This window comes from Roseateles sp. P1_C6, assembly GCF_056406315.1.
In genome coordinates this window covers 270,006-311,543 of the sequence record NZ_JBFUAK010000012.1, presented here as the reverse complement: position 1 = coordinate 311,543, position 41,538 = coordinate 270,006, and the positions used below count along the sequence as shown (strand labels likewise).

At 69.9% G+C, this 41,538-nt stretch carries 36 protein-coding genes and 1 pseudogene (1 of these 37 cut by a window edge); 28 read left to right on the top strand and 9 right to left on the bottom strand.

What is annotated here, in order from left to right:
• Positions 1–118: 118 nt before the first annotated feature.
• The 3 genes from AC1D29_RS25765 to AC1D29_RS25755 all read right to left on the bottom strand — a co-directional run bounded on the left by AC1D29_RS25765 (position 119) and on the right by AC1D29_RS25755 (position 3,852).
• A complete protein-coding gene (locus tag AC1D29_RS25765; protein WP_477902891.1) occupies positions 119–2,164 on the bottom strand; it encodes an SH3 domain-containing protein in 2,046 nt (681 codons plus the stop codon).
• 14 nt (positions 2,165–2,178) lie between these two features.
• Positions 2,179–2,811, bottom strand: coding sequence for a PEP-CTERM sorting domain-containing protein (locus AC1D29_RS25760; RefSeq protein WP_477902889.1), 633 nt, complete (start codon positions 2,809–2,811; stop codon positions 2,179–2,181).
• A gap of 132 nt (positions 2,812–2,943) precedes the next feature.
• Positions 2,944–3,852, bottom strand: coding sequence for a YihY/virulence factor BrkB family protein (locus AC1D29_RS25755; RefSeq protein WP_477902887.1), 909 nt, complete (start codon positions 3,850–3,852; stop codon positions 2,944–2,946).
• Between the two features lie 113 nt (positions 3,853–3,965).
• Between AC1D29_RS25755 and AC1D29_RS25750 the strand changes: the two genes are divergently transcribed.
• Positions 3,966–5,138 carry an AI-2E family transporter gene (locus AC1D29_RS25750; RefSeq protein WP_477902885.1) on the top strand — a complete coding sequence of 391 codons (1,173 nt, stop codon included), beginning with the start codon at positions 3,966–3,968 and terminating at the stop codon, positions 5,136–5,138.
• Positions 5,139–5,178: 40 nt separating this feature from the next.
• Positions 5,179–5,688 carry a YgjV family protein gene (locus AC1D29_RS25745; RefSeq protein WP_477902883.1) on the top strand — a complete coding sequence of 170 codons (510 nt, stop codon included), beginning with the start codon at positions 5,179–5,181 and terminating at the stop codon, positions 5,686–5,688.
• Positions 5,689–5,703: 15 nt separating this feature from the next.
• On the opposite strand, the gene AC1D29_RS25740 is transcribed toward AC1D29_RS25745, so the two are convergent.
• Together AC1D29_RS25740 and AC1D29_RS25735 are read right to left on the bottom strand one after the other, a co-directional pair.
• On the bottom strand, positions 5,704–6,153 hold the full coding sequence (locus tag AC1D29_RS25740; RefSeq protein ID WP_477902881.1) for a hypothetical protein: 450 nt from the start codon (positions 6,151–6,153) through the stop codon (positions 5,704–5,706).
• A gap of 57 nt (positions 6,154–6,210) precedes the next feature.
• Positions 6,211–7,146, bottom strand: a complete 936-nt coding sequence (locus tag AC1D29_RS25735) for an MBL fold metallo-hydrolase (RefSeq protein ID WP_477902879.1) — start codon at positions 7,144–7,146, stop codon at positions 6,211–6,213.
• Positions 7,147–7,421: 275 nt separating this feature from the next.
• Here AC1D29_RS25735 and AC1D29_RS25730 point away from each other — a divergent pair, with 275 nt between their 5' ends.
• From AC1D29_RS25730 to AC1D29_RS25670, 13 genes are all read left to right on the top strand, one after another.
• A complete protein-coding gene (locus AC1D29_RS25730; RefSeq protein WP_477902877.1) occupies positions 7,422–9,626 on the top strand; it encodes a TonB-dependent receptor in 2,205 nt (734 codons plus the stop codon).
• 77 nt (positions 9,627–9,703) lie between these two features.
• Positions 9,704–11,209 carry a sigma-54 interaction domain-containing protein gene (locus AC1D29_RS25725; protein WP_477902903.1) on the top strand — a complete coding sequence of 502 codons (1,506 nt, stop codon included), beginning with the start codon at positions 9,704–9,706 and terminating at the stop codon, positions 11,207–11,209.
• A 160-nt stretch (positions 11,210–11,369) separates the two neighbouring features.
• Entirely contained in the window at positions 11,370–12,581 is a 1,212-nt protein-coding gene (locus tag AC1D29_RS25720) for a substrate-binding domain-containing protein (RefSeq protein WP_477902876.1), read from the top strand.
• Between the two features lie 154 nt (positions 12,582–12,735).
• Positions 12,736–13,479, top strand: a complete 744-nt coding sequence (locus AC1D29_RS25715; protein WP_477902874.1) for an ABC transporter ATP-binding protein — start codon at positions 12,736–12,738, stop codon at positions 13,477–13,479.
• Entirely contained in the window at positions 13,476–14,207 is a 732-nt protein-coding gene (locus AC1D29_RS25710; protein WP_477902872.1) for an ABC transporter ATP-binding protein, read from the top strand. Before AC1D29_RS25715 ends, AC1D29_RS25710 begins: the two co-directional genes overlap by 4 nt.
• Entirely contained in the window at positions 14,204–15,178 is a 975-nt protein-coding gene (locus AC1D29_RS25705) for a branched-chain amino acid ABC transporter permease (protein ID WP_477902870.1), read from the top strand. The genes AC1D29_RS25710 and AC1D29_RS25705 overlap by 4 nt, the downstream gene beginning before the upstream one ends.
• Positions 15,178–16,260 carry a branched-chain amino acid ABC transporter permease gene (locus tag AC1D29_RS25700; protein ID WP_477902868.1) on the top strand — a complete coding sequence of 361 codons (1,083 nt, stop codon included), beginning with the start codon at positions 15,178–15,180 and terminating at the stop codon, positions 16,258–16,260. The genes AC1D29_RS25705 and AC1D29_RS25700 overlap by 1 nt, the downstream gene beginning before the upstream one ends.
• Positions 16,257–17,099 (top strand): alpha/beta fold hydrolase, encoded by an 843-nt coding sequence (locus AC1D29_RS25695; protein WP_477902866.1) that lies wholly within the window; start codon positions 16,257–16,259, stop codon positions 17,097–17,099. Before AC1D29_RS25700 ends, AC1D29_RS25695 begins: the two co-directional genes overlap by 4 nt.
• A 60-nt stretch (positions 17,100–17,159) precedes the next feature.
• Positions 17,160–17,930, top strand: coding sequence for an ABC transporter ATP-binding protein (locus AC1D29_RS25690; RefSeq protein WP_477902864.1), 771 nt, complete (start codon positions 17,160–17,162; stop codon positions 17,928–17,930).
• A 1-nt stretch (position 17,931) separates the two neighbouring features.
• Entirely contained in the window at positions 17,932–18,645 is a 714-nt protein-coding gene (locus tag AC1D29_RS25685; protein WP_477902862.1) for an ABC transporter ATP-binding protein, read from the top strand.
• 37 nt (positions 18,646–18,682) lie between these two features.
• Positions 18,683–19,879 (top strand): ABC transporter substrate-binding protein, encoded by a 1,197-nt coding sequence (locus AC1D29_RS25680; protein ID WP_477902859.1) that lies wholly within the window; start codon positions 18,683–18,685, stop codon positions 19,877–19,879.
• A gap of 17 nt (positions 19,880–19,896) precedes the next feature.
• Positions 19,897–20,784: a branched-chain amino acid ABC transporter permease gene (locus AC1D29_RS25675; protein ID WP_477902857.1), complete on the top strand. Its 888-nt coding sequence runs from the start codon at positions 19,897–19,899 to the stop codon at positions 20,782–20,784.
• Positions 20,781–21,752 carry a branched-chain amino acid ABC transporter permease gene (locus AC1D29_RS25670; protein WP_477902855.1) on the top strand — a complete coding sequence of 324 codons (972 nt, stop codon included), beginning with the start codon at positions 20,781–20,783 and terminating at the stop codon, positions 21,750–21,752. The genes AC1D29_RS25675 and AC1D29_RS25670 overlap by 4 nt, the downstream gene beginning before the upstream one ends.
• Here the strand turns inward: AC1D29_RS25670 and AC1D29_RS25665 are convergent, their stop codons facing one another.
• Positions 21,753–22,679: a LysR family transcriptional regulator gene (locus AC1D29_RS25665; protein ID WP_477902853.1), complete on the bottom strand. Its 927-nt coding sequence runs from the start codon at positions 22,677–22,679 to the stop codon at positions 21,753–21,755.
• 138 nt (positions 22,680–22,817) lie between these two features.
• Here AC1D29_RS25665 and AC1D29_RS25660 point away from each other — a divergent pair, with 138 nt between their 5' ends.
• The 4 genes and pseudogenes from AC1D29_RS25660 (at position 22,818) to AC1D29_RS25645 (ending at position 26,345) form a co-directional block, all read left to right on the top strand.
• A complete protein-coding gene (locus AC1D29_RS25660; protein WP_477902851.1) occupies positions 22,818–23,468 on the top strand; it encodes a hydrolase in 651 nt (216 codons plus the stop codon).
• A 144-nt stretch (positions 23,469–23,612) separates the two neighbouring features.
• Positions 23,613–23,768: pseudogene (locus tag AC1D29_RS25655) on the top strand (DUF1427 family protein); the annotation flags it as partial.
• 40 nt (positions 23,769–23,808) lie between these two features.
• Complete coding sequence (locus AC1D29_RS25650; protein ID WP_477902849.1) at positions 23,809–25,650, top strand: amidohydrolase; 1,842 nt, start codon at positions 23,809–23,811, stop codon at positions 25,648–25,650.
• A gap of 2 nt (positions 25,651–25,652) precedes the next feature.
• Positions 25,653–26,345: a YoaK family protein gene (locus tag AC1D29_RS25645; protein WP_477902847.1), complete on the top strand. Its 693-nt coding sequence runs from the start codon at positions 25,653–25,655 to the stop codon at positions 26,343–26,345.
• Here the strand turns inward: AC1D29_RS25645 and AC1D29_RS25640 are convergent.
• A complete protein-coding gene (locus tag AC1D29_RS25640; RefSeq protein ID WP_477902845.1) occupies positions 26,284–27,189 on the bottom strand; it encodes a DMT family transporter in 906 nt (301 codons plus the stop codon). The genes AC1D29_RS25645 and AC1D29_RS25640 overlap by 62 nt on opposite strands.
• Positions 27,190–27,290: 101 nt before the next feature.
• Here AC1D29_RS25640 and AC1D29_RS25635 point away from each other — a divergent pair, with 101 nt between their 5' ends.
• From AC1D29_RS25635 to AC1D29_RS25610, 6 genes are all read left to right on the top strand, one after another.
• On the top strand, positions 27,291–28,190 hold the full coding sequence (locus AC1D29_RS25635) for a helix-turn-helix domain-containing protein (protein WP_477902843.1): 900 nt from the start codon (positions 27,291–27,293) through the stop codon (positions 28,188–28,190).
• A 77-nt stretch (positions 28,191–28,267) separates the two neighbouring features.
• Positions 28,268–28,399: a hypothetical protein gene (locus AC1D29_RS25630; RefSeq protein WP_477902841.1), complete on the top strand. Its 132-nt coding sequence runs from the start codon at positions 28,268–28,270 to the stop codon at positions 28,397–28,399.
• A gap of 95 nt (positions 28,400–28,494) precedes the next feature.
• Positions 28,495–33,585 (top strand): alpha-2-macroglobulin family protein, encoded by a 5,091-nt coding sequence (locus tag AC1D29_RS25625; RefSeq protein WP_477902839.1) that lies wholly within the window; start codon positions 28,495–28,497, stop codon positions 33,583–33,585.
• A gap of 54 nt (positions 33,586–33,639) precedes the next feature.
• Positions 33,640–34,275, top strand: a complete 636-nt coding sequence (locus AC1D29_RS25620; protein ID WP_477902837.1) for a DUF6928 family protein — start codon at positions 33,640–33,642, stop codon at positions 34,273–34,275.
• A gap of 59 nt (positions 34,276–34,334) precedes the next feature.
• The gene (locus AC1D29_RS25615; RefSeq protein ID WP_477902835.1) at positions 34,335–34,748 is read left to right on the top strand and encodes a DUF4259 domain-containing protein; all 414 of its coding nucleotides are present in this window, start codon (positions 34,335–34,337) and stop codon (positions 34,746–34,748) included.
• The gene (locus AC1D29_RS25610) at positions 34,700–35,137 is read left to right on the top strand and encodes a YfeK family protein (protein WP_477902833.1); all 438 of its coding nucleotides are present in this window, start codon (positions 34,700–34,702) and stop codon (positions 35,135–35,137) included. Before AC1D29_RS25615 ends, AC1D29_RS25610 begins: the two co-directional genes overlap by 49 nt.
• A 43-nt stretch (positions 35,138–35,180) precedes the next feature.
• Here the strand turns inward: AC1D29_RS25610 and AC1D29_RS25605 are convergent, their stop codons facing one another.
• A complete protein-coding gene (locus tag AC1D29_RS25605) occupies positions 35,181–35,720 on the bottom strand; it encodes a PEP-CTERM sorting domain-containing protein (RefSeq protein WP_477902831.1) in 540 nt (179 codons plus the stop codon).
• A 20-nt stretch (positions 35,721–35,740) separates the two neighbouring features.
• Entirely contained in the window at positions 35,741–37,297 is a 1,557-nt protein-coding gene (locus AC1D29_RS25600; protein ID WP_477902829.1) for a DUF4331 domain-containing protein, read from the bottom strand.
• Between the two features lie 161 nt (positions 37,298–37,458).
• Here AC1D29_RS25600 and pbpC point away from each other — a divergent pair, with 161 nt between their 5' ends.
• The 3 genes from pbpC to AC1D29_RS25585 all read left to right on the top strand — a co-directional run.
• On the top strand, positions 37,459–39,864 hold the full coding sequence (gene pbpC / locus AC1D29_RS25595; protein ID WP_477902827.1) for a penicillin-binding protein 1C: 2,406 nt from the start codon (positions 37,459–37,461) through the stop codon (positions 39,862–39,864).
• An 86-nt stretch (positions 39,865–39,950) separates the two neighbouring features.
• The gene (locus AC1D29_RS25590) at positions 39,951–41,153 is read left to right on the top strand and encodes a response regulator (RefSeq protein ID WP_477902825.1); all 1,203 of its coding nucleotides are present in this window, start codon (positions 39,951–39,953) and stop codon (positions 41,151–41,153) included.
• 43 nt (positions 41,154–41,196) lie between these two features.
• Positions 41,197–41,538: the beginning of a LysR family transcriptional regulator gene (locus AC1D29_RS25585; RefSeq protein WP_477902823.1), read on the top strand. Its footprint extends 546 nt past the window's final position; 342 of the gene's 888 nt are visible here — the first part of the coding sequence; the start codon lies at positions 41,197–41,199; its stop codon lies off the right edge, out of view.

Genomic DNA, 41,538 nt, shown 5'->3' with positions numbered 1-41,538 from the left:
GTGCCGCCACGCTGGCCGGCGCGGCCGCCACCGCGCGGGCGTCGTCGCGCAGCGCCCACCACAGTCCCGTGGCCAGGGCTGCGGCGGCCGCGAGCGCGAGGACGGCCTTCATGCCAGGTCAGGGCTGCAGCGCCAGGAAGGTGGTCGCGGGCCAGCGGTTGGTGCGGCAGTAGGCCGCGTTGCCGGTGCGGGCCAGGCAGGCGTTGACCAGTGCCGTGCCGAAGGGGCCGTAGACGTCGGTCTCGGCGGCGCCGTTGCGCGTGACGGCCTCCGTGCAGTGGAAGCGGTGCGCCATGGAGCGCACCGCACCGCGCGGGCAGTCGCCGTTGCCGGTGGCTGCGGCTGCCACGGCCTTGCTCCAGATCGGCATCGTCAACGCGACGCCGTCCACGACGGTCGGGCGGTTGGCCGTGCAGACCGCACCGCCGCCGCCGTCCACGCAGGCCTGCACCGAGGCGGCGGTGAACGGGCCATAGGTCTGGCTCGTGCTCAGGCATTGGCGCAGGTGCTGGTCATAGCGTGCGCCATTGGGGCAATGCGCTGGCTTGGCCGCGGACGGCGCCGTCGTCGGCACGGCCCAGCTGGCCAGCGTGGACGCCGGGTAGAGGTTGCCCGCAAAGATCCAGCCCTCGCGCAGCACGCCGTCGGTGTGCGTGTACTCGACGCGGTAGTAGAGGTTGTTGGCCGATGCGGTGCCGAACACTTCCTTGACCTGCACGGCGCTGCCCGCCGGGATGGCGACCAGCAGCGCGCCGCCGGGCGTCGCGCGCATGTTCAGGTTGGGCACGACCTTGACCCAGTCGCCGGCGAAGGCGATCGTGCCCGCGCCCGTCGGCGCCGCGCCCACGGCCAGCGACGCCTGCGTGGCCGCGGTGCCGGCATCGATCCAGCCGTCGGTCAGCGCGCCGTTGATCGTGGCGCGGATGCGGTACAGCCGCGTCTGCTGCTGCGCGCCGCGGACCATGAAGTCCAGCACCTGGTAGGTGCCCGCCGCGGCCTGGCCCAGCACCATGCCATCGGGCGCGGAGCGCAGGTCCAGCGGCTGCAGCGTGGCGATGGCGCTGGCCAGCGATTGCAGGCCCGGCACCTGCGCGCGGCACAGCTGGTGGCGGTTGTGGTCGATGCGGGCATAGCCGGCCGTCTGCGCGACGTAGACCGGCGTGATGCTGCTGTCGTCGAAGCTGGCGCGGCCGGCCAGGCAGGCGGCGTCGCGCACGTCGTCCACGCATTCCAGCGTGCTGCCATTGAGCACGCAGGCGGCGGCACCCACCTGCAACAGCTTGCCGGGCTCGACGCTGCCGCCCGTGGGCACGGGGCAGGACGGGCCGTTGTCCATCAGGCAGGCCACGTCGATGGCGGCGGCCTTGGTCAGGTCGGCCACGTCCACCAGCCACAGGCGGTTGTCGTAGTTGTCGCGGTAGCCGTTGTCCTTGGCCACGTTGACGTCAGCCGCGTTCTGCCAGCGGCAGACCTTGGTGGGCCCGCCGTTGTAGGCCGACCAGGCCGAGCGTGCGCGGCTGCGCCAGTAGGCGTCGACGTCGGCGGTGGTGCCGGCCGGCGTGGTCACGCCGCCCAGGCAGGCGTTGGGTGCGGCCTCCCACGCGGCGTAGTAGATGTCGATCGCGTAGGTGAAGTTCTGCATCATGTTCCAGCCCTTGCCTTCCTGGAGCTGGACGAAGTGATAGCGGTCGTCGACCTGCATCATCCCGTGGCCATGGCCGCTGTCGCCGCGCATCATCTTCAGCAGATAGGGCTGGCCGGCGGCGAGCTGGGCGTCGCGGTAGTGCGACCAGAAAGTCTCCTGGCGCAGCGTGGCGTAGGTGCCGCGCTGGAAGGCCTCCAGCTCGCGCGCCGACACGGCCGGCTTGCGCGACAGCAGGTAGCGGCTGCTGGCGTCGCGGATGACCGGGTACATGGCCTGCATGTAGCGCTTGCGCTCGTCCGTCAGGTTGGCGGACGCATCGTTGAAGATGACGACGGGGTAGTTGCCGCGCACGAAGCTGTCGGGGCCAAAGGCCGAGGCGTCGCAGCCCGACGGCGCGCGGCCGTGGGTCCACGTGCCGCCGACCTTGTTGGTGCAGGCCCAGTCGTTGGCGGTCGGCGTGTAGGCCGCGTGCGCGACGCCGGTCAGCGCGAGACACAGGGTGATGAGCAGGTTTCTCATGGTCGGGTCTCCGGTCACAGCGAACGGCGGCGAACCGCCATGGCCATCAGGCCGGCCAGCAGCAGCGCGACGCTGCCGGGCTCGGGCACGGCGGCCACGTCGCCCACGCGCACGGCCCAGGCCTGGGCCAGCGTGTCGGTGGCCAGCAGGTCTTGCGCGCCCATGCCCATGAAGAAGCTCAAGCCCCAACCGGGTTCAGCTTCCGTGCCGGTCCAGAACACCGGGCCTGTCGCGTTGGCCGGGTCGACCAGGCCGACGAACGGCCCCGTCTGCGTGAGACCTGCGGCGCTGTTGCCCAGGCTCGCGTAGTACAGATGGCCCAGCTCGCTGTTCTGGCCGGCGTTGTTGATGCCGACGTCGGTGGAGCCGTCATCCGAGTAGTCGAGCTGCAGCGCGATGCCATTGACCGGCATGACGGTGGGCAGGCGCCAGTCGTCGAAGCCGCCGAAGCTCAGGGCCTGCGCCCACAGCGCCGCATCGGCCTGGGTGCGCTGCCCGCCCGCGCCGGCGTCGGCCAGCCAGGTGAGGTTGGTCTGCGTGTCGTAGACCATCGTGCCGCCGGCACGCGACTGGAGGTCGGCATGCGCCGGCGCTCCGATCAACCAACCCGTCAGGGCCACGGCAGCGAGAAGCGTCTTCTTGGTCATGGTCAGGGGCGACGGCGTCGCGTGAGCTGAAGGCGGTCGCATGGTCTGCAAAACCGCTGTGCAGCAACCAGCGGGTTAGCCCGGAACTCCCGTGCCAATTCGATGCGCCGGCATAACCGCCGGGAATGCGCGTCAGGCCGGAGCCGGCGCGGGCACCGGTTCGCCCAGGCGCTCGAACTCGGCAATGACCTGGGCGCCGAACAGCAGCAGCGTGGCCGCGACCTCCAGGCTCAGCAACACGGCGATGGCCGTCGTCAGCGAGCCATAGACGGTGCCGATCTGCGACAGCGTGCCGAAGTACCAGACCAGCACATGGCGCGACAGCTCCCACAGCAGCGCCGCCGCCAGCGCACCGATCAGCGCCAGCGGCAGCGACGGCCGCCCACCGGGCATGACCATGTAGACCGAGGCCAGCACGAACACCTCGCCTGCAAAGCCCAGCAGGTAGAGCATCACACCCGACACGCCGTGCAGCGACCAGCTGCGCCACAGGAACTCGACCTCGCGCTGCCCCAGCGCCTGGAAGCTGCCGGCCACCAGCGTCACCAGCAGCAGGCCTGCGCTCAGGCACAGCACATAGAGGTAGGGGATGAGCGCCGAGACCAGGAAGTGCCGCTGGCCGAGCTTGCGGCGGTGATGGAAGATGCCCTGCATGGCGCTCTCCAGCACCGAGAAGGCCAGCGAGCTGAAGAACAGCATGCTGACGAGCAGCACCCAGCCCATCACGTCCCGGTGCGCCAGGAAGCGCGCCAGCTCGGCGACCACGGCGGCCGACTGACCGGGCATCAGCCACTCCAGATAGCGGCCCACCGTCTGCAGCAGTTCGGCCTGCGGCACCCAATGCGATAGCGCGATCACGCTGAGGATGAGCAGCGGCACGATGGACAGCAGCGCGTAGTAGGCCACCGCGCCGGCCAGCAGCAGGCCCTGGTTGGCGCGGAAGGCCTTCAGCGTCTGCCAGGCAAAGCCCCAGGGGTCGCGCAGCACGCGGGCGCTCTGGCGTGCGAACTGCTTGGAAAAGTGCCGGGCGAGGAAGTGCATTCCAGCAGCGTCGCGGCTCGCATCCTGGGCCCGTGTCGGCCGGCATTCCGCGGCGCTGTCAGCGGGCGCCGCGAGCTGACCCGGCACGGGTGCGGGCGGCGGTACGCTGGCGCATGACCCTCGCGAGCGACCACGAACTGCCCGACACCGATGCCGATGCTCCCGGCACGGCCACGCGCGAACCGGTGCACCTGCATGTACCGCTTCACGTGCGCAGCTTTTCGCTCGCGACGCTGGCGCTGGCGGCCGTGCTGTTCATGCTGCACTGGGCCAGCGCGGTGGTCGTGCCGGTGCTGCTGGGCCTGATGCTGAGCCATGCGCTGGGGCCGGTGGTCGACCGACTGCAGCGGCTGCGGCTGCCCCGCGCGCTGGCGGCAGCGGTGCTGCTGCTGGGCCTGGTGGGCAGCTTTGGCTGGACGGGCTATGCGCTGTCCGATGACGCCAGCGCGCTGCTGGAGTCGCTGCCCGCGGCCACCGAGAAAGTGCGCGCCGCGATGGCCCGCCGCCACGGCAAGGAAGGTGCGCTGGCCCAGGTGCAGAGAGCGGCCACGCAGCTGGAGCAGGCGGCCGAGGCCGGAGGGCCCGCACCAGCGGCCAACCCGCGCGGCGCCACGCGCGTGATCGTCGAGCGGCCGCGCTTCAACCTGCAGGACTACCTGTGGACCGGCACGCTGGGGCTGTTGGCCTCGCTGGGCCAGGCCGTGGTGGTGGTGTTCATCGCCTTCTTCCTGCTCGCCTCGGGCGACCATTTCCGGCGCAAGCTGGTGCACCTTGCGGGCCCCACCTTCGCCAAGCGGCGGCTGACCGTGCAGACGCTGGACGAGATCAGCGCCCAGGTGCAGCGCTACCTGCTGGTGCAGGTGTTCACCAGCGCCGTGGTGGGGCTGACCATCTGGCTGGCCTTCCTGGCCGCGGGCATGGACCACGCGGCCGTGTGGGGCGCGACGGCCTTCGTGCTGGACTTCGTGCCCTATGTCGGCGCCACCGTGCTGACGGTCAGTTCGGGCCTGATGAGCTTCGTGCAGTTCGGCACCGTCGACATGGTGCTGCTGGTGTCGGGCATCGCTTTGGGCGTGCACACGCTGTCGGGCAACCTGCTGATGCCCTGGCTCAGCAGCCGCAGCAGCCGCATGAACGCGGTCACCGTGTTCATCGGCGTGCTGGCCTTCGGCTGGCTGTGGGGGCTGTGGGGCCTGCTGCTGGGCGTGCCCATCCTGGCCAGCGTGAAGGCGGTGTGCGACCGCGTGGACGAGCTCAAGCCCATCGGCGAGCTGATGGGCACCTGAACCGGCAGGCGCCGCTGCGGCGGCCGCGACAATCCGGCGGATGCCCGACTGGTTCTCGCCCGCCCAACTCTTCGGCTATCTGGCCTTCGTGCTGGGCGTCGGCTGCTTCCTGCAGACGGACGACCGCCGCTTCAAGTGGTTCATGACCGGCGAGTGCCTGGCCTATGTCGTGCACTTCGCGCTGCTGGGCAACCCGACGGCGGTGGTCAGCTCGCTGCTGTCCATGCTGCGCTCCATGCTGTCGCTGCACACGCGCTCGGTGTGGGTGGCGGTGGGGGTCGTTGCGGCCAACATCGGCTTCGGCCTGGCCATCGCCACCCGGCCCAGCGACTGGCTGCCACTGAGCGCGTCCTGCCTGGGCACCATCGCGCTGTTCACGCTGCAAGGCATCCCGATGCGGCTGCTGATGTTGTGCGGCACGGGGCTGTGGATCGCGAACAACGTCATCGCCGGCTCCATCGGCGGCACGGCGCTGGAGGTGGTCGTGGCCGCCGTGAACCTGACGACCATCGTGCGCATGCTCAGGGCGCCGGCACGGCCGGCACGCTGAGCGGCTGCGGTCGGCTCAGCGGCCGCTCAGCGCGGCGTCGAGCTTGGCGCGGTCGATGTGGCGCTCGAAGCCGCTCATGGCCGCACCCACGTTCGGGTTGGACATCAGCTCCTTCATCGCCAGCTCGCCGAGTTTCTGGAACGCGGTCACGATGCCGGCGCTGCCCTCCTGCTGCACGGCCTCGCGGGCCTGCGCGCGGCAGCGCTCGGTGAGCAGCTGCGTCAGCAGCTGGGCCACGCCGGCGTCGGCTTCGGTGCGGGTCGCATCGGGCACGTTGGACAGCGGCTTGATGTCGGGGTGGGCCGACATCGCGACGAAGATCCAGCGCGCCAGATCCTTGCGGTCCTTGCCGGTGGTGCTGTCACCGAGGCAGGCGCCCAGCGCCTCGGCCTTGGGACCGGCCTGGGCCGACAGCGGCAAGGTGGCGGCGAGGGACAGCAGCAGGACGGGCAGAAATGGCTTCATTGCAGATCGGCAGGGGTTGAGGGCCGGCGATTGTGAATCGCGCGGCCCGCGCCGTGCTCAGCGATTGGCGGAGTAATTCACCGGCAGCCAGTCGTAGCCCTTGCCATCCGCGCGCAGCTTGCCGATGCCGGGAAACGACACGTGCGTGACCGCCACGTAGTAGCCGTCCTTGGCGGCCGCGGCGTAGGCCTTCTCGCGCGCCGGGGCCGCGGCTTTGGGGTCGCTGTCGAACTGGATGGTCACGCCCGGCTCGGCGAACTGCACCGCGGCGACGTGCATCAGGTCGCCCCAGAACATCATCTTCTGGCCCTTGCTCTCGGCGACGTAGTTGCTGTGGCCGGGTGTGTGGCCGTAGGCCGGGTAGGCCTTCACGCCGGGCACGATCTCGACGCCATCCTTGCTGCCTTCGAAGGGCTTGAAGCGGCCGGCGTCCGAGTAGGCCTTGACGATGGCCGCGATGGCCTTGCCGCCCTCACCCTTGGCGACCTGCTCGGGTGCCAGCCAGAAGTCGGCGTCGCGCTTGTCCAGACGCAGCGTCGCGTTTGGGAAGGCCGCCTTGCCGTCCACGCCGGCGCCACCGATGTGGTCGCCGTGCATGTGGGTGATGACGACCTCGTCGACCTGGTCCGGGCTGTAGCCGGCGGCCTTCAGGTTGGCCAGCGCACGGCCCAGCGTGGGGCCGAACAGGCCGGAAGCGCCGGTGTCCACGAGGACGAGCTTGCTGCCGGTGTTGATCAGGTAGGCGTTGACCGAGGTTTCCAGCGGCAGGCCCAGGTAGGCGTGCTGCAGCGCCTTGACCGTGTTGGGTGCGGGCTGCTGCAGCAGCTTGTCCACGGGCAGGTCCAGCGTGCCGTCGGACAGCGCGGTGATCTCGAAGTCGCCGAGCTGCACGCGGTACCAGCCGGGCGCCTGGCCCTTGAGTTGCGGGCCGGCGGCGAAGGCGGTGGTCGTCGCGGCCAGGGCGAGGGCGGCGGGAAGCAGTTGCTTGAACATCTTCTGTGTCTCCGTGTGGGGGTTGGGGTCGCGGCGCAGGATAGCGGCGCCGCCCTGGGCTTGCAGCCCCAAGGTCAGGCCGGCTCGACTGTCCACTCGCTGGACAGCGCCCGGGTGCCCCGCCGCCTGGAATCCGGACAGAAAACGACCGAGGACGCCCGCCGATGGCGCGAAATCGCGGGTCAACCCGTAGGCCCGGGCACCGATTTGGCGCTGGCATGGGCTTTGCGCTTCAGGGGGTGGCTGACACACAAATTCATACGAGGAGACAAGCCATGACCCGACGCCAAGCGGCGCCTTTTCGCGTCCAGCGCCTGCAGTTCGCCATCCTCGCCGCGCTGGGCGCGGCACTGCCCGCCGGCGCGCAGACCACCCCGGCGGCCGCCGAGCCCACGGTGACGACGCTGGATGTCGTCAAGGTCACGGCGCGCAAGCGCGAGGAGTCGCTGCAGGACGTGCCGGTGGCCGTCACCGCGCTGACGGCGGACCAGCTCGACAAGCTCGCCATCAAGGACCTCGGCGACCTGCAAGGCCAGGTGCCCAACCTGACCATCTACGCCGCCCGCGGCAGCAACTCGACGATCACGACCTTCATCCGCGGCGTCGGCCAGGCCGACCCGCTGTGGGGCGTGGACCCGGGCGTGGGCATCTATTTCGACGACGTCTACATCGCCCGCCCGCAGGGCGCGCTGCTGGACGTGTACGACGTGCAGCGCGTGGAAGTGCTGCGCGGCCCGCAGGGCACGCTGTACGGCAAGAACACGGTGGGCGGCGCGGTCAAGTACGTCAGCAAGCCGCTGCCCACGCAGACCGAAGGCGCGGTGACGCTGGCCATCGGCAGCTACGGCCAGGTCAATGCCAAGGGTGCCGTGGGCACGGCAGTCAACGACGGCCAGATCCGCTTCCGCGTGGCCGGCGCCAGCTTGAACCGCGACGGCTACGGCAAGAACCTGACCGACGGCAGCCCCGTCAGCGACCAGGCGACCACCAGTGGCCGCGTGTCGGCCGGCTGGTTCCCGACGGGCGCCAGCTTCAACGCCCAGGTGTCGGTGGACCGCACGCAGGACGCCTCGCACATGCGCGGTTTCCAGCGCCTGAACGTCAACCCCTTCGACCCGGCCAAGACGCCGCCCACCACGGGCCGCTACGACATCGCGTCAGGCATGCCCAACGCCAACCGCACGACCAGCGAGGGCGAATCGCTGACGCTGAACTGGGGCGTCAGCGAAGCCTGGAGTCTGAAGTACATCCTGGCGCATCGCGCGTCCGACACCAACACGTCCATCGACTTCGACGGCCTGCCCAACAAGATTGCCGACGTGCGCGCCGAGTACCACGACAGCTCGCAGAGCCACGAGCTGCAGGCCACGTACGAAGGCGCCAGCAGCTCCGGCGTCATCGGCGTGTACTACTTCGACGGCCGCGCCGGCGGCACGGTGCGCAACAACTTCTTCAACGCGAGCTTCGGCACGACCAACGGCATCGTCTACACCGAGGGCAAGGCCATCTTCGCCGACTGGAGCTGGCGGCTGACGCCCAGCTTCTCCATCAGCACGGGCCTGCGCTACACGGACGAGAGCAAGCGCGCCGTGGTGCTGAACCAGGCCTTCGCCAACGACCAGTTCAGCGGCGCGCCCATCGCCGTGCCGGCCAACTTCGACAACTCGCGCTCGGTGCAGAACACCTCGCCGCGGCTGTCGCTGGAATACAAGCTCAGCAACGCGGTGAAGCTGTACACGACGGCCTCGCGCGGCTTCAAGAGCGGCGGCTACAACATCCGCGCCAACACGCTGGCCTTCCCCTCGTCGAGCAAGCCCTTCGAGGACGAGAAGCTGGACTCGCTGGAGCTGGGCGCCAAGATGATCCTGGACGGCGGCCGGCTGGAGCTGAACAGCGCGGTCTTCCACAACAAGTACAAGAACGTGCAGCTGTCGGTGTTCACCAGCTACACCCAGGCCAACGGCCAGCCGGGCTTCTTCGGTGACTTCACCAACGCCGGCAAGGCCACGGTGCAGGGCGCCGAGTTCGAGTTCCTGTGGATGCCCTCGACCGACTGGCGCATCAGCGGCAACCTGGCCACCATCAACGCCAAGTACGACGAGTACATCGACCGCAACGTCAACGTGGCCGACCAGAAGAAGTTCACCAACACGCCCAAGTTCCAGGCCGCGCTGAACGTGGAGCACAACGCCCGCATGCCTTTTGGCGGCGTGCTGCGCTCGCGCCTCTCGGTCAGCCACCGCACCAAGGTCTACCCGACGACCGACCTGTCCGAGGCACTGGCGCAGGACACCTACACGCTGCTGGGCGGCGGCCTGATCTGGGAGAAGGACCCCAAGCTGAGCTTCTTCCTGCAAGGCAGCAACCTGACCAACAAGGCCTACAAGACCGACGGCTACAACATCGCCGGCCTGGGCGTGCTGAACGCGTATTACGGCGCACCGCGCACGGTCACTCTTGGCGGGACGTTGAAGTTCTGAGCGCGGACCTGACGGCGCGACCGAGCGGGTTCGGCCCTGGTCCATCCAGCGGCGTGGCGCGGTACATTGCCGCGGCCATGCCGCTGTCCAAATCCCAGACACCCGCCCAGCACGACATCCCGCAGGATGTCGACGGGCTGCTGCGCCTGGCCGCGCAGTCCATGTTCGACGTGCTGGCCCGGTCGACCGAAGGGATGATGGTCATCGACCGCAACCACCGCGTGGTCTGGATCAGCGACGGCTACAAGCGTTTCCTGCCGGCGCTGGGCTTCACGCACGAGCACGAGTTCGTCGGCAAGCGCGTGGAAGACGTGGTGCCCAACACGCAGATGCTGCAGGTGCTGGAAAGCGGCAAACCGGTGCTGGTGGACCTGCTGACCAACAAGGCCGGCACCTTCCTCGTCAGCCGGCTGCCGCTGCGCAACGACGCCGGCGAGGTCATCGGCGCGCTCGGCTTGGTGCTGCTCGACCACCCCGAGACGACGATGCAGCCGCTGATCCAGAAGTTCGGCAGGCTGCAGCAGGAGCTGGAGGACACGCGCCGCCAGCTCGCCGCGCAGCGCCGGCCCAAGTACACGATCGCCAGCTTCATCGGTGCCAGCCCGGCGGCGCTGGAGGTGAAGCGCCAGGCCCGCCGCGTGGCGCAGACCGATTCCACCGTGCTGCTGCTGGGCGAGACCGGCACCGGCAAGGAGTTGATGGCCCACGCCATCCACTCGGCGTCGCGGCGCGCACACCGGCCGCTGGTGGGCGTCAACATCGCCGCCGTGCCGGAGACGCTGCTGGAAGCCGAATTCTTCGGCGTCGCGCCGGGCGCCTACACGGGCGCCGACCGCAAGGGCCGCGACGGCAAGTTCAAGCTGGCCGACGGCGGCACGCTGTTCCTGGACGAGATCGGCGACATGCCGCTGGCGCTGCAGAGCAAGCTGCTGCGTGTGCTGCAGGAGCAGGAGGTGGAGCCGCTGGGTAGCAACACCGTGCTGCGCGTGGACGTGCGCGTCATTGCCGCCACCAGCCGCGACCTGGCCGCGATGGTCGCCGCCGGCCAGTTCCGCGCCGACCTGTACTACCGTCTGAACGTGCTGCCCATCCGTGTGCCGGCGCTGCGCGAGCGGCTGGACGACATCGAGGCGCTGGCCGAGGCGCTGGGCGAAGACATCGCCCGCCGCAGCGGCATGCCGCAGAAGCTGCTCAGCCCCGATGCCATCGAATGGCTGATGCAGCAGGCCTGGCCCGGCAACATCCGCGAACTGCGCAACACGCTGGAGCAGGTCAGCCTGATGAGCGACGACATGCAGCTGACGGCGGCGAGCTTCCAGGGTGGGTCCGCAGGGCCCGCGATGGCGGCTGTGGCTGCACCGGTGGCCCCGCCGGCCGCGCCGACGCTCACGACCTCGCAGGCCGTGGCGCCGCTGCCCGAGCTGATCGAAGCGCTGGAGCGCGACGCCATCGCCCGCGCGCTGAAGGCCACTGGCGGCAACCGCATGGCGGCGGCGCGGCTGCTGCAGATTTCGCGCGCCTCACTGTACGAGCGGCTGGCGCGCTGGCCAGACCTGGAAGTCCAGGTTTCAGGCAACGCCTGAAAGTCAGACACTCGCCAAGTCCCTGACGGCTCAAAACCACGGGACAACCCGAACGAAAACCGACCCGGCGCCCCCTTCCCCGCCGGGCACGGCCCTTGCAGAAAGGGAAGACACCGTCTGCCGACAGAGCAGACATGACGAACTTCAGGAGACAAGCCTCATGCGCCCCATCCAGCGCTCCTTCACGCGCCGCATTGCCCTCGCCGCCGCTACGCTGGCGGTCGCCCTGCCCGGCGTCGCGCTCGCCGCGGACAAGGAAATCCGCATCGCCCACGTCTACAGCAAGACCGGCCCGCTCGAGGCCTACGGCAAGCAGACGCAGATCGGCTTCATGATGGGCCTGGACTACGCCACCGGCGGCACGCTGACCGTGGCGGGCAAGAAGCTCGTCGTCATCGAGAAGGACGACCAGGGCAAGCCCGACGTGGGCAAGAGCCTGCTGGCCGCGGCCTATGGGGACGACAAGGCCGACGTCGCCGTCGGGCCCAGCTCCTCCGGCGTGGCGCTGGCCATGCTGCCTGTGGCCGAGGAGTACAAGAAGATCCTGCTGGTGGAGCCGGCCGTGGCCGACTCCATCACGGGCGACAAGTGGAACAAGTACATCTTCCGCACCGGTCGCAACTCGTCGCAGGACGCCATCGGCAACGCCGTCGCGTCGGACATCGCCGGCCTGAACATCGGCATCCTGGCCCAGGACTACGCCTTCGGCCGTGATGCCGTGAAGGCCTACAAGGAAGCGCTGAAGAAGGCCAAGATCGTCCACGAGGAATACCTGCCCACGGCGACGACCGACTTCACCGCCGGCATCCAGCGCCTGGTGGACGCGCTGAAGGACAAACCCGGCCCCAAAGTCATCGCCGTCGTGTGGGCCGGCGCGACGCCGCCCTTCGGCGCGCTGGCCGCGCTGGACCTGCAGAAGCGCTACGGCATCGGCGTGGGCTCGGGCGGCAACATCCTGCCGGCCATGACGGCCTACAAGCAGTTCCCCGGCATGGAAGGCGCGACGTACTACTACTTCGGCATTCCCAAGAACCCGGTCAACGAATGGCTGGTGGCCAACCACTACAAACAGTTCAAGGCTCCGCCCGACTTCTTCACGGCCGGCGGCATGAGCGCGGCGATTGCGCTGGTCGAGGCGCTGAAGAAAACCGGCGGCGACACGACCACCAACAAGCTCATCAAGACCATGGAGGGCATGAGCTTCGAGACGCCCAAGGGCAGGATGACCTTCCGCGCCGAGGACCACCAGGCGATGCAGTCCATGTACCACTTCAGGATCAAGGTGGACCCGGCGTTCCCGTGGGGCGTGCCGGAACTGGTCCGCGAGATCAAGCCGGAAGAGATGCAGGTGCCCACCCGCAACAAGCGCTGATCGCTCGGCTACTGCGCGGGCGCTGCACGTCGTTGCGGGTCCTCCCATGAATCCTCACGTACAGGAAGTACGTTCCGGTTCATGGGTCCTCCCGCGCCTAGTTCAGCACCCGCTCGCTACGCCTCGATTTGGCTTTCCGCGCTGAAACAGCCACATGCTCGAAACCAAGAACCTGACGATCCGCTTCGGCGGCCATGTGGCCGTCGACGGCGTGTCGTGCGCCTTCCAGCCCGGCACGCTGACGGCCATCGTCGGCCCCAACGGCGCGGGCAAGACGACCTACTTCAACCTGATCTCGGGCCAGCTGCCCGCGAGCAGCGGCGAAGTCTGGCTGGATGGTGAGAACCTGACCAAGCTGCCGGCGCCGGTGCGCACGCGACGGGGTCTCGGCCGGGCGTTCCAGCTGACGCAGTTGTTCGCACACCTGACGGTGCTGGAGAACGTGCGGCTGGCCGTGCAGGCGCGGCACGGCAAGGGGCTGCGCATGCTGTCGGTGTGGCTGTCGCACAAGGAGCTGATCACCGAGGCGCAGGCCATCCTGGAGCGCGTGCGACTCGGTTCACGCGCCGATGACTTGGCCGCCAGCCTGCCGCACGGCGACCAGCGCAAGCTGGAAGTGGCGATGCTGATCGCGCTGGACCCGAAGGTCTACCTGTTCGACGAACCCACGGCCGGCATGAGCGTGGACGAGGTGCCCGTCGTGCTGGACCTGATCCGCGCGCTGAAGGCCGAGAAGAAGCACACGCTGCTGCTGGTGGAGCACAAGATGGACGTCGTGCGCGAGCTGGCGGACCGCATCATCGTGTTGCACCAGGGCAAGCTGGTGGCCGATGGCGACCCGGCCGAGGTCATCGCCTCCCCCATCGTGCAGCAGGCCTACCTGGGAATGGCGGCATGAACCTGCTTGAGCTGAAGGGCGTCCACACCCACGTCGGGGCGTATCACATCCTGCACGGCGTGGACCTCGCGGTGCCGGCCGGTCAGGTGACCATGCTGTTGGGCCGCAACGGCGCCGGCAAGACCAGCACGCTGCGCACCCTGATGGGCTTGTGGACGGCGAGTGCCGGCACGGTGCACTTCAAGGGCGAGGACATCACGAAGCTGGCAACGCCCGACATCGCGTCGCGCGGCATCGCCTACGTGCCGGAGACCATGGGCATCTTCGGCGAGTTGAGCGTCGCCGAGAACCTGCTGCTGGCCGCGCGCAGTGCCAAGCGCATCGCCGACCTGGACGCCAAGCGGCTGGACTGGCTGTTCGGCCTCTTCCCCGCGCTGAAGACCTTCTGGCAGCACCCGGCCGGCAAGCTGTCGGGCGGGCAGAAGCAGATGCTGGCCATCGCCCGCGCCATGATCGAGCCGCGCGAGCTGCTGGTCATCGACGAGCCCAGCAAGGGCCTGGCGCCGGCCATCGTGCAGAACCTCATCACGGCGCTGCGCGAGCTGAAGCGCACGCAGACGACGGTGCTGCTGGTCGAGCAGAACTTCCGCGTCGCCGCCGAGCTGGGCGACCGCGTGGCCGTCATGGACGACGGCCGCATCGTGCACGCCGGCGCGATGGCCGAGCTGATCGCCGACCCCGACTTGCAGCAGCGGCTGCTGGGCCTCTCGCTGGCCGCACATCAATGAGGCTCGACCCCCGCCCCCTCGCGCTGCTCGCCGCGCTGATGCTGCTGGCCCTGCCGCTGACCGGCAGCGCCAGCACCTGGCTCAACCTGACGCTGGCCGGCCTGGCCATGGGCCTGATCATCTTCGTCATCGCCTCCGGCCTGACGCTGGTGTTCGGCCTGATGGACGTGCTGAACTTCGGCCACGGCGTGTTCATCGCGCTGGGCGCGTTCACCGCAACGACCGTGCTGGCGTTTCTCGCGCCCTGGGCCACCAGCCCTGACGTCGCATCCAACCTCGCGGCACTGGCCGCCGCCTGCCTGGCCGGCATGGCCATCGCCGCCGCCGTCGGCGTCGTGTTCGAGCGCGTGCTGGTGCGGCCCGTCTACGGCCAGCACCTGAAGCAGATCCTCATCACGATGGGCGGCATGATCATCGGCGAGGAGCTGATCAAGGCCACCTGGGGCGCCCAGCTGATCCCGCTGCCGCTGCCCGACGCACTGCGTGGCATCTTTCTCCTCGGGGACGTCGCCGTCGAGAAGTTCCGCGTGCTGGCCATGCTCATCGGCCTGGTCGTGCTGATCGCGTTGCTGCTGGTGCTGAACCGCACCAAGATCGGCCTGCTGATCCGCGCCGGCGTGCAGGACCGCGAGATGGTGGAGGCGCTGGGCTACCGCGTGCGGCGGTTGTTCGTCGGCGTGTTCGTTGCCGGCTCGGCGCTCGCGGGGCTGGGCGGCGTGCTGTGGGGCCTGGTGCAGCAGGGCGTCACGCCGCAGATCGGCGGCCAGGTCAACCTGCTGATCTTCATCGTCATCATCATCGGCGGCCTGGGGTCGACGGTGGGCTGCCTGATCGGCGCGCTGCTGGTCGGCTTGGTGGCCAACTACGTGGGCTTCATCGCGCCGAAGGCGGCGCTGTTCTCCAACATCGGGCTGATGGTGGCCATCCTGCTGTGGCGCCCGCAAGGCCTCTACCCGGTGGGGGCCAAGTGATGATCCGCACGCTGCTCTCCCACGACCTGCCGCGCAGCCGCATCCTCGGCGTGCTGCTGCTGGCCTGCCTCGTCGGCCTGGCCGGCGCGCCCTTCATCTTCCCGGGCACGCAGGCGCTGAACGTCGCGGCCAAGATCCTGGTCTTCATCCTGCTGGTGGCCAGCTACGACCTGCTGCTGGGCTACACCGGCATCGTCAGCTTCGCGCACACGATGTTCGTCGGCATCGGCGCCTACGGCATCGCGATCGCATCGGCGCGGCTGGGGTCGGACTGGACGTCGCTCGCCATCGGCTTCATCGTCGCACTGGGTTTGAGCGCCGTGCTGGCGCTGGCCATGGGCCTGGCCAGCCTGCGCGTGAAGGCCATCTTCTTTGCCATGATCACGCTGGCCGTGGCCTCGGCCTTCATGACGCTGGCCTCGCAACTGAGCGACTTCACCGGCGGCGAGGACGGCCTGAACTTCCAGCTGCCGTCAGCGCTGCGCCCATCGACCGAGTTCATGGAAGAGCCGGTACTGGGCGTCATGCTCGACGGCCGGCTGCTGACCTATTACCTGCTCTTCGTCGCCGTCACCGCGTTGATCGCGCTGCTGCTGCGCATCGTCAACTCACCGTTCGGCCGCGTGCTGCAGGCCATCCGCGAGAACGAGTTCCGCGCCGAAGCCATCGGCTACCGCACCGTCGTCTATCGCACCGGCGCCAACGTCATCGCCGCGCTGCTGGCCTGCTGCGGCGGCGCGCTGCTGGCGCTGTGGCTGCGCTACACGGGCCCCGAGACAGCCATGAGCATGGAGATCATGCTGGACCTGCTGCTCATCGTCGTCATCGGCGGCATGGGCACGGTCTACGGCGCCGTCATCGGCAGCGTGCTCTTCATCGTCGCGCAGAACTACCTGCAGGCGCTGCTGAAGTGGGCCGGCGGCCTGGTCGAGGGCGTGCCGGTCCTGAGCACCCTCGTGTCGCCAGACCGCTGGCTGCTGTGGCTGGGCCTGCTGTTCGTGCTGGCGGTCTATCACTTCCCCGGCGGCATCGTCGGGCGGCTGCGACTGGCGGCGTGGACGCGGGGGAGAGCAAGAAAATGAAGTCGCGCTACGTCAACTGCCTGGGCCGCGAGATCCACGTCACCGAGTGGGGTGACGAAGGCGCGTCACCGCTCATCGCCTGGCATGGACTGGCACGCAGCAGCCGCGACTTCGACGACTTCGCCGCCGCGCTCAGCGCCCGATGGCGCGTCATCTGCCCCGACACCCCCGGCCGCGGCCTGTCGCAATGGGCCGTGGATCCGGCGCGCGAATACTGCCTGGAGACCTATGTCGACCAGGCCGAGGCGCTGCTGGACCAGCTGGGCCTGGACAAGGTGCACTGGGTGGGCACGTCCATGGGTGGCGCCATCGGCACGCTGGCGGCGGCCACCAAGCTGCGCGGCCGCATCCGCCGGCTGGTGTTGAACGACAACGGGCCGGAGCTGGCGGCTCCCGCGCTGGCACGCATCAAGACCTACGCCGGTCAGCCGCCGAGCTTTGCGACGGTGAGCGAGCTGGAGGCCTACTTCCGCGAGATCTATGCGAGCTTCGGCCACCTGACCGACGCGCAATGGCGCCACCTGACCGAGACCTCGCTGCGCCGCCTGCCCGATGGCCGCGTGACGACGCATTACGACCCCGCGCTGGCCCAGCAGTTCGAGCACCATCCCGACGACTACCTGCTGTGGGACGCCTGGGACCAGCTGGACCTGCCGGTGCTGTGCCTGCGCGGCGAGGACTCGACGCTGCTGACCGCCGAGACCGCCCAGGCCATGCGCGAGCGCGGGCCCCGCGCGGCGGTCGCAGTGATCCCCGGTTGCGGCCATGCGCCGGCCTTGAACACGCCCGAGCAGATCGGCCTGATCGAACGTTTCCTGTCCGCGGGGCAGACCCCGTGAATGCCCGTAAGCCAGCGTCAGGCCTGAAGGCCTAGAGTCGCGCAGCTAACCCGGAAGTCCATGAGCGAATTCATCCTCGAGACCCAGGATCTGACCAAGGAGTTCAAAGGCTTCACCGCCGTCGACTCGGTCAACCTGCGCGTGCAGCGCGGCCACATCCACGCGCTGCTGGGCCCCAACGGCGCGGGCAAGACCACCTGCTTCAACCTGCTGACCAAATTCCTGACGCCCACGCGCGGGCGCATCGTCTTCGCGGGCACCGACATCACCGGCGAGTCGTCGGCGCAGATCGCGCGCCGCGGCGTCATCCGCAGCTTCCAGATCTCGGCCGTGTTCCCGCACCTCACCGTGCTGGAGAACGTGCGCATCGGCCTGCAGCGATTCACCGGCACAAGCTTTCATTTCTGGAAGGGCCTCACGGGCCTGAAGACGCTGGACGCCAAGGTGTTGTCGCTGCTGGAGCTGGTGGACCTGCGCGACATGGCCCAGCTGAAGGCGGCGGACCTGCCCTATGGCCGCAAGCGGGCGCTGGAAATCGCGACGACGATGGCCATGGAGCCGCAGCTGATGCTGCTGGACGAACCCACGCAAGGCATGGGGCATGAAGACGTGGACCGCGTGACGGCTCTCATCAAGCGCGTGGCCGAGGGGCGCACGGTGCTGATGGTGGAGCACAACATGAAGGTCGTGGCCAGCATCGCCGACCGCATCACGGTACTGGCGCGCGGCGCCGTGCTGGCGGAGGGCGACTACGCCACCGTCTCCAAGCATCCGGCGGTCCTCGAAGCCTACATGGGCACCGAAGCGACCGAGCTGCAGGGAGCCCACTGACATGGCGACGCCCGCACTCGAGATCACCAACCTCAACGCCTGGTACGGCGAAAGCCACATCCTGCACGGCATCAACCTGTCGGTGCAGCCCGGCCAGGTCGTCACGCTGCTAGGCCGCAACGGCGCGGGCCGCACGACGACGCTGCGCGCCATCATGGGCCTGACCGGCACGCGCAAAGGCTCCATCAAGGTCCATGGCGACGAGACCATCGCCCTGTCCACGCATCGCATCGCCAACCTCGGCATCGGCTACTGCCCCGAGGAGCGCGGCATCTTCGCGTCGCTGACGACCGAGGAGAACCTGCGCCTGCCACCGCTGCTGAAGGCCAGGCGCGGCAAGGTCATGAGCGAGGCCGACATCTACGCGATGTTCCCCAACCTCGCGGAGCGCAGGAACAGCCCCGGCACGCGGCTGTCGGGCGGCGAGCAGCAGATGCTGGCCGTGGCGCGCATCCTGCGCACCGGCGCCGACATCCTGCTGCTGGACGAGATCTCCGAAGGCCTGGCGCCCGTCATCGTCCAGGCCCTGGCCCGCATGATCCGCGCGCTGAAAGCGCAAGGCTTCACCATCGTCATGGTGGAGCAGAACTTCCGCTTCGCCGCGCCGCTGGCCGACCACTTCATCGTCATCGAGCACGGCGAAGTCGTGCTGTCCTTCCCCGCAGCCGACCTGCCGGCCCACCAGGCCCAGATGGACGAGCTGCTCAGCGTCTAACCCGCAACCAAGCGGTAATCAACCACTGGAGACCACCATGAAAAAGACCCTCATTGCCGCGACCCTCGCCAGCTGCGGCTTCGCCGCCCACGCGCAGATCTCCGGCGACGTCATCAAGATCGGCTTCCTGACCGACATGTCCAGCGTCTACGCCGACATCGACGGCGCCGGCGGTGTCGAGGCCATCAAGATGGCGATCGCCGACCTGAAGGGCGTGGCCGCGGGCAAGAAGGTCGAGCTGATCTTTGCCGACCACCAGAACAAGGCCGACGTCGCCTCCGCCAAGGCCCGCGAGTGGATGGACACGCAGGGCCTGGACCTGCTGATCGGCGGCACCAACTCCGGCGCCAACCTGGCCATGGCCACGGTGGCCGCCGAGAAGAAGCGGCCCTTCATCTCGATCGGCGCCGGCAGCTCGGCGCTGACGAACGCCAACTGCACGCCCTACACCATCCACTACGCCTACGACACCGTGGCGCTGGCCAACGGCACCGGCGGCGCGGTGACCAAGGCGGGTGGCAAGAACTGGTACTTCCTGACCGCCGACTACGCCTTCGGCGCCGCGCTGCAGGCCGACACCACGGCCGTCGTGCAGAAGAACGGCGGCACGGTGAAGGGCAGCGTCAAGCACCCGTTGAACGCCAGCGACTTCTCCAGCTTCCTGCTGCAGGCCCAAGGCTCGGGCGCGCAGATCCTGGGCCTGGCCAATGCCGGCGGCGACACCATCAACGCGATCAAGGCCGCCAACGAGTTCGGCATCACCAAGGGCATGAAGCTCGCGGGCCTGCTGATGTTCATCAACGACGTGCACTCGCTGGGCCTGAAGACCACGGAAGGCATGTACCTGACCGACTCCTGGTACTGGAACCAGACGCCCGAGGCGCGCGCCTGGAGCCGCCGCTTCTTCGAGAAGATGAAGCGCATGCCGTCGTCGCTGCAGGCGGCGGACTACTCGGCCGTGACGCACTACCTGAAGGCCGTCGAGGCCGGCAAGACCGACGACGCCGACAAGGTCATCGCCAAGATGAAGGAGCTGCCGATCAAGGACTTCTACACCACCGGCACCATCCGCAAGGAAGACGGCCGCGGCATCCACGACATGTTCCTGATGCAGGTCAAGACGGTGAAGGAATCGACCGAGCCCTGGGACTACTACAAGGTCGTGACGCGCATCCCGGGCGAGGAAGCCTTCACCAAGCTCGCCGACTCCAAGTGCCCCTTGGTCAAGAAGTGATCCCCTGAGAAAGCGCGATGACTGAGCTTTTTGGTATTCCCCTGCCGGCCCTGCTGGGCCAGCTGCTGCTCGGCCTGGTGAACGGCTCGTTCTACGCGATGCTGTCCCTGGGCCTGGCCGTCATCTTCGGCATGCTCAACATCATCAACTTCGCCCATGGGGCGCTGTACATGATGGGGGCCTTCTTCGCCTGGATGGGGCTGGAATACCTGGGCCTGAACTACTGGGTCATGCTCGGTCTCGCGCCGCTCGCGGTCGGCGTCATCGGCATCGTCATCGAACGCACGATGCTGCAGTGGCTCTACAAGCTGGACCACCTCTACGGCTTGCTGCTGACCTTCGGCATCACGCTGGTCATCGAGGGCGTGTTCCGCTCGGTCTACGGCGTGTCCGGCCAGCCTTATCAAGTGCCGGACGCGCTGCAGGGTGCCACCAACCTGGGCTTCATGATCCTGCCCAACTACCGCGGCTGGGTCGTCGTTGCGTCGCTGGTGGTGTGCTTCGCGGTGTGGGCGCTGATCGAGAAGACGTCGCTGGGCGCCAAGCTGCGCGCCGGCACCGAGAACCCCAAGCTCGTGCAGGCCTTCGGCATCAACGTGCCCATGATGGTCACGCTGACCTACGCGGGCGGCGTGGCGCTGGCGGCGTTCGCGGGGGTGCTCGCCGCGCCCATCCTGCAGGTGTCGGCGCTGATGGGGTCCAACCTCATCATCGTGGTGTTCGCCGTCGTCGTCATCGGCGGCATGGGCTCCATCCTCGGCTCCATCCTGACCGGCCTCGGGCTGGGCATCGTCGAGGGGCTGACCAAGGTGGTCTATCCCGAGGCGTCCAACACGGTCGTCTTCGTCGTCATGGCCATCGTCCTCCTGGTGCGCCCGGCTGGCTTGTTCGGAAAAGAGAAATGAACAAGAAGCTCATCGGCTACGCCGCGCTCTTCGTTGGCATCGCGCTGCTGCCCACCTTGGGCGCCTATCCCGTCTTCGTCATGAAGGTGCTGTGCTACGCGCTGTTCGCGTGCGCCTTCAACCTGCTGGTGGGCTTCACGGGCCTGCTGTCGTTCGGCCATGCGGCCTTCCTGGGCACCGCGGCCTATGTGACCGGCCACGCGCTGAAGGTCTGGGGCCTGCCGACGCCGGTGGGGCTGCTCGCAGGCGCGCTGGGCGCGGCCGGTGTGGGCCTGCTGTTCGGCCTGCTGGCCATCCGCCGCTCGGGCATCTACTTCTCGATGATCACGCTGGCGCTGGCGCAGATGCTGTACTTCTTCTTCCTGCAGGCGCCGTTCACCGGCGGGGAAGACGGCCTGCAGTCCGTGCCGCGCGGCAGCTTCCTGGGCCTGCACCTGGAGAACGACCTGACGCTGTTCTACGTCGTGCTGGGCATCTTCATCGCCGCCTTCTGGCTGATCTACCGCATCGTCCACTCGCCGTTCGGCCAGGTGCTGACGTCCATCCGCGAGAACGAGGCGCGCGCCACCTCGCTGGGCTACGACACGGCGCAGTTCAAGCTGCTGGCCTTCGTGCTGTCCGCGGGCCTCGCGGGCCTGGCGGGCGCCACCAAGACACTGGTGCTGGGCTTCGCGACGCTGACCGACGCGATCTGGACCACCTCCGGCCTGGTCATCCTGATGACGCTGGTGGGTGGCATGGGCACGCTGGTGGGCCCCATGGTCGGCGCGCTGGTCATCATCGCGCTGGAGAACAAGATCGGCGACTTCGGCAACTGGCTGGGCGAGCTGACGGGCGTGGCCTGGTTCAACAGCCTGGGCGAATCGGTCAGCCTGGTCACCGGGCTGATCTTCATCGTCTGCGTGCTGGCCTTCCGGCGCGGGCTGGTGGGCGAGGCGATGGCGCTGCTGGAACGCAAGCGCAGCTGATCACGCCCCGCCGCCCAGCTGGGCGGCAATCACCTCGGCCGAGATGAAGTCCGGCCGGTTCAGCCGCTCCCGCCACCAGCTCAATGCCGGCCCGTTGTCCGCCGTGCGCCAGGCCAGGTGGAAGCGCTGCGGCGGCCGCGCCTCGTCCAGGCTCTTGCAGCGCAGCCGGCCCGCGTCCAGGTGCGGCTGCGCGATGCAGCGCGGCAGGTGGCCGCAGCCCAGGCCGGCGAGCTGGGCCTGCAGCTTGGCGTCCAGGTCGGGCACGCTCAGCGCCGGCTGGCCGGCCGCCACGTTGAGGCTGCGCGCCGGCAGGCGGTGCGAGCTGTCGGCCATGCTGACGACGCGGTGCGGCTGGATCTGCTCCCAGGTCAGCGGCTCGGGCGCGTCCGCCAGCGGGTGACCCGGCGCCACGCAGAAGGCCACCTCCAGCTCACCCAGCGGCCGCACCGACAGGCCCACGCCGGCCGGCGGCTCGCCCACCGCGCCCACGGCCAAGTCGGCCCGGCGCGTGACGAGCGCATCCCAGCAGCCGCCCAGCACCTCGCGGCTGAAGCGCAGCTCCGTCTCGGGGTGGTCGCTGGCAAAACGCGCCGCCTCCGGCACCAGCAGCGCGAACGGGACGGTCACATCCACCGCGATGCGCAGCGTCGTCTCCCAGCCGCGCTCCATGCGCAGCGCACGCACCTCCAGCGCCTGGGCCGCGCGCAGCAGCTGGCGGCCGTCGTCGACCATCAGCCGGCCGGTCGGCGTCAGCACGGCGCGGTGGCCGCTGCGGTCGAACAGCGTCACGCCCAGGTCGGACTCCAGCTTCTGCACCTGGTAGCTGATCGCCGAGCTGACGCGGTGCAACTCCTCGGCGGCCGCCGCAAAGCTGCCGCGGCGGTCGATGGCGTCCAGCACCAGCAGCACTTCCAGGCTCAGTTTCATTGGTCAGATTATTTGATCAAGTCGATGAGAAAGCATCGCTATCTTCGCTGAGGCGGCCTACCTAGAGTAGCGGCACGCCTGAGGAATTTCCGAGGGCAGCTGGCAGTTCAATTTTTTGACCAACTTCAGGAGACCACCATGCCCATCGCCACCGCCCAACCCGCCAAGTCCCTGCTGAACCCGACCGACCACGCGCTGATCCTGATCGATCACCAGTCGCAGATGGCCTTCGCCACCCACTCCATCGACGCCACGCTGCTGCGCAACAACGCCGGCCTGGTGGCCCACGCCGCGGCCGCGTTCAAGGTGCCCACGATCCTGACGACGGTGGCCGAGAAAAGCTTCTCGGGCCCGATGTTCGATGAGATCAAGGCCGCCTTCCCCGGCCAGGCCGCCATCGACCGCACGTCCATGAACACCTGGGAAGACGTCAACGTCATCCAGGAAGTGAACCGCATCGGCAAAGGCCGCATCGTCTTCGCGGGCCTGTGGACCTCGGTCTGCATCGTCGGCCCGGTGCTGTCGGCGCTGGACCAGGGCTTCGAGGCCTACGTCGTCGCCGACGCCTCCGGCGACGTGTCCGCCGAGGCGCATGAGCGGGCCATGCAACGCATGATCCAGGCCGGCGCCCGCCCGATCACGTCGGTGCAATACCTGCTGGAGCTGCAGCGCGACTGGGCCCGCACCGAGACCTACGAGCAGACCACCGGCATCGCCAAGAAGCTGGGCGGCGCCTATGGCCTGGGCATCACCTATGCGCAGACCATGTTTGGCGGCCACGAAGGCTGAAGGACGGACCACCCCCTACCGGCTTCGCCGGCCCTCAAGGGGGCGAGCCCGCAGGACCGGCAAAGCCGGATCCTCGGGCTCCGCTGGAGGGGCCTGCGCCCAGCGCTGCTGGGCGGCCGTATGCACGTAACCCTGGAGTTGGCCATGAAGGTCTACCTCTTGTCCCTCGGTGCCGGCCTGCTGGTCGGCGTCATCTACGGGCTGCTGGGCGTGCGCTCGCCGGCGCCGCCGGTCATCGCGCTGCTGGGTCTGCTCGGTATCCTGGCCGGCGAGCAAGCCGCGCCGCTGGCCAAGCGGCTGATCCAAGGCCCATCCATCCACGCCACCCGGGAGTGAGCCCATGCCCGCCGACCTGATCTTCGTCAACGGCCGCTTCACGACGCTGGACCGCGCCCATCCCAACCCCGAGGCCGTGGCCATCAGCGACGGCGTCTTCAGCGCCATCGGTGACCGCGCCGACGTGATGCGCCAGGCCGGCCCGGCCACCCGCGTCGTCGACCTGCAAGGCCACCGCGCCATCCCCGGCCTGAACGACAGCCACCTGCACCTGATCCGCGGCGGGCTGAACTACAACCTGGAGCTGCGCTGGGAAGGCGTGCCGTCGCTGGCCGACGCGCTGGCCATGCTCAAGGCCCAGGCGCAGCGCACACCCCACCCGCACTGGGTGCGCGTGGTGGGTGGCTGGACCGAGTTCCAGTTCGCCGAACGCCGCATGCCCACGCTGGCCGAGATCAACGCCGCAGCACCCGACACGCCGGTCTTCATCCTGCACCTGTACGACCGCGCGTTGCTCAACGCGGCCGCGCTGCGCGCCGTGGGCTACACGCGCGACACGCCCAACCCGCCGGGGGGCGAGATCCAGCGCGACGCGGCCGGCAACCCCACGGGGATGCTGATCGCCCGGCCCAACGCGATGCTGCTGTACGCGACGCTGGCCAAGGGCCCCAAGCTGGAACCGGAGGCGCAGATCAATTCCACGCGCCGCTTCATGCGCGAGCTGAACCGCCTGGGCGTGACCAGCGCCATCGACGCCGGCGGCGGCTTCCAGAACTACCCCGACGACTACCAGATCATCCAGAAGCTCGCCGACGACGGCCAGCTCACCGTGCGCATCGCCTACAACCTGTTCACGCAGCGCAAGGGGCTGGAGCTGGACGACTTCAAGAGCTGGACTTCACAGGTCAGCCCGGGGCAGGGCAGCGACTTCCTGCGCCACAACGGCGCCGGCGAGATGCTGGTGTTCTCGGCCGCAGACTTCGAGGACTTCCTCGAACCCCGGCCCGAGCTCGCGCCCGACATGGAAGGCCAGCTGGAGGCCGTCGTGCGCCACCTCGTCGAGCACCGCTGGCCGTTCCGGCTGCACGCCACCTACGACGAGTCCATCAGCCGCATGCTGGACGTGTTCGAGAAGGTGAACCGCGACATCCCGTTCGACGGCCTGCACTGGATGTTCGACCACGCCGAGACCATCAGCCCGCGCAACATCGAGCGGGTCAAGGCCCTCGACGGCGGCATCGCCATCCAGCACCGCATGGCCTTCCAGGGCGAGTACTTCGTCGAGCGCTACGGCGCCCAGGCCGCCGAGCAGACGCCACCCGTGGCGCGCATGCTGGAGATGGGCGTGCCGGTGGGCGGCGGCACCGACGCGACCCGCGTGGCCAGCTACAACCCGTGGACGGCCCTCTCCTGGCTGGTCACCGGCCGCACGGTCGGCGGGCTGACGCTTTACCCCGGCGCGCAGCGCCTGTCACGAGAGGCCGCGCTGGAACTGTGGACGGCCGGCAGCGCCTGGTTCTCCAGCGAGCAGGGCAGGAAGGGGCGCCTGCAAGTGGGCCAGCTGGCCGATCTCGCCGTGCTGTCGGCCGACTACCTGCGCGTGCCGGAGGACGAGATCGCCGGCATCGAATCCGTGCTGACCGTCGTGGGCGGGCGCATCGTGCATGCGGCAGATCGGTTCCGCGACCTCGACCCGCCCGCGCTGCCCGTGCTGCCGAGCTGGTCGCCGGTCGCCACCGTGCCCGGCCACTACCGCCGGCTGAAGTCGGTCAGTGCCGACTGCCTGTGCGCCAGCGCCTGCGGCGTGCACGCCCATGCCCACGGCGCGGCACTGGCCCGAGAGACGCCCGCCCGCGACGTGCGCGGCTTCTGGGGCGCGCTGGGCTGCAGCTGCTTCGCGTTCTGATCATGGCGCTCTCACCCAGTCGCGCCACCCCGCTGCTCGCCGCCGTGGCCGGCTATGTCGACACGCTGGGCTTCGTCGCGCTGTTCGGCCTGTTCACGGCCCACGTCACCGGCAACTTCGTGCTGATCGGCGCCGAGCTGGCCCGCCCCGGCCATGGCGTGCTGCTCAAGCTGCTGGCCTTTCCGGCCTTTGTCGGCGCGGTGGTGCTGGCGCGGCTGATCGCGCTGGCCTGCGAGAAGCGCCAGCGCTCGTCCCAGCCCTGGCTGCTGGGCGCGCAAGCCCTGCTGCTGGCCGCCTTCATGGCCGCAGGCCTGGCGGCGGCCCCGGTGCTGCAGGCCGACGCGCCCTGGGTGCTGTTCGCCGGCTGCCTGGGCGCCGCAGCCATGGGCGTGCAGAACGCCACCGGCCGCCTGCCGCTGGCCAAGCTGACACCGCACACCGTCATGACGGGCAACGTGACCCAGCTCGTCATCGACGGCACCGACGCCCTGCTGGGCCGCGCCGAGCCCGGCACGCGCGAGCGGCTGCGCAAGCTGCTCTGGCCGGTGCTTGCCTTTGGCGCCGGCGCCGTGGCCGGGGCCGCGGCGTTCATGCAGATCGGCTTCCTGGCGCTGACGCCGGCCGTGCTCGTGGTCACGTGGCTCGCGGTGGTGCGGATCGATGTGCAGGAAGCTGCGCGGCAGGGCGCCGCCTGAACACCAGCACGTTGCCGGCCATCACCAGCAGCAGCCCCAGCAACGCTGGCGCCGTCCACACATAACCCTCCACCCAGGCCGACACGTTCAGCGCGACGACCGGGAACAGCACCGTGCTGTACGCGGCCCGCTCCGGGCCCAGCCGGCCCACCAGCGTCAGGTAGGCCGTGAAGCCGATGACCGAGCCGGGAATCGCCAGGTACAGCAGCGCGCCGACGTAGCGGGCGCTCGCATCGAACACCAACGGCACGCCGGCGACGAGCGCGTACGCCGTCAGGATGGCCGTGCCGACCGCCATGCCCCAGGCGTTGGTCTGCACCGGCTTGAGCCCCTGGCCCTGCAGCGCGGCCGACAGCAGGTTGCCAGTGGAGAAGCACAGCGTGCCGCCCAGCGCCCAGGCCAGCCCCGCCAGCGTCGCGTGGCCGCCACTGATCTCGGGCCAGAACAGCAGCACCAGCCCGGCCAGGCCCAGCGCGCCACCGGCCAGCACCTGCGGCGCGACGGTGCGGCCGTGCACCACGCGCGCCAGCAGCGCGTTCCACAGCGCCGCGCTGGAGAACACCACGGCCACCAGGCCGCTGGCCACCGTCTGGCTGGCGTTCAGGAAGCAGACGAAGTTCAGGCAGAACAGGCACAGCCCCTGCGCCAGCACCCAGCCCAGCGCCTTGCCGCGCGGCACGACCAGCTGGCGCCGCCAGATGAGCCAGGCGAACAGCACCAGCGCCGCCAGGCCGAAGCGGTAGGCGATGGACAGCGCGATGGGCACGCTCCCCAGCTGCCACTTCAGGGCGATCCACGTCGTGCCCCAGATGAGCACGACCAGCACGTACAGAAATGCATTCATGCCGCCAGCATGGCGGCCCGGGCCGCGGCGTGATTGCACATTCCTGCGCATCGTCGACCCCGCGCCGGCACGGAAAAGGCCTGCGGCCCTAGCATGGCTGCATGGCCAACCTGACCGCCGACGCCGTCGCGCACCAGCCCGTCTTTGACGTGCTGGGCCGCTCCAGCGCGCGCCGCGAGCGCGAGCTGGCGCTGGCCGACGGCCTGCGCCTGGTGCAGTGGTGCAACCACGGCGGCCGCATGGACTACCAGCGGCCGGGCCACCACACGCTGTCGGTCTATCTGCAGGGCGGCCACGACACTCACCTGATCGAGACGCCGCGCGAGACCGGCCACCCGGGCTGCCACTGCATCCTGCCCGCCGAGCACGAGTCGCGCTGGAACGTGGCGGGGCCGCTGCGCTTCGTGCACCTGTACCTGTCTGCCGACGCCTGGGCCGACCGCGTCGTGCGGCTGCTGGACGCCGAGCCGCGCGCCATCACGCTGGCGCAGCGCATCTTTGGCGAGGACGCGACGCTGGCCACCTGGGCCCAGGGCGTTGCTGCGCGGGACTGGCAGGACCCGGCCGAGCAGCTGCGCATCGATGCGCTGAGCCAGGCCGCGCTGGACCACCTGGTGCTGCAGGCCGCGCAGCCGCGGCAGCGCCAGCGGGCGGAACGCGCGGCCGGCGGCCTGTCCGGCGCGGCGCGGCGGCGCGTGCTGGAATTTGTCGACGCCCACCTGGACAGCGCCGACCTCAGCCTGCCGCGGCTGGCCGCCCAGGCGCATCTGTCGGAATTCCACTTCGCGCGCATGTTCCGCGTCTCCATGGGCTGCACGATGCACGACTGGGTGGCCGCGCGCCGCCTGGACCGCGCCCGCGCACTGCTGCGCCAGACCGCGCTGCCGCTGGCCGATGTCGCTGCCGCCTGCGGCTATGCCGGCGCGAGCCACCTCAGCCGGCACGTCAAGGCCGCCACCGGCGCCACGCCCGGGCAGCTACGCAACGCGCTGGGTGCGTGACTGCTGACAACACGCCGTCACCATTCACTTGCGAGTTAGGGGGCGCGCTCGGCGGCGATGTCGCTCACTATCTGGTCATGTGCCTGTCCGCCCGCTTCAAGTTCACCGCCACGCTGATCGTGTCGGTGCTGGGCTTCGTCATGACGCTGGACGTACCCGACGGCAGCGTGCTCGACGAGCCGCTGGCCATGCAGACGCCGCAGCGCTGACACCGCCGTCGCGCCTCCCCAACTTGGGGAATTTCACCTCCCGAATCCTGCCCTGAGCCTCCCTACACTCGCCGCGCACTCAGCGGAGAAACGGGATGGCATCCAGGCTTGTTCAAGGCGCGATCGCGGCCGTGGTCGTGGCGGGGGCGGCAGCTGCCGGCTGGTGGGCCACCCACCGCACGCCGGCCATGCCCAGCAGCGCGGAAATCGGCGCCGAAGAGGCGGCCTTCTCCTTCAGCGAGTGCAAGGCGCGGCTGCTGGACGGCTCGCCGGCGATCGCCGTCATGTTCACGCAGGCGCTGGACCGCAAGCAGGACTTCGGCGCGCTGCTGGCCGCCGCGGAAGGCACGGCCGGCAAGAAGGCCGACCCTGACGACCCCAGCAGCAAGGCCGCCCCCGCCGACCCGGCGAGCTTCAAACCGCTGGCCGCCCGCTGGGTGCTGGGCGACAACCCGCGCGTGCTCTACCTGCCCTTCGTGACGCCGGACCGCGCCTACCGCATCACGATGAATGCGGGCCTGGCCTCGCACTCCGGCAACAAGCTGGCCACCGCGCAGACCTGCGAAGCCGCCAGCGAGGCCATGCCGCCGAGCTTCTACTTCGCCAGCAAGGGCCTGGTGCTGCCCGCCGGCCAGAACGGCGGCCTGCCGGTGGTCAGCATCAACACGCCCGAGGTGGACGTCCAATTCCTGCGCGTGAAGCCGGCGTCGCTGCCGGCCTTTCTGGAGCAGGTGGGTGGCCGGCGTGATCGCACGGGTCGCAGCAGCACCGACGAAGAAGGCGACTACTACTACGACGGCTACGGCGACAACCAGCGTCGGTTGAAAGGCACCGTGGGCGGCTGGGCGCTGGACGAACTGCGGGCGATGACCGACAGCGTCTACATCACGCGCTTCAAGACCGACGACCGCGCCAACCGCCGCAACGTCAGCTTCCTGCCGGTCGAGAAGATCAAGGAACTGCAGGAACCGGGCATCTACATCGCGGTCATGAGCCAGCCCGGCCGCTTCGGCTGGGATTACCAGGTCACGCACTACTACGTGACCGACATCGGCCTGCACCTGCGCCGCCACGCCGCGCAGCTGGACGTGTTCACGACGTCACTCAAGAGCGGCAAGGCGCAGTCCGGCATCGAGCTGAGCCTCGTCGACGAGGCCGGCAAGGCGCTGGCCCAGGCGCAGACCGACGGCGACGGCCACGCCGTGTTCACCGGCCGCAGCGACAAGGCGCGCGCCGTGCTGGCCAAGAAGGGCAGCGAGATGTCCATGCTGTCGCTGCGCGACGCGGCGCTGGACCTGTCCGAGTTCGACGCGACGGGCCACCCGTCGCGCAGCAACAAGCTCTTTGTCTATTCGGGCCGCGACCTGTACCGGCCGGGCGAGGCCTTCCAGGTCTCCGTGCTGTCGCGCGACGCCGACGGCCGCCTGCCGGCCAAAGTGCTGCCGCTGACGCTGACCGTCAAGAAGCCCGACGGCAGCAAGCTGGTCGAGACGCTGGTGCAACCGCACAAGACCGGCCAGGGCTATTTCCAGCAGGCCATCACGCTGCCCGCCGACGCGCCCACCGGCGGCTGGACCGTCCAGGCCCGCATCGACCCCGCCGCCAAGCAGCCGGATGCACAGTGGGCGTTCAAGGTCGAGGAGTTCCTGCCCGAGCGCATGAAGCTCACGCTGACCGCGCCCGACGCGCCGCTGCTGGGCGAGGTCAACCTGCCCGTGCACGTGCAGGGCGATTACCTCTACGGCGCCCCCGCCGCCGGCAACCGGCTGCAGGCCACCGTGTCCAGCGAACGGCTGACCAACCCGCTGGCGCAAAAGCTGCCGGGCTTCATCTTTGGCGACTTTGCCGACGACAAGGCCAAGGCCCGCGCCGACGTGGCCGACGTGGAGCTGGACGCCGAAGGCAAGGCCGAGGTGGCGCTGACCGCCAACCTGTCCGAGCGCAGCTCGCCCATGCGCGTGCGCGGCGCCTTCAGCCTGCTGGAGTCCGGTGGCCGGCCGGTGGTGCGCAGCATCGAGCGCACCTGGTGGCCGGCGCCGGCACTGGTGGCCATCCGCCCGCTGTTCGACCGCAACGTGGCGCCGGAGGGGGGCCTCGCCGGCTTCGAGGTCGTGCGCGTGGATGCCACCGGCGCCTTCAAGGCCGCCCGCGACCTGAAGCTCACGCTCACCTACGAGGAGCGCCAGTGGTACTGGCGTTATGACGACGGCCGCGGCTGGCACTCCGGCTTCAACACGACGGACGAACTCGTCGAGGCGCGCAGCCTCAAGCTGCCGGCCAAGACCACGGTCAACCTGCCCGTGCGCTGGGGCCGCTACCGGCTGGAGATCGAGGACCCCGAGACGAACGAAACCCTGCGCTACGGCTTCTACGCCGGCTATGGCGCGCAGGACGCCGACGACATCGGCAACCGCCCCGACCGCGTGCAGCTGCAGCTCAAGGGCTCGCCCTTCAAGCCCGGCGACACGGCCAAGCTCAGCATCAAGCCGCCGCACGACGGCGAGGCGGTCGTCACCGTCGAGGGCGACCGCGTGCTGTGGTCCAAGCGCGTCAGCGTGAAGGCCTCGGGCACGGACCTGGACATCCCCGTCAGCGCGGACGCCGCTTGGCAGCGGCAAGACCTGTACGTCACCGTCGCCGCCTTCCGCCCCGGCAGCGAGGGCGACCGCGTGACACCGGCGCGCGCGCTGGGCCTGGTGCACCTGCCGCTGAACCGCGAGGACCGCAAGCTCAAGGTCGCGCTGGAGGCGCCGGCCAAGACCCAGCCGTCCACGCCGCTGCCCATCAAGGTCAAGGTGCCGCAGCTGGCGGGCAAGGCCGCCATCGTCACCGTCTCCGCGGTCGATGTGGGCATCCTGAACATCACCAACTTCAAGACGCCCGACCCGGCCGACTTCTTCTTTGGCAAGCACCGCTACGGCGCCGACATCCTGGACCTGTACGGCCGCCTGATCGAGAAGATGGACGGCAACATCGCGCAGCAGCGCTTCGGCGGCGACGCCGGCAAGCGCGACACGCAGAGCATGCCGCGCAAGGTGCTGCTGGTGGACTTGTTCAGCGGGCCGGTGGTGCTGGACGCCAAGGGCGAGGCCACGATCAACCTGACGCTGCCGGACTTCAACGGCACGCTGCGCCTGATGGCGGTCGTGTCCAGCGCCGACAGCTACGGCGCCACGCAGGCGGACACGGTGGTCGCCGCGCCGCTGGTGGCCGAGCTGTCCATGCCACGCTTCATCGCGCCGGGCGACAAGGCCACCATCGCGCTGGACGTGACCAACCTCAGCGGCGCGCCGCAGGAAGTCAAGGTGGCGCTGTCGGCGACCGGCCCCGTGCGCATCACCGGCACGGCGGACACCCTCAAGCTCGCGGACAAGCAGCGCCAGATCCTGCGCTTCCAGGCCGAGGCGCTGGACGCCTACGGCCTGGCGCCCATCCAGCTGACCGTCAGCGCCGGCGCGCTGCAGCTCAAGCGCGAGGCTGCGCTGCAGGTCCAGCCCGTCACGCCGCTGACGCGCGAGAGCCGCCGCATCCGCCTGGACGCCGGCGCCACGCAGGCCGTCGACAAGGCGCTGCTCGACGCCTACTGGGCCGGCTCGGCCACGCTGGCCCTGAGCGTCTCCAACACGCCGCCCATCGACATCAAGGAGCAGGTCAAGGGCCTCTTGATGTACCCCTACGGCTGCCTGGAGCAGACGACGTCCAGCGCCTACCCGCTGGTCTTCATCGACGACGAGGCCGCCAAGCGCTGGGGCATGACGCCCGTGCCGCGCGAGGAACGCGCCAAGCGGCTGGAAGGCGCCTTCGCCCGCCTGGCCGGCATGCAGCAGGCGCGCGGCGGCTATGGCCTGTGGGCGGCCAGCAGCCCGTACGAGGCCTGGCTCTCCGCCTACGTGACCGGCTTCCTGCAGGACGCGCGCGACGCCGGCTTTGCGGTGCCGGAGGCGCAGCTAAAGAAGTCGCTGGACAACCTGACCGAGCAGTTCCAGCGCAGCCCCGGCCAGCAGACCACGCCGCCCAAGGAGCCACGCCGCAACGACAAGGGCGCCATCGCCGACTACCGCGACGCGGAGCTGCTGCGCATCGCCCACCAGCGCTTCGCCGAGGCCGCGCACGCCGGCTACATGCTGGGCCGAGAGCAGAAGGCGCCGCTGGCCACGCTGCGCACGCTGCACGACCAGTACCGCGGCAATGCGCTGTCGCCGCTGCCGCTGGTGCACCTGTCGCTGGCGCTCAAGGCCATGGGCGACGAGGCCCGCGCAAAGCAGGCCCTGGACGACGCCATGACCCGGGGCTACGGCTACCAGCCTCTCGAGGCCAACAACTACTGGTGGGGCGAATGGCTGGGCGACTACGGCTCCCGCGTGCGCGACAAGGCCCTGGCCTACGCGCTGCTGCTGCGCCACAAGGTGCAGCACGACAAGCGCGAGAACCTGCTGTTCGACCTGAGCGACGACTTCGGCAAGCGCAACTACTACTCCACGCAAGAGCGCCTGGCCTTGTTCCTGGCCGTGCAGGCCGCCACCAATGGCGCCGGCAAGGACGACAGCTGGAAGACCACGCTGACCGTCGGCCCCAAGGCCGACGCCTGGGCCGCCAGCGGTACCGGCCAGCAGAGCCTCACGCTGGCGCAGGTCAAGAGCGGCATCAGCCTGAAGAACGAGGGCAGCAACCCGGTCTACCTCGACGTCACGGCCCAGGGCTACCCGACCAAGCCACTGGCCCCGAGCAGCGACCGCATCTCGGTGGAGCGTGCGATGTTCTCGACGGACGGCAAGCCGGTCTCCATGGCACGGCAGTTCACCACCGGCGAGATGTTCATCGTGCGCCTGCGCGTGAAGGCCAGCCAGACCATCAAGGACGGCCTGGTGGTGGACCGCATCCCGGCCGGCTTCGAGATCGAGAACCTCAACCTCAGCCAGGGCCCGCAGGCGGGCGAGTTCACGGTGGAGGGCACCAACATCGCGCAGGCGAATGCCAACGAACGCATCGTCCACACCGAGTACCGCGACGACCGCTTCGTCGCGGCGGCGCAGCTCGGGCAGCCGCTGGAGCTGTTCTACCTGGTGCGGGCGGTGACGCCGGGCAAGTACGTGGTGCCGGCCACGTTTGCGGAGGATATGTACCGGCCGGAGATCCGCGGCGTGGGCAAGGCCGAGGGAGAGATCACCGTGGTGGACAAGAAGTAGCCCCCGCCGACCGTCAATACCACTGCAAAGGACGCCATGGGCGCCAAGACTTGGATGCTGGTCTCCGGCGATGGCGACATCGCGGCGCAGTTGCGCGCAGCGCCGGCGCTGGACCGCGAGGCGACGGCGGCACTGGCCGCTGCCACCTTCCCGAAGGTGAAGCTGGAGCCCTTGCCCGACGGGACCTTGGGTTGGACCAATCCACCGGACGACGAAGTGTTCGCGGCCCGCCTCGGGGCCGTGACGGTCCTGGCTGCGAGCGACTTCGCGCTGGACCATCCTTCGCAACTGCCCGAATCGTTCCTGCGCGCGTCGAACGCGAGCACCGTCGTCCTGCATGCGATGCACAGCGTCGTCGACTGGTTCGCGTTTGCCGTCTGGAAGGACGGCCAGCTACTGCGTTCGCTGAGCCTGTCGCCCGACAGCGGCGTGCTGGAAGACCTCGGCGAGCGTCTGCCCTTCGAGCAGCCCTATTGGGGCGGCCAGCATGGCGCCGATGACCCGGAAGACATGGAAGCGGGCGAAGCGCCCTATCCCCTGCCGTTCCACCCGCTGGAACTGGGCGAGGCGGCGCTGCGCGAGTTCTTTGGCTATCAGCTGGAGGGCTACGTTGACGCAAACTTGATGGACCCGGAGACCCTGCCTCTGCTGCGCTTCAAGCGGAAGAAGAAACTCTTGGGGCGCTGGTAATGTCGGTTCAAATTCCCCGCAGCTTCATTCACTGATTCACTGATCCAAGAAGGACCACCATGGGTGCCTGGTCACACGAACCCTTTGCCAACGACACCGCCAGCGACTGGGCCTCTGTGTTGATGGACGCGACCAACCTGTCCCACATCGAGGCCACGCTGGACCGCGTGCTCGATGCGTCGGACAGCTACGTGGAGGCGCCCGACGCCGAGGAGGCCGTCGCGGCGGTCGCAGTGGTGGCCCAGTTGCTGGGCCGCAGCCCGCCGATCACCGATGGCCCCGAAGGCTTGCAGGCCTGGATCACCGGCGTGGGCGTGCGGCCGTCGGCCGCGCTGCTGGACAAGGCGCGCCGCGTGGCCGACCGCGTGGTGGCGGAAGATTCCGAACTGGCCGAGCTGTGGGACGACAGCGATTCGGGCGCCGATTGGCGCGCTTCGGTGGCGGCCTTGCGGCAGGCGGTCACGCCGACTTGAAGACGATGCGCGCCCTTCTGGCCTCACTCGCGGGCCTGCTCGTCGGCCATGCCGGCGCCGCACCGTTGCCGGCCCCGGCGCGCGCCGAAGTCGACGCGCTGCTCACCCGCCTGCAATCCTCCGGCTGCGAGTTCAACCGCAACGGCAGCTGGTATGCCGGCGCAGACGCCAAGGCGCATCTGCTGAAAAAGCTGGACTATCTCGAAGGCAAAGACCTGGTGAAGACGGCCGAGCAGTTCATCGCCCGCGGCGCGTCGGGCAGCAGCATGAGCGGCAAGCCGTATCTGGTGCGCTGCGCCGGCAAGGCTCCCGTGGAGAGCGCGCAGTGGCTCACGGCTGAACTGCAGGCCCTGCGGGCCACGCACGCGGCATCAGCGCCGGCGCGATGAGAAGCAGGGCGGCGAAGGCCGCCCCTTGAGCCGCAACCCCGCCTCAGCGCCGCCGACGCATCACCCCCACCAGCAGCAACCCCGCCCCCGCCAGCGCAAAGCTGCCCGGCTCCGGCACGGCCGCGGCGATGTTGTCCAGCGCGAAGCCGCCCGTGGCCGAGAAGCTGACGGACGTCAGCTGGGCCCAGGCGCTGTCGAACGAGACGCTGCCGGCGCTGGCCAGGTCGAAGCTGCGCGACGCCACCTCGATGCCGCCCACCAGGCCCGCCACGACCAGCATGCCCGGGCCGAAGCCGAGGTCATAGGGCGCTAAGTCCAGCGACTGCAGGCCGAAGGTGCCGCCGCCCAGCACGCTCAGCGTGAACGGCGTGGCGTCGAAGCCGCCCACCATCGCGCCGTCGATGGGCAAAAAGCTCGCGGCCGGCCCGCTGATGACGAAGCCCGCCTCGCCATAGCTGGCGACACCGGTGTTGTTGTCGATGTCGATGACGCCGGGGTTGTTGAAGTTGATGAGGCCGGCCTGTGCCGCCCCACCGCTGCAGAGGGTGGCCGCGAGGGCCACGGCGCTGAGGAATCTATTCATGGCTGTTCTCCTGGAGCGGTTCACTTCGCGCCCGGGTTGGGCGTGTTCAGGTAGGGGAAGCCGGGCAGCAGCGTCACCACCGCCTGGTCGACCGCGTCGTGCAGTTCCAGCGACGTGGCGCCCAGCGGCACCACGGCGCGGGTGCAGGCCGGGCCGAACAGCGCACCGCCGTTGTTCAGCCAGCACAGGCCACCCATGACGGCGGCCAGCGACACGTCGACGATGTCGTCCTTGGGCCGGCGGCCGTTGGGGAAGCCGGCCAGGTCGGGCGGGCTGTCGCCGTCACGCAGCGTGCCGACGATGCCCAGCCGGTTCTGCATCGCGAACGGCCGCGCGGGGATGGCCGTGTTCAGGCGCAGCATCTCAGAGCCCACCACGTTGGCCGGCTGGTTGACGCCGGGGATGCCGGTCAGGAAGGTGGTGACCAGGTCGCCGCGCGGCAGGTTCTTGGGCGCCGCGTCGCCGATGGGCAGCACGAGCGACAGCAGCGCCGGCAGCGTCGGGTTGGTCACGTAGTTGATGAACTGGCCATCGCCCGACGGCACGGAGGCATTGAACCTGTCCTTGTCGGGCAGGCCGATGACCACCTCGTTGACCAGCGGCATGCCCAGCCGCGAGATCTGCACCCAGGCACCACCGCCCTTGACGACGTTGTTGTCGCCGCTGGCCGGTGCGGCGTTGACGAGCTGGCTCTGGCGCACGCTGGCCGTCGTCCAGGCGCCGATGACGGTCTCGCTGCCCTGCGTGAGGCAGCTCTTGTGCACCTCCAGCGCCAGCGATGTGACGTTCTTGTCCTGGATGGAGTTGGCCGCCGCGGCGTTGATCAGGCTGCGGTTGGTCAGCACGCTCGCCGGCGCGTTCACCAGGTCGAAGATCGCACCCAGGTTGACCGCGAACGCCTCCTGGCGCTGGCCGACGAACACCTTGGCCGGGAAGGCGCAGCCCGGCAGGCTGACGCTGTAGACGTGCTGCGCGGCGTAGGCCGGGTAGTCGGCGATCGTCTTGGTGCCGATGTTGTCCACCGGCTTGTCGAACAGCGTGCCGCCCGCCGGGTTGGCGATGGGGCTGGCCGTGCCCGTGCGGCGGTCGCCGCGCACGAGCGTGAGGCTGAACTTCTCGTTGACGTTCAGCGCCGCGGCATTGGGCGCGCTGACGGTGCCGGCCTGCGTCAGCGGGATGGGCACCGTCTGGTTGCCGATGGGCAGCGTGATGCCCTTGAGCGTGTTCGTGAACTTGAACTGGAAGGTCAGGTCTTCCTTCGCGTCGCCGTTGTTGTCGACGTGGATCTCGTAGATCGCGTTCGGGTCCAGCTTGAAGTAGTTGGGGCCGCCGTAGGCGTCCTGCAGCGGCAGGTAGTTGGCGATCAGCGTCACGTAGCCGGCCCGGCCGCCCGTGCCGTTGGCGGCCACGCCTTCGTAGCTGTTGAACATGTAGAAGTCGGTACCGTCCACACGCGGCATGCCGCCGATGGACGGCGCCTCGCGGTGGCTGGAGGCGTGGGCGGGCAGGCCGGCCAGGGTGGCGAGGACCGCGGCAGTGATGAGCGCGACGCGGGGTGCGCGGGAAGGCAGGTTCATGGGGAGTCTCCTGTTCGTGGGTGGACCGCAAACAGGTGGATACAACCAGCGCTGCGGCTCATCTCTTACGCAGGCCGCGGCGGCTGGATGCAGGCCGCGCGGCGTTTCCAGGGTTCAGGTGGTGTTCAAGCTAGGGGGGCGCGTCGGCTATCGTGTTCGGCATGCCCAAGCGCATCTCCCGTCGCCGTGCGGAGCTGGCCCTGGCCGGCCTGCTCACCGCCGTCCTGGTGGTGGACGTCGCCTGCCCGCTGCCGCAGCCCACCGCCGACTCGCCCACGCTGACCGTGCTGGCCGCCGACGGCACGCCGCTGCGCGCCTGGCCCGGCGACGACGGCGCGCAGCGCCAGCTGACGACGCCCGAGGCCGTGTCGCCGCGCTACCTGGAAGCGCTGCTGCACTACGAGGACCGCTGGTTCCGCTGGCATCCCGGCGTCAACCCGGTGGCCCTGGCCCGTGCCGCGTGGCAGTGGGCCCGGCACGGACGCATCGTGTCGGGCGGGTCCACGCTGACGATGCAGGTGGCGCGGCTGGTGGATGACAAGGCGACCGGCCGGACCGTGCCCGCCAAGCTGCGCCAGATCGCCCGCGCGCTGCAGCTGGAGCTGCACCTCAGCAAGCACGAGATCCTGGCGCTGTACCTGAACCTCGCGCCCATGGGCGGGCCGCTGGAAGGCGTGGAGACGGCCAGCCGCGCCTACCTGGGCAAGGGCGCCGCAGACCTGTCGCAGGCCGAGGCTGCACTGCTCGTCGCGCTGCCGCAGTCGCCCACCCGGCTGCGCCCGGACCGCGCCGTGGCCGCCGCGCAGGCCGCGCGCGACAAGGTGCTGACGCGCATGCAGACGCTGGGCGTGTGGACGGCCGCCGACGTGGCCGATGCCAAGCTGGAGCGCGTCTTCGCGCCGCCGCTGCGCGCGCGCTGGCTGGCGCCATTGGCGGCCGAGCGGCTGCGCCAGCAGGCCCGCCGCGAGGGCCAGGCCAGCGCCGTCATCCAGACCACGCTGGACGCCGGCCTGCAGGCCCGCCTGGAGCAGCTGCTGACCGACCGCCTGAACACGCTGCCCGACGCCAACTCGATGGCGGCCCTGGTCGTCGACAACCGCACGCTGGAAGTGCGCGGCTATGCCGGCTCGGCGGACTTCAACGACGCCCGCCGTGGCGCGCACGTGGACATGGTGCGCGCCCACCGCTCGCCCGGCTCCACGCTCAAGCCGTTTCTCTACGCGATGGCGCTGGACGAGGGTCTGATCCATTCCGAGAGCCTGCTCATCGACGCGCCGCAGAACTTCGGCGGCTATGCACCGGGCAACTTCCAGGCCGACTTTTCCGGCCCGGTCAGCGTCAGCGAAGCCCTGCAGCGTTCGCTGAACGTGCCGGCCGTGGACCTGCTGGAGCGGCTGGGCCCCGAGCGCTTTGCCGGCCGGCTGCGCCACGCCGGCCTGCGGCTGCGCATGCCGGCCAACGCGGCGCCCAACCTCAGCCTCATCCTGGGCGGCGGCAGCACGTCGCTGGAGGAACTCGTCGGCGCGTACACGGCGCTGGCGCGCGGCGGCCTGGCGGCCCGGCCGCGCCTGACGCCCGGCGAGCCCACGCAGGAAACGCGGCTGATGAGCGAAGGCGCCGCCTTCATCGTGCGCGAGATCCTGGAGAACGGCGGCCGCCCCGGCAGCCCGTTTCGCGAAGGCAACCAGCGCATCGCCTGGAAGACCGGCACGTCGTTCGGCTTTCGCGACGCCTGGGCGCTGGGCGTGACGGACCGCTACACCTTCGGCGTCTGGATCGGCCGGCCCGACGGCACGCCCAACCCCGGCCACTTCGGCGCCAACTCCGCCGCGCCGCTGCTGCGCGACCTGGCCGCCGCGCTGGGCCCCGCCGAGGCACGGCAACAGCTGGCCCCGCGCCACCAGCCCGCCAGCGTCAGCGCCCAGGCCGTCTGCTGGCCGCTGGGCACCGCCGAGGCCGGCACGCCGGCCGGCCAGTGCCTGCAGCGCCGCACCGCCTGGACGCTGGACGGCGCCGTGCCGCCCACGCTTCCCGACCGGCTGCGGCCCGGCGGCCTGCTCGAAGCCGCGTGGACCAGCGGTCAACAACGCGTGCGCCCCGACTGCGCGCCAGAGGCCAGCCGCCATGACATCGCCCGCTGGCCCACGCTGCTGCAGCCCTTCCTGGACCCTGCGCAGCGCGACCCGGTGGACCTGCTGCCCTGGCGGCCCGGCTGCGCGCCGGGCAACCCGCAGGGCGGCGCGCTGCGCATCGTCGGCCTGGAGCCCGGCAGCGTGCTGCGCCCCACACCCGGCCAGACCCAGATCAGCCTGCGCCTGCAGGCCGTGGGCGCCAGCCAGGGGATCACGTGGCTGCTGGACGGCCAGCTGGCCGGCAGCAGCGAGCACGCCGGCGCCGTGCAGGTGCTGACGCTGACGCGCGCCGGCGCCCATGCGCTGACGGCCATGGACGGCCGCGGCCGCTGGGCGCGGCTGGCCTTCGAGGTGCAGGCCATGCCCGCCGCGCGCCCGCGCCGGCCCGACGACATCGCGCAGACCACGACTTCCCGCACGCTTCAAGCCCTCTGACGCACGGCGACCCGCCGGTCTTCGCTAAGCTGACACCACCACGCGCGATGATGCGCAGCTGCCGCATGTCATGCGGCCCCCAAACGATGAATGAGCAGTTGATCTGGATCCTGGCCGCCGCGGTGACCGTCGGCGTCGTTGTCTTCCTGCTGTGGCTGGCCCGCCGGCGCCAGCAGCGTGCGCGCGACGCCGCCGCCCACCGCGAAGCGCAGCGCGTGCTGCTGGAGCAAGCCGAGCATGCGGCGCGCGCCCAGCGCGTGGCCGCCGACATGGGCCAGCCGTCGGCCGATTCGCAGGCGCTGCGCGAGGTCGAAGCCGGGCTCTTCCAGCGCCTGGCCGAACAGCGCGCCGAGGCCGATGCCGTGGAGGCCGGGCGCGCGCGCGTCGAGCACGAGGAAGCCGCCCAGCGCGAAGCCCGCGCCCAGGCCGCCCGCGAGGCCGCTGAGGCCGCCGAAGCTGAGGCCCGCCGGCTGGCCGACGAACGCGCCGAGGCCGAGCGGCAGGAAGCCGAACGCCTGGCCCGCGAGGCGCAAGCCGCCCGCGAAGCGGAGGCCCAGGCCGCCCGGGACGCCGAGGCCGCCGCGGCCGAGGCGCAGCGCCTGGCCGAGGAACGCGCCGAAGCCGACCGGCTGGAAGCCGCGCGACTGGCGGAGGAACGCCTGGCCGCCGAACGGGCGCGTGCCGAGCGAGAGGAAGCCGAGCGCCTGGCCCGCGAGCAGGCCGCCCGCGAAGCCGAAGCACGTGCCGAGGCCGAGGCCGCCGCGCAAGCCGAACAACGCGCCGCCGCCGAACTGCTGGCCCAAGCCGAGCGCCTGGATGCCGAACGCCGCGCCGCCGAGGCTGCGGCCGCAGCCGCAGCAGAGGCTGAAGCCGCCGCCGCGGCGGTTCAGCCCACCCGCGAACTGCGCGCCGACGAGACGCTGGTGCTCGTCGCCGACGACTCCAAGATCGTGCGCGTGAAGATCAGCCGACTGCTGGCCGCCCAGAGCTACCGCGTCGCGCTGGCCGAGAGCGGCGAACAGGCGCTGGAGCTGCTGGCCGCCGAGCGCCCGCACCTGCTGATCACCGACGTCGAGATGCCCGGCATCGACGGCTTCGAGCTGACGCGCCAGGTGCGCGCCGCCGCCGCGACAGCGGCACTGCCGGTCGTCATGATCACGTCGTCCGACGACAAGCAGGACGAGGCCGCCGCGGCCGGCGTCACGCAGCTGCTGGGCAAGCCCTATTCCGAGGAAGCGCTGATCGCGGCCATCGAGCAGGCCCGGCTGGCCGTGCGCGTGCCGGCCTGAGGCGGCGCGGTGCTGCGCCCGGCCGCACGCACCGCCTGACGCCATGATCGAAGACATCCGCTACCTCATCGTCTTCGCCAAGGTGGCCGAGGCGAAGTCCCTCTCGCGCGCCGCGGAGCTGCTCGAGCTGTCGCCCGCGACCGTCAGCGCCCACCTGAGCCGGCTGGAGGCCAACGTCGGGGCGGCGCTGCTGTACCGCAACACCCGCAAGCTGTCGCTGACCAGCGAAGGCGCCGTGCTGCTGGAAACGGCGCGCGCCATGCTGCAGCTGTACGAGGAGGGCCTGATCGACTTCAGGAAACGGGCGATCTCGTCTTCCGCGTCGCTGAAGGTCTCGGCCCCCGCGATCCTGCTGTCCTGTGCCGAGTTCATGCGCACGCTGGGG

What these genes read in the sequence shown, in the direction of transcription:
- AC1D29_RS25765 (WP_477902891.1), bottom strand. Translation starts at nt 2,164, where the DNA reads ATGAGAAACCTGCTCATCACCCTGTGTCTCGCGCTGACCGGCGTCGCG.
- AC1D29_RS25760 (WP_477902889.1), bottom strand. Translation starts at nt 2,811, where the DNA reads ATGACCAAGAAGACGCTTCTCGCTGCCGTGGCCCTGACGGGTTGGTTG.
- AC1D29_RS25755 (WP_477902887.1), bottom strand. Translation starts at nt 3,852, where the DNA reads ATGCACTTCCTCGCCCGGCACTTTTCCAAGCAGTTCGCACGCCAGAGC.
- AC1D29_RS25750 (WP_477902885.1), top strand. Translation starts at nt 3,966, where the DNA reads ATGACCCTCGCGAGCGACCACGAACTGCCCGACACCGATGCCGATGCT.
- AC1D29_RS25745 (WP_477902883.1), top strand. Translation starts at nt 5,179, where the DNA reads ATGCCCGACTGGTTCTCGCCCGCCCAACTCTTCGGCTATCTGGCCTTC.
- AC1D29_RS25740 (WP_477902881.1), bottom strand. Translation starts at nt 6,153, where the DNA reads ATGAAGCCATTTCTGCCCGTCCTGCTGCTGTCCCTCGCCGCCACCTTG.
- AC1D29_RS25735 (WP_477902879.1), bottom strand. Translation starts at nt 7,146, where the DNA reads ATGTTCAAGCAACTGCTTCCCGCCGCCCTCGCCCTGGCCGCGACGACC.
- AC1D29_RS25730 (WP_477902877.1), top strand. Translation starts at nt 7,422, where the DNA reads ATGACCCGACGCCAAGCGGCGCCTTTTCGCGTCCAGCGCCTGCAGTTC.
- AC1D29_RS25725 (WP_477902903.1), top strand. Translation starts at nt 9,704, where the DNA reads ATGCCGCTGTCCAAATCCCAGACACCCGCCCAGCACGACATCCCGCAG.
- AC1D29_RS25720 (WP_477902876.1), top strand. Translation starts at nt 11,370, where the DNA reads ATGCGCCCCATCCAGCGCTCCTTCACGCGCCGCATTGCCCTCGCCGCC.
- AC1D29_RS25715 (WP_477902874.1), top strand. Translation starts at nt 12,736, where the DNA reads ATGCTCGAAACCAAGAACCTGACGATCCGCTTCGGCGGCCATGTGGCC.
- AC1D29_RS25710 (WP_477902872.1), top strand. Translation starts at nt 13,476, where the DNA reads ATGAACCTGCTTGAGCTGAAGGGCGTCCACACCCACGTCGGGGCGTAT.
- AC1D29_RS25705 (WP_477902870.1), top strand. Translation starts at nt 14,204, where the DNA reads ATGAGGCTCGACCCCCGCCCCCTCGCGCTGCTCGCCGCGCTGATGCTG.
- AC1D29_RS25700 (WP_477902868.1), top strand. Translation starts at nt 15,178, where the DNA reads ATGATCCGCACGCTGCTCTCCCACGACCTGCCGCGCAGCCGCATCCTC.
- AC1D29_RS25695 (WP_477902866.1), top strand. Translation starts at nt 16,257, where the DNA reads ATGAAGTCGCGCTACGTCAACTGCCTGGGCCGCGAGATCCACGTCACC.
- AC1D29_RS25690 (WP_477902864.1), top strand. Translation starts at nt 17,160, where the DNA reads ATGAGCGAATTCATCCTCGAGACCCAGGATCTGACCAAGGAGTTCAAA.
- AC1D29_RS25685 (WP_477902862.1), top strand. Translation starts at nt 17,932, where the DNA reads ATGGCGACGCCCGCACTCGAGATCACCAACCTCAACGCCTGGTACGGC.
- AC1D29_RS25680 (WP_477902859.1), top strand. Translation starts at nt 18,683, where the DNA reads ATGAAAAAGACCCTCATTGCCGCGACCCTCGCCAGCTGCGGCTTCGCC.
- AC1D29_RS25675 (WP_477902857.1), top strand. Translation starts at nt 19,897, where the DNA reads ATGACTGAGCTTTTTGGTATTCCCCTGCCGGCCCTGCTGGGCCAGCTG.
- AC1D29_RS25670 (WP_477902855.1), top strand. Translation starts at nt 20,781, where the DNA reads ATGAACAAGAAGCTCATCGGCTACGCCGCGCTCTTCGTTGGCATCGCG.
- AC1D29_RS25665 (WP_477902853.1), bottom strand. Translation starts at nt 22,679, where the DNA reads ATGAAACTGAGCCTGGAAGTGCTGCTGGTGCTGGACGCCATCGACCGC.
- AC1D29_RS25660 (WP_477902851.1), top strand. Translation starts at nt 22,818, where the DNA reads ATGCCCATCGCCACCGCCCAACCCGCCAAGTCCCTGCTGAACCCGACC.
- AC1D29_RS25650 (WP_477902849.1), top strand. Translation starts at nt 23,809, where the DNA reads ATGCCCGCCGACCTGATCTTCGTCAACGGCCGCTTCACGACGCTGGAC.
- AC1D29_RS25645 (WP_477902847.1), top strand. Translation starts at nt 25,653, where the DNA reads ATGGCGCTCTCACCCAGTCGCGCCACCCCGCTGCTCGCCGCCGTGGCC.
- AC1D29_RS25640 (WP_477902845.1), bottom strand. Translation starts at nt 27,189, where the DNA reads ATGAATGCATTTCTGTACGTGCTGGTCGTGCTCATCTGGGGCACGACG.
- AC1D29_RS25635 (WP_477902843.1), top strand. Translation starts at nt 27,291, where the DNA reads ATGGCCAACCTGACCGCCGACGCCGTCGCGCACCAGCCCGTCTTTGAC.
- AC1D29_RS25630 (WP_477902841.1), top strand. Translation starts at nt 28,268, where the DNA reads ATGTGCCTGTCCGCCCGCTTCAAGTTCACCGCCACGCTGATCGTGTCG.
- AC1D29_RS25625 (WP_477902839.1), top strand. Translation starts at nt 28,495, where the DNA reads ATGGCATCCAGGCTTGTTCAAGGCGCGATCGCGGCCGTGGTCGTGGCG.
- AC1D29_RS25620 (WP_477902837.1), top strand. Translation starts at nt 33,640, where the DNA reads ATGCTGGTCTCCGGCGATGGCGACATCGCGGCGCAGTTGCGCGCAGCG.
- AC1D29_RS25615 (WP_477902835.1), top strand. Translation starts at nt 34,335, where the DNA reads ATGGGTGCCTGGTCACACGAACCCTTTGCCAACGACACCGCCAGCGAC.
- AC1D29_RS25605 (WP_477902831.1), bottom strand. Translation starts at nt 35,720, where the DNA reads ATGAATAGATTCCTCAGCGCCGTGGCCCTCGCGGCCACCCTCTGCAGC.
- AC1D29_RS25600 (WP_477902829.1), bottom strand. Translation starts at nt 37,297, where the DNA reads ATGAACCTGCCTTCCCGCGCACCCCGCGTCGCGCTCATCACTGCCGCG.
- pbpC (WP_477902827.1), top strand. Translation starts at nt 37,459, where the DNA reads ATGCCCAAGCGCATCTCCCGTCGCCGTGCGGAGCTGGCCCTGGCCGGC.
- AC1D29_RS25590 (WP_477902825.1), top strand. Translation starts at nt 39,951, where the DNA reads ATGAATGAGCAGTTGATCTGGATCCTGGCCGCCGCGGTGACCGTCGGC.